General features: G+C 65.9%; 45 protein-coding genes, 3 tRNA genes and 3 rRNA genes. 18 read left to right on the top strand and 33 right to left on the bottom strand.

Annotation, left to right across the window (positions count from 1 at the left end; all coding sequences use genetic code 11):
* Positions 1-4: 4 nt before the first annotated feature.
* The 6 genes from rrf to ptsP form a co-directional block, all read right to left on the bottom strand.
* Positions 5-117: ribosomal RNA gene (rrf, locus tag AC1DW0_RS25780) — 5S ribosomal RNA — on the bottom strand.
* A 202-nt stretch (positions 118-319) separates the two neighbouring features.
* Positions 320-3,198, bottom strand: a 23S ribosomal RNA gene (locus AC1DW0_RS25775).
* A 314-nt stretch (positions 3,199-3,512) separates the two neighbouring features.
* A tRNA-Ala gene (locus tag AC1DW0_RS25770) sits at positions 3,513-3,588 on the bottom strand.
* Between the two features lie 23 nt (positions 3,589-3,611).
* Positions 3,612-3,688: transfer RNA gene (locus AC1DW0_RS25765), tRNA-Ile, on the bottom strand.
* Positions 3,689-3,883: 195 nt separating this feature from the next.
* Positions 3,884-5,407 (bottom strand): 16S ribosomal RNA (locus AC1DW0_RS25760).
* The 16S, 23S and 5S rRNA genes sit together here with 2 tRNA genes alongside, the layout of an rRNA operon.
* Before the next feature lie 728 nt (positions 5,408-6,135).
* Complete coding sequence (gene ptsP / locus AC1DW0_RS25755; protein ID WP_056194294.1) at positions 6,136-7,911, bottom strand: phosphoenolpyruvate--protein phosphotransferase; 1,776 nt, start codon at positions 7,909-7,911, stop codon at positions 6,136-6,138.
* Between the two features lie 114 nt (positions 7,912-8,025).
* On the opposite strand from ptsP, the gene AC1DW0_RS25750 reads away from it, so the two are divergent.
* Positions 8,026-8,829: a GNAT family N-acetyltransferase gene (locus AC1DW0_RS25750; protein WP_457324980.1), complete on the top strand. Its 804-nt coding sequence runs from the start codon at positions 8,026-8,028 to the stop codon at positions 8,827-8,829.
* Here AC1DW0_RS25750 and AC1DW0_RS25745 read toward each other — a convergent pair whose 3' ends face one another.
* The 3 genes from AC1DW0_RS25745 to AC1DW0_RS25735 are packed head-to-tail and all read right to left on the bottom strand — an operon-like array spanning position 8,830 to position 9,982.
* A complete protein-coding gene (locus tag AC1DW0_RS25745; protein ID WP_056194300.1) occupies positions 8,830-9,099 on the bottom strand; it encodes an HPr family phosphocarrier protein in 270 nt (89 codons plus the stop codon).
* Positions 9,096-9,494 (bottom strand): PTS sugar transporter subunit IIA, encoded by a 399-nt coding sequence (locus AC1DW0_RS25740; protein WP_157281251.1) that lies wholly within the window; start codon positions 9,492-9,494, stop codon positions 9,096-9,098. Before AC1DW0_RS25740 ends, AC1DW0_RS25745 begins: the two co-directional genes overlap by 4 nt.
* A gap of 11 nt (positions 9,495-9,505) precedes the next feature.
* On the bottom strand, positions 9,506-9,982 hold the full coding sequence (locus AC1DW0_RS25735) for a hypothetical protein (RefSeq protein WP_056194302.1): 477 nt from the start codon (positions 9,980-9,982) through the stop codon (positions 9,506-9,508).
* Between the two features lie 80 nt (positions 9,983-10,062).
* On the opposite strand from AC1DW0_RS25735, the gene AC1DW0_RS25730 reads away from it, so the two are divergent.
* The 3 genes from AC1DW0_RS25730 to AC1DW0_RS25720 all read left to right on the top strand — a co-directional run bounded on the left by AC1DW0_RS25730 (position 10,063) and on the right by AC1DW0_RS25720 (position 13,098).
* Positions 10,063-11,301 carry a CaiB/BaiF CoA transferase family protein gene (locus AC1DW0_RS25730; protein ID WP_457356208.1) on the top strand — a complete coding sequence of 413 codons (1,239 nt, stop codon included), beginning with the start codon at positions 10,063-10,065 and terminating at the stop codon, positions 11,299-11,301.
* A 188-nt stretch (positions 11,302-11,489) separates the two neighbouring features.
* Complete coding sequence (locus tag AC1DW0_RS25725) at positions 11,490-12,590, top strand: ATP-binding protein (RefSeq protein ID WP_056194306.1); 1,101 nt, start codon at positions 11,490-11,492, stop codon at positions 12,588-12,590.
* Between the two features lie 22 nt (positions 12,591-12,612).
* Complete coding sequence (locus AC1DW0_RS25720; protein ID WP_082532494.1) at positions 12,613-13,098, top strand: TlpA family protein disulfide reductase; 486 nt, start codon at positions 12,613-12,615, stop codon at positions 13,096-13,098.
* On the opposite strand, the gene AC1DW0_RS25715 is transcribed toward AC1DW0_RS25720, so the two are convergent.
* Positions 13,070-13,951: an alpha/beta fold hydrolase gene (locus AC1DW0_RS25715; protein ID WP_457356206.1), complete on the bottom strand. Its 882-nt coding sequence runs from the start codon at positions 13,949-13,951 to the stop codon at positions 13,070-13,072. The two genes, AC1DW0_RS25720 and AC1DW0_RS25715, sit on opposite strands and share 29 nt — an antisense overlap.
* A 99-nt stretch (positions 13,952-14,050) precedes the next feature.
* Between AC1DW0_RS25715 and AC1DW0_RS25710 the strand changes: the two genes are divergently transcribed.
* Together AC1DW0_RS25710 and AC1DW0_RS25705 are read left to right on the top strand one after the other, a co-directional pair.
* The gene (locus AC1DW0_RS25710; protein ID WP_477948831.1) at positions 14,051-14,956 is read left to right on the top strand and encodes a LysR family transcriptional regulator; all 906 of its coding nucleotides are present in this window, start codon (positions 14,051-14,053) and stop codon (positions 14,954-14,956) included.
* A 62-nt stretch (positions 14,957-15,018) separates the two neighbouring features.
* Positions 15,019-16,002, top strand: a complete 984-nt coding sequence (locus AC1DW0_RS25705; protein ID WP_477948824.1) for an N-acetylmuramoyl-L-alanine amidase-like domain-containing protein — start codon at positions 15,019-15,021, stop codon at positions 16,000-16,002.
* On the opposite strand, the gene lipA is transcribed toward AC1DW0_RS25705, so the two are convergent.
* On the bottom strand, positions 16,003-16,980 hold the full coding sequence (gene lipA / locus AC1DW0_RS25700) for a lipoyl synthase (RefSeq protein ID WP_457391361.1): 978 nt from the start codon (positions 16,978-16,980) through the stop codon (positions 16,003-16,005).
* A 2-nt stretch (positions 16,981-16,982) separates the two neighbouring features.
* A complete protein-coding gene (lipB, locus tag AC1DW0_RS25695; protein WP_477948822.1) occupies positions 16,983-17,660 on the bottom strand; it encodes a lipoyl(octanoyl) transferase LipB in 678 nt (225 codons plus the stop codon).
* Between the two features lie 56 nt (positions 17,661-17,716).
* Here lipB and AC1DW0_RS25690 point away from each other — a divergent pair, with 56 nt between their 5' ends.
* On the top strand, positions 17,717-18,349 hold the full coding sequence (locus tag AC1DW0_RS25690) for a tetratricopeptide repeat protein (protein ID WP_477948820.1): 633 nt from the start codon (positions 17,717-17,719) through the stop codon (positions 18,347-18,349).
* Here the strand turns inward: AC1DW0_RS25690 and AC1DW0_RS25685 are convergent, their stop codons facing one another.
* The 6 genes from AC1DW0_RS25685 to AC1DW0_RS25660 are packed head-to-tail and all read right to left on the bottom strand — an operon-like array spanning position 18,350 to position 22,316.
* On the bottom strand, positions 18,350-18,634 hold the full coding sequence (locus AC1DW0_RS25685) for a DUF493 family protein (RefSeq protein WP_056194323.1): 285 nt from the start codon (positions 18,632-18,634) through the stop codon (positions 18,350-18,352).
* A 7-nt stretch (positions 18,635-18,641) separates the two neighbouring features.
* Positions 18,642-19,787, bottom strand: a complete 1,146-nt coding sequence (locus AC1DW0_RS25680) for a D-alanyl-D-alanine carboxypeptidase family protein (protein ID WP_056194327.1) — start codon at positions 19,785-19,787, stop codon at positions 18,642-18,644.
* A gap of 21 nt (positions 19,788-19,808) precedes the next feature.
* Positions 19,809-20,441: an alpha/beta hydrolase gene (locus AC1DW0_RS25675; protein WP_056194330.1), complete on the bottom strand. Its 633-nt coding sequence runs from the start codon at positions 20,439-20,441 to the stop codon at positions 19,809-19,811.
* Positions 20,438-20,764, bottom strand: coding sequence for a (2Fe-2S) ferredoxin domain-containing protein (locus AC1DW0_RS25670; RefSeq protein WP_056194333.1), 327 nt, complete (start codon positions 20,762-20,764; stop codon positions 20,438-20,440). Before AC1DW0_RS25670 ends, AC1DW0_RS25675 begins: the two co-directional genes overlap by 4 nt.
* A 14-nt stretch (positions 20,765-20,778) precedes the next feature.
* On the bottom strand, positions 20,779-21,879 hold the full coding sequence (locus AC1DW0_RS25665) for a VanZ family protein (RefSeq protein ID WP_457356199.1): 1,101 nt from the start codon (positions 21,877-21,879) through the stop codon (positions 20,779-20,781).
* Between the two features lie 8 nt (positions 21,880-21,887).
* Positions 21,888-22,316 carry a CopD family protein gene (locus AC1DW0_RS25660; protein WP_056194341.1) on the bottom strand — a complete coding sequence of 143 codons (429 nt, stop codon included), beginning with the start codon at positions 22,314-22,316 and terminating at the stop codon, positions 21,888-21,890.
* Between the two features lie 358 nt (positions 22,317-22,674).
* Between AC1DW0_RS25660 and hemB the strand changes: the two genes are divergently transcribed.
* Both hemB and AC1DW0_RS25650 read left to right on the top strand, forming a co-directional pair.
* A complete protein-coding gene (hemB, locus tag AC1DW0_RS25655) occupies positions 22,675-23,691 on the top strand; it encodes a porphobilinogen synthase (protein ID WP_457356198.1) in 1,017 nt (338 codons plus the stop codon).
* A gap of 4 nt (positions 23,692-23,695) precedes the next feature.
* Positions 23,696-24,802 carry a magnesium transporter CorA family protein gene (locus AC1DW0_RS25650; protein WP_056194347.1) on the top strand — a complete coding sequence of 369 codons (1,107 nt, stop codon included), beginning with the start codon at positions 23,696-23,698 and terminating at the stop codon, positions 24,800-24,802.
* Positions 24,803-24,809: 7 nt separating this feature from the next.
* On the opposite strand, the gene AC1DW0_RS25645 is transcribed toward AC1DW0_RS25650, so the two are convergent.
* The 3 genes from AC1DW0_RS25645 to AC1DW0_RS25635 all read right to left on the bottom strand — a co-directional run bounded on the left by AC1DW0_RS25645 (position 24,810) and on the right by AC1DW0_RS25635 (position 27,089).
* Positions 24,810-25,592, bottom strand: a complete 783-nt coding sequence (locus AC1DW0_RS25645; RefSeq protein ID WP_056194351.1) for a PEP-CTERM sorting domain-containing protein — start codon at positions 25,590-25,592, stop codon at positions 24,810-24,812.
* A gap of 88 nt (positions 25,593-25,680) precedes the next feature.
* Positions 25,681-26,124: an rRNA maturation RNase YbeY gene (gene ybeY, locus AC1DW0_RS25640; RefSeq protein WP_457325632.1), complete on the bottom strand. Its 444-nt coding sequence runs from the start codon at positions 26,122-26,124 to the stop codon at positions 25,681-25,683.
* Entirely contained in the window at positions 26,121-27,089 is a 969-nt protein-coding gene (locus tag AC1DW0_RS25635) for a PhoH family protein (RefSeq protein WP_056194356.1), read from the bottom strand. The genes ybeY and AC1DW0_RS25635 overlap by 4 nt, the downstream gene beginning before the upstream one ends.
* A 113-nt stretch (positions 27,090-27,202) precedes the next feature.
* Here AC1DW0_RS25635 and AC1DW0_RS25630 point away from each other — a divergent pair, with 113 nt between their 5' ends.
* From AC1DW0_RS25630 to ruvB, 4 genes are read left to right on the top strand one after another with little or no spacing between them, the layout of a single operon-like run.
* Positions 27,203-28,615, top strand: a complete 1,413-nt coding sequence (locus AC1DW0_RS25630) for a sensor histidine kinase (protein WP_477948817.1) — start codon at positions 27,203-27,205, stop codon at positions 28,613-28,615.
* A gap of 14 nt (positions 28,616-28,629) precedes the next feature.
* Entirely contained in the window at positions 28,630-29,283 is a 654-nt protein-coding gene (locus tag AC1DW0_RS25625) for a response regulator (RefSeq protein WP_056194361.1), read from the top strand.
* Between the two features lie 27 nt (positions 29,284-29,310).
* The gene (gene ruvA, locus AC1DW0_RS25620) at positions 29,311-29,880 is read left to right on the top strand and encodes a Holliday junction branch migration protein RuvA (protein WP_056194363.1); all 570 of its coding nucleotides are present in this window, start codon (positions 29,311-29,313) and stop codon (positions 29,878-29,880) included.
* A complete protein-coding gene (gene ruvB, locus AC1DW0_RS25615) occupies positions 29,877-30,947 on the top strand; it encodes a Holliday junction branch migration DNA helicase RuvB (RefSeq protein ID WP_477948815.1) in 1,071 nt (356 codons plus the stop codon). Before ruvA ends, ruvB begins: the two co-directional genes overlap by 4 nt.
* Positions 30,948-31,016: 69 nt before the next feature.
* Here the strand turns inward: ruvB and AC1DW0_RS25610 are convergent, their stop codons facing one another.
* The 8 genes from AC1DW0_RS25610 to AC1DW0_RS25575 all read right to left on the bottom strand — a co-directional run bounded on the left by AC1DW0_RS25610 (position 31,017) and on the right by AC1DW0_RS25575 (position 40,123).
* Positions 31,017-31,967: a porin gene (locus AC1DW0_RS25610; protein WP_056194369.1), complete on the bottom strand. Its 951-nt coding sequence runs from the start codon at positions 31,965-31,967 to the stop codon at positions 31,017-31,019.
* Between the two features lie 156 nt (positions 31,968-32,123).
* Complete coding sequence (locus AC1DW0_RS25605; RefSeq protein WP_056194488.1) at positions 32,124-32,765, bottom strand: histidine phosphatase family protein; 642 nt, start codon at positions 32,763-32,765, stop codon at positions 32,124-32,126.
* A 5-nt stretch (positions 32,766-32,770) separates the two neighbouring features.
* Positions 32,771-33,094 carry a DUF1840 domain-containing protein gene (locus AC1DW0_RS25600; RefSeq protein WP_056194372.1) on the bottom strand — a complete coding sequence of 108 codons (324 nt, stop codon included), beginning with the start codon at positions 33,092-33,094 and terminating at the stop codon, positions 32,771-32,773.
* 82 nt (positions 33,095-33,176) lie between these two features.
* Positions 33,177-35,294 (bottom strand): putative bifunctional diguanylate cyclase/phosphodiesterase, encoded by a 2,118-nt coding sequence (locus tag AC1DW0_RS25595; RefSeq protein ID WP_082532505.1) that lies wholly within the window; start codon positions 35,292-35,294, stop codon positions 33,177-33,179.
* Positions 35,295-35,320: 26 nt separating this feature from the next.
* Positions 35,321-36,622: an HD-GYP domain-containing protein gene (locus tag AC1DW0_RS25590; protein WP_457323898.1), complete on the bottom strand. Its 1,302-nt coding sequence runs from the start codon at positions 36,620-36,622 to the stop codon at positions 35,321-35,323.
* A 250-nt stretch (positions 36,623-36,872) separates the two neighbouring features.
* A complete protein-coding gene (locus tag AC1DW0_RS25585; protein ID WP_457391384.1) occupies positions 36,873-38,231 on the bottom strand; it encodes a GH1 family beta-glucosidase in 1,359 nt (452 codons plus the stop codon).
* 350 nt (positions 38,232-38,581) lie between these two features.
* Positions 38,582-39,622, bottom strand: coding sequence for a LacI family DNA-binding transcriptional regulator (locus AC1DW0_RS25580; RefSeq protein WP_056194380.1), 1,041 nt, complete (start codon positions 39,620-39,622; stop codon positions 38,582-38,584).
* A 159-nt stretch (positions 39,623-39,781) separates the two neighbouring features.
* Positions 39,782-40,123, bottom strand: a complete 342-nt coding sequence (locus AC1DW0_RS25575; RefSeq protein ID WP_056194383.1) for an HU family DNA-binding protein — start codon at positions 40,121-40,123, stop codon at positions 39,782-39,784.
* Between the two features lie 104 nt (positions 40,124-40,227).
* Here AC1DW0_RS25575 and AC1DW0_RS25570 point away from each other — a divergent pair, with 104 nt between their 5' ends.
* The gene (locus AC1DW0_RS25570; RefSeq protein WP_477948811.1) at positions 40,228-42,294 is read left to right on the top strand and encodes a putative bifunctional diguanylate cyclase/phosphodiesterase; all 2,067 of its coding nucleotides are present in this window, start codon (positions 40,228-40,230) and stop codon (positions 42,292-42,294) included.
* Between the two features lie 202 nt (positions 42,295-42,496).
* Here AC1DW0_RS25570 and AC1DW0_RS25565 read toward each other — a convergent pair.
* The 3 genes from AC1DW0_RS25565 to AC1DW0_RS25555 all read right to left on the bottom strand — a co-directional run bounded on the left by AC1DW0_RS25565 (position 42,497) and on the right by AC1DW0_RS25555 (position 45,272).
* Positions 42,497-42,581, bottom strand: a tRNA-Leu gene (locus AC1DW0_RS25565).
* Between the two features lie 55 nt (positions 42,582-42,636).
* On the bottom strand, positions 42,637-44,169 hold the full coding sequence (gene amaB / locus AC1DW0_RS25560; protein WP_457391387.1) for an L-piperidine-6-carboxylate dehydrogenase: 1,533 nt from the start codon (positions 44,167-44,169) through the stop codon (positions 42,637-42,639).
* An 8-nt stretch (positions 44,170-44,177) separates the two neighbouring features.
* Positions 44,178-45,272 (bottom strand): saccharopine dehydrogenase family protein, encoded by a 1,095-nt coding sequence (locus tag AC1DW0_RS25555; protein WP_477948809.1) that lies wholly within the window; start codon positions 45,270-45,272, stop codon positions 44,178-44,180.
* Positions 45,273-45,393: 121 nt separating this feature from the next.
* Here AC1DW0_RS25555 and AC1DW0_RS25550 point away from each other — a divergent pair, with 121 nt between their 5' ends.
* From AC1DW0_RS25550 to AC1DW0_RS25540, 3 genes are all read left to right on the top strand, one after another.
* Positions 45,394-45,858 (top strand): Lrp/AsnC family transcriptional regulator, encoded by a 465-nt coding sequence (locus tag AC1DW0_RS25550; protein ID WP_457325641.1) that lies wholly within the window; start codon positions 45,394-45,396, stop codon positions 45,856-45,858.
* A gap of 23 nt (positions 45,859-45,881) precedes the next feature.
* A complete protein-coding gene (locus AC1DW0_RS25545) occupies positions 45,882-46,451 on the top strand; it encodes an NnrU family protein (RefSeq protein WP_457325642.1) in 570 nt (189 codons plus the stop codon).
* Positions 46,452-46,525: 74 nt separating this feature from the next.
* Positions 46,526-47,314: a substrate-binding periplasmic protein gene (locus AC1DW0_RS25540; RefSeq protein ID WP_477948807.1), complete on the top strand. Its 789-nt coding sequence runs from the start codon at positions 46,526-46,528 to the stop codon at positions 47,312-47,314.
* 3 nt (positions 47,315-47,317) lie between these two features.
* Here the strand turns inward: AC1DW0_RS25540 and AC1DW0_RS25535 are convergent, their stop codons facing one another.
* Positions 47,318-48,298, bottom strand: a complete 981-nt coding sequence (locus tag AC1DW0_RS25535; protein ID WP_056194404.1) for a 2-dehydropantoate 2-reductase — start codon at positions 48,296-48,298, stop codon at positions 47,318-47,320.
* Between the two features lie 77 nt (positions 48,299-48,375).
* Here AC1DW0_RS25535 and AC1DW0_RS25530 point away from each other — a divergent pair, with 77 nt between their 5' ends.
* Positions 48,376-50,601: a C1 family peptidase gene (locus AC1DW0_RS25530; protein ID WP_477948805.1), complete on the top strand. Its 2,226-nt coding sequence runs from the start codon at positions 48,376-48,378 to the stop codon at positions 50,599-50,601.
* Positions 50,602-50,625 lie beyond the last annotated feature (24 nt).

Below are 50,625 nucleotides of genomic sequence, written 5' to 3'. Positions count from 1 at the left end.
AATAGCCTGACGATGACCTACTTTCACACGGGAATCCGCACTATCATCGGCGCTGGCTCGTTTCACTGTCCTGTTCGGGATGGGAAGGAGTGGGACCAAGTCGCTATGGTCGTCAGGCTTGACTGGTTGGTTCATTGACATGGTCAATAAACCCAATTCGTAGAGTCAGCAGAACTTGGTTTTATCCAATCTGCACGCTGCAAGTTTTATCGCTTGGCAGCGGAATCAGCTTAATTTGATTGCGTCTTCGTAGCTTCGAAGAACGACATAACTTGAACACTCACCTTGAGACGTGCTGCGCACAGACTCTCAAAGTTATAGGGTCAAGCCTCACGGGCAATTAGTACTGGTTAGCTTAACGCATTACTGCGCTTCCACACCCAGCCTATCAACGTCCTGGTCTCGAACGACCCTTCAGGGGGCTCTAGGCCCCGGCAAGACTCATCTTGAGACGAGTTTCCCGCTTAGATGCTTTCAGCGGTTATCTCTTCCGCACTTAGCTACTCGGCAATGCCACTGGCGTGACAACCGATACACCAGAGGTGCGTCCACTCCGGTCCTCTCGTACTAGGAGCAGGCTCTCTCAATCTTGCAGCGCCCACGGAAGATAGGGACCAAACTGTCTCACGACGTTTTAAACCCAGCTCACGTACCTCTTTAAATGGCGAACAGCCATACCCTTGGGACCGGCTACAGCCCCAGGATGAGATGAGCCGACATCGAGGTGCCAAACACCGCCGTCGATATGAACTCTTGGGCGGTATCAGCCTGTTATCCCCAGAGTACCTTTTATCCGTTGAGCGATGGCCCTTCCATACAGAACCACCGGATCACTTTGTCCTACTTTCGTACCTGCTCGACTTGTCAGTCTCGCAGTCAAGCACGCTTATGCCAATGCACTATCGACACGATTTCCGACCGTATCTAGCGTACCTTCGAACTCCTCCGTTACACTTTGGGAGGAGACCGCCCCAGTCAAACTGCCCACCATACACTGTCCCCATCCCGGATAACGGGACAAGGTTAGAACCTCAAACACACCAGGGTGGTATTTCAACGTTGGCTCCATCAGATCTAGCGACCTGACTTCAAAGCCTCCCACCTATCCTACACAGATCTGTTCAAAGTCCAATGTAAAGCTACAGTAAAGGTTCATGGGGTCTTTCCGTCTTTCCGCGGGGAGATTGCATCATCACAAACATTTCAACTTCGCTGAGTCTCTGGAGGAGACAGTGTGGCCATCATTACTCCATTCGTGCAGGTCGGAACTTACCCGACAAGGAATTTCGCTACCTTAGGACCGTTATAGTTACGGCCGCCGTTTACTGGGACTTCAGTCAAGAGCTTGCACCCCATCATTTAATCTTCCAGCACCGGGCAGGAGTCACACCCTATACGTCGACTTTCGTCTTTGCAGAGTGCTGTGTTTTTAATAAACAGTTGCAGCCACCGATTCTCTGCGGCCTCATTGGGCTCACCAAGTAAATGGATCACCTACTAAAGGCACACCTTCTTCCGAAGTTACGGTGTCAATTTGCCGAGTTCCTTCTCCAGAGTTCTCTCAAGCGCCTTAGAATACTCATCTCGCGCACCAGTGTCGGTTTGCGGTACGGTCGTCAATAGCTGAAGCTTAGTGGCTTTTCTTGGAAGCAGGGTATCACTCACTTCGTCTGCAAGCAGACTCGTTATCACGCCTCATCTAATCCCCCCGGATTTGCCTAAGGGGCACGACTACACGCTTGAACCAACATATCCAACAGTTGGCTGAGCTAACCTTCTCCGTCCCCACATCGCACTATTGATCGGTACAGGAATATTGACCTGTTTCCCATCAGCTACGCATCTCTGCCTCGCCTTAGGGGCCGACTCACCCTACGCCGATGAACGTTGCGTAGGAAACCTTGCGCTTTCGGCGAGGGGGCTTTTCACCCCCTTTAACGCTACTCATGTCAGCATTCGCACTTCTGATACCTCCAGCAGGCTTCACAACCCACCTTCACAGGCTTACAGAACGCTCTCCTACCACGTGCAATAAATTGCACATCCGCAGCTTCGGTAACTGGCTTAGCCCCGTTACATCTTCCGCGCAGGACGACTCGATCAGTGAGCTATTACGCTTTCTTTAAATGATGGCTGCTTCTAAGCCAACATCCTGACTGTTTTAGCCTTCCCACTTCGTTTCCCACTTAGCCAATTTTAGGGACCTTAGCTGGCGGTCTGGGTTGTTTCCCTCTTGAGTCCGGACGTTAGCACCCGGTGCTCTGTCTCCCAAGCTGTACTCATCGGTATTCGGAGTTTGCATAGGTTTGGTAAGTCGCCATGACCCCCTAGCCTAAACAGTGCTCTACCCCCGATGGTAATACTTGAGGCACTACCTAAATAGTTTTCGGAGAGAACCAGCTATTTCCAAGTTTGTTTAGCCTTTCACCCCTATCCACAGCTCATCCGCTAGTTTTGCAACACTAGTCGGTTCGGACCTCCAGCACCTGTTACGGTACCTTCATCCTGGCCATGGATAGATCACTTGGTTTCGGGTCTACACCCAGCGACTATTCGCCCTATTCGGACTCGATTTCTCTACGGCTTCCCTATTCGGTTAACCTCGCCACTGAATGTAAGTCGCTGACCCATTATACAAAAGGTACGCAGTCACCCTTGCGGGCTCCTACTTTTTGTATGCATGCGGTTTCAGGATCTATTTCACTCCCCTCCCGGGGTTCTTTTCGCCTTTCCCTCACGGTACTTGTTCACTATCGGTCGATTACGAGTATTTAGCCTTGGAGGATGGTCCCCCCATATTCAGACAGGATTTCACGTGTCCCGCCCTACTCTATTCGCGCCTAGTTCCACAATCTGCATTTCTCATACGGGGCTATCACCCGCTGTGGCCGGACTTTCCATTCCGTTCTGATATACAAACTGCTAAAACGCGAGGGCTACTCCGATTTCGCTCGCCACTACTTTCGGAATCTCGGTTGATGTCTTTTCCTCGAGCTACTGAGATGTTTCAGTTCACCCGGTTCGCCACAATGACCTATGTATTCAGTCAGAGTTACTCCTTGCGGAGTGGGTTTCCCCATTCGGAAATCTCCGGATCAAAGCTAATTTGCCAGCTCCCCGAAGCTTATCGCAGGCTATCACGTCCTTCGTCGCCTGTAATCGCCAAGGCATCCACCACATGCACTTAGTCACTTGACCCTATAACTTTGACAGCGCTGACTGCACTGTCGTCAAGGACTCAATCCGATCTTGTTTCATCGGATTGTTATTTGAGTATTCACGCGTTACGCCGTTCTTCATACCTAATCAATTTCTTGCTTAGTTGAAGTCTATGTTTGACGCAATCAAAATCGCTGTTAGCGGCACGGTGTACCAGAAGGTACTTTCCGCTAACAGCGCTGATTCGACTCTACAAATTGTTAAAGAACAACAGCCGATCTTTGCAGACCAGAGCTGGTAAACCTCAGCGAACATTGCTATTCGCTAAGGTTTACCAACTGAGTAAGTGAAACTGGTGGAGGATGACGGGATCGAACCGACGACCCCCTGCTTGCAAAGCAGGTGCTCTCCCAGCTGAGCTAATCCCCCGGTTCAAATCTCGCGACTTGCCGTGGTGGGTCTGGCTGGATTCGAACCAGCGACCCCCGCCTTATCAAGACGGTGCTCTAACCGACTGAGCTACAGACCCACGCGAACCATGCGCATGAACTCTGTTGTTGTCGCCAGCCTGTCGAGGCCAGCTCAACAGGCTCACGCAATTTCACTCACTGTTGTGTGACAGCCGATAAGTGTGGGCGCTTAAAGCAAAGTGCTTGAGCTTTCGCTCTTTAGTGTGATCTTGCTCTGCCACTACCTAAGTAATGACGAGGCGCGATCTATCTAGAAAGGAGGTGATCCAGCCGCACCTTCCGATACGGCTACCTTGTTACGACTTCACCCCAGTCACGAACCCTGCCGTGGTAATCGCCCTCCTTGCGGTTAGGCTAACTACTTCTGGCAGAACCCGCTCCCATGGTGTGACGGGCGGTGTGTACAAGACCCGGGAACGTATTCACCGCGGCAAGCTGATCCGCGATTACTAGCGATTCCGACTTCACGCAGTCGAGTTGCAGACTACGATCCGGACTACGACCGGGTTTCTGGGATTAGCTCCCCCTCGCGGGTTGGCAGCCCTCTGTCCCGGCCATTGTATGACGTGTGTAGCCCTACCCATAAGGGCCATGATGACCTGACGTCATCCCCACCTTCCTCCGGTTTGTCACCGGCAGTCTCATTAGAGTGCCCTTTCGTAGCAACTAATGACAAGGGTTGCGCTCGTTGCGGGACTTAACCCAACATCTCACGACACGAGCTGACGACGGCCATGCAGCACCTGTGTTCTGGCTCTCTTTCGAGCACTCCCAAATCTCTTCAGGATTCCAGACATGTCAAGGGTAGGTAAGGTTTTTCGCGTTGCATCGAATTAAACCACATCATCCACCGCTTGTGCGGGTCCCCGTCAATTCCTTTGAGTTTCAACCTTGCGGCCGTACTCCCCAGGCGGTCAACTTCACGCGTTAGCTTCGTTACTGAGAAGAAACCCTCCCAACAACCAGTTGACATCGTTTAGGGCGTGGACTACCAGGGTATCTAATCCTGTTTGCTCCCCACGCTTTCGTGCATGAGCGTCAGTACAGGTCCAGGGGATTGCCTTCGCCATCGGTGTTCCTCCGCATATCTACGCATTTCACTGCTACACGCGGAATTCCATCCCCCTCTACCGTACTCTAGCTATGCAGTCACAAATGCAGTTCCCAGGTTGAGCCCGGGGATTTCACATCTGTCTTGCATAACCGCCTGCGCACGCTTTACGCCCAGTAATTCCGATTAACGCTTGCACCCTACGTATTACCGCGGCTGCTGGCACGTAGTTAGCCGGTGCTTATTCTTCAGGTACCGTCATGAGTCCCAGGTATTAACCAGAACCTTTTCTTCCCTGACAAAAGCGGTTTACAACCCGAAGGCCTTCTTCCCGCACGCGGCATGGCTGGATCAGACTTGCGTCCATTGTCCAAAATTCCCCACTGCTGCCTCCCGTAGGAGTCTGGGCCGTGTCTCAGTCCCAGTGTGGCTGGTCGTCCTCTCAGACCAGCTACAGATCGTTGGCTTGGTGAGCTTTTACCCCACCAACTACCTAATCTGATATCGGCCGCTCCAATCGCGCGAGGTCTTGCGATCCCCCGCTTTCACCCTCAGGTCGTATGCGGTATTAGCTGCTCTTTCGAGCAGTTATCCCCCACGACTGGGCACGTTCCGATATATTACTCACCCGTTCGCCACTCGTCAGCTTAACCTGTTACCGTTCGACTTGCATGTGTAAGGCATGCCGCCAGCGTTCAATCTGAGCCAGGATCAAACTCTACAGTTCGATCTTGAATTTACTCAACGGAATCGACTTAAACCATTTGCATAGTTCAAATCTAATTTCCGTGAGCGTTTAAAGTCCGAAGGACCGTCATCAGTCACCTGACAACATCACTTCACTTCAAACGCCCACGCTTATCGGCTGTGAATTCTTAAAGAACATCGCGCTTGAAACTCGTCAGCATTCGCTGCTTCGTTCCATCCGCGTCGCTGTCAAATCAGTTTGATTCGTCAGCAGCAAAGAAGCGAGATTCTAATCTGCTTTTTGCGTCGTCGTCAAGTATTTTCGAAAATTTCTTTCTCGATACTCATCGACTTGCTTTCCTTCACCACCTCCAAACTACTCGCTTTCGCGTTTTGTTCGTCAGCAGCAAAGAGGCGAGATTTTGATCTGCTTTCGCAGCATCGTCAAGTACTTTGCGAAAATTTCTTTTCAGAACTCTTCAGCACCCAACGAACTCTCCAGCTCGCCATCCAGACCTTTCAGCCCAGCTCCACCAACCACCTCACAACCATCCGCCGTTCCCGACAAGCGCTGCGTTGTGATCAGCGAAGCCCACGACTGTAGCATAGGTTTTTCTGTGTCCGCAAGGACGTCTGACAATTTGATCTGGCGCGGCAATTTCCAGGGATTGAGGTAATCAGCAACCTGTACGCCTAACTCGAAACCAGGCAGCCATCCGTGGCGGTTGCCCTCGGCGCCGAGCGGCCTGGCGCAAGCAGCAGCCGCAGTCAATGCACGGCTACTGCGCTGCGAGCAACGACCAGCTCCTTCTCGGCGGTGGCCTGAGGATCGTCGCTGTCCAGGATGTGCGGCAGGGCCGTAGCAAGGCGCTGCGCGTCAGCGCGCAGGATGCGCTGCTTGACGGCAGGAATCTGTGACGGGTGCATGGAGAAACTGCGCAGGCCCATGGCCAACAGCAGTTCGGTAAAGACGGGGTCGCCCGCCATCTCGCCGCAAACGCTGACGCCCTTGCCCGCCGCGCGCGCCTGGGCGATGGCCTGGCTGATCAGCTGCAGCACTGCCGGATGCCAGGGATCGTAGAGATGGGCAACTGCTTCATCGGCACGGTCGATGGCCAAGGTGTACTGGATCAGGTCGTTGGTTCCTATGGAGACGAAATCCACATGCCGCAGCAGCAGCGGCAGCATGACCGCTGCGGCCGGGATCTCGATCATGACGCCCAGCTCGACGCGCGTGTAGGCATGGCCGGCATCGGTCAACTGCTGCTGCACCTTGCGCACCGTCTCGACGATTTGCCGAACTTCCGACAGATGCGCCACCATCGGGATCAATAGTCTGACCTTGCCGAAGGCGCTCGCTCTATAGATGGCGCGCAGTTGCTGACGGAACATGCTCGGCTCGGCCAAGCTCCAACGGATGGCACGCAGGCCCATCGCCGGGTTGAGCACATGCTCGTGGCGCAGTTCGTTGACCGTCAACCGATCCAGCGGCTTGTCCGCCCCCACGTCGACGGTGCGAATCGTGACCGGCATGCCCTTCATCGCCACGACGGCGGCCTTGTAGGCAGCGAACTGTTCTTCCTCACTGGGCAGTTCGCCCTCACGGTTCATGAACAGAAACTCGCTGCGGAACAGCCCGACGCCCGTGGCCCCCGATTCCACTGCCGCCTCCGCGTCGGCAGGCATCTCGATGTTGGCGTGCAATTCGATGTGCTCGCCATCCAGCGTGACGGCCGGCGTGTGCCGCAGGCGCCCCAGCCGCGCGCGCTCCAGCTCACTCTGGCGCTGGCGGAAGCGGTACTCCTCCAGGACGATGGGCGAAGGATTGACGATGACCGTGCCCGCGTCGCCATCGATGATGACCCAGTCATCCTGCCTGATGAGGCGCGAGGCCTCGCGAGTGCCCACCACCGCCGGGATATCCATGCTGCGCGCGACGATGGCGGTGTGGGAGGTCTTGCCACCAATGTCGGTGATGAAGCCGCGGAAGACGCTGCGCTTGAACTGGATCATGTCGGCCGGCGCAATGTCGGCGGCCACCAGCAGCAGCGGATCCTCGCCCGCAAAGTCGCGTGGCGTGACGGGCGCAGGCGTGTCACCCCGCTCCTGGGACAGCGCACGCAACACACGCTCGACGACCTGCTCCAGGTCAGCCTTGCGCTCGCGCAGGTAGTCATCTTCCATCTCGTCGAACTGGCGTGCCAGCACCTCGAGCTGGGCAGACAGCGCCCATTCCGCGTTGTAGTGCCGCTCGACGATCCACTGGCTGGCGCTCCCGGTCAGGGCCTCGTCGTGCAGCAGCATCAGGTGCACGTCCAGCAAGGCCGCGAGTTCGTGGGGCGCGTCGCCTGGCAGTTCATCCCTCAACGTCTCCAGCTCCAGCACGACGGCGTCGCGTGCGCGCAGCAGTCGCCCAATCTCGGGCTGGACCTCGTCGGGCGTCACGAAATAGTGGGCGACGTCGACGCGGCTGGAGGCGATCAGCACCGCGCGACCGATGGCCACACCACGTGAGACCGCAATGCCGAACACCTGAAAACTCATCAGCACCCTCCGCAGATCAATCCCCAATGTAGCTTGAGCCACAGGGCTGCCGCGTCATGGTTTTTTCATAGGGCCTTCACCGCTGCGTCAAACCGCCGCCCCAGCATGCCGGGCATGAACCGCAGTTTGATCGTCACGCATGCACAGCCGCATGCCCCCGCCCTGCACCGCCCGGCGCGCGCCTCTTCCCCCCGCCTCAGCGTCAGCTGGGCACGCAGCGAAACGGAAGTTCGCGAAGCCCAGGCGCTGCGCTACCAGGTCTTCGCCGTCGAGATGGGCGCCCGCCTGCCCACACCCAAGGGTTCACCGGCCGGGCTGGACGTCGACCTCTTCGACGCCTATTGCGAGCATGTCCTGGTGCGCGCCGGGGGCGAGGACGACGAGCCCGGCCCTGTCGTCGGCACCTACCGCGTGCTGACGCCGTCCGCCGCCAAACGCGCCGGCGGCCTGTACAGCGACACCGAGTTCGACCTGACGCGCCTGCGCGGCCTGCGTTCCCGGGTCGCCGAGATCGGCCGCTCCTGCGTGCATGCCGACCACCGCAGCGGCGGCGCCATCATTGCGTTGTGGGGCGCGCTGGCCGAGTTCATGGCCCGCAACGGTCTGGATACCGTCATCGGCTGCGCCAGCGTCAGCATGCGCGATGGCGGCCACTTCGCGGCCAGTCTGTGGAAGCAGATCGCCGCCAACCACCTCGCGCCCATCGACTGCCGGGTGCGCCCGCGCCTGCCGCTGCCCATCGAGCACCTGCGCCAGGACCTGGTGGTGGAACCGCCGGCCTTGATCCGCGGCTATCTGCGCTGCGGCGCCAAGTTGATGGGCGAGCCGGCCTGGGACCCCGACTTCAACACCGCCGACCTGCCGCTGCTGCTGCGCACGGCCGATCTGCCGGCGCGCTTCAAGCGCATCCTCGGCTGATCACTGGCCTTCGCCGAACTTGTCGTTGACGAGGGCGGTGATCTGATCCTGCGCGGCTTGTTCGTCCTCGCCATCAGTCTCCAGTTCGACTGTCGCGCCGATGCCAGCGGCCAGCATCATGACGCCCATGATGCTCTTGGCGTTCACGCGCCGGCCGTTGCGGCTCATATAGACCTCGCACTTGAAGCTGCCGGCCAACTTGGTTAACTTGGCCGAGGCGCGCGCGTGAAGACCCAGCTTGTTGCTGATGGTGAGGGTGGACTTGATCATTCGTCGGGGGGCAAGGGAGGCATGGCGACGATGCCGGTGACCGCGCCCTGCATGGCGCGCCGTGCCAGCTCGGTCAAAGGCTTCTGGCTGGCATAGCAGAGGGTGCGCCACAGCATGGGCACGCTGACACCGCTAAGCACCTGCACCTGCTCTCCCGCCAGGCGCTGGGCGCCGTTGCTCGGCGTGGCGCCGAACACATCGGTCAGCACCAACCACTCGGGCTGGTCGGCCCGGGCCATCAGCGCGCGGGCAGCTGTCTCGACGTCGTCCGCGCTCATGCCAGCATCAACATCCAGCACGGTCAGCGTCGGCGCACAGTCGGGGAAGGTGTGTTCGGCCACCTGCCGCAGGGCGGAGGCCAGCGGTGCGTGGGCGATCACAAGCAGGTTGGGCATGGGGCAGGATGTTAGCGGGCGGTCTCCATGGCCAGCCCGGCACGGAAGCTTTCCCACGCGGCCGGGTCGTCCTGCGGCAGCGTCATCAGCGCCTGGTAGACACGGCCACCGTGAGCGAACACGGCCACGCGAGTGATCCCGCCCGCACCGGTCAGGCGGTACTCGGCAGCCTCCGGCAGCGGCGTCATGCCCGGCACCAGCAGCGGCTGGGCCGGCGGCAGCGGCTGGCCGAGCTTGGTGGCCAAGGCCTGGGGCATGGCCTTGAGGGCTGGGCCGGCCTGGGTCGGGTCGGGCCCATCAGCCCAGGACAGCGCGAAGCGCCCGCCGCCCGCTTCGCACTGGGCCAGGCCCATCGCACCCTGGCCGGCGTGAGCGGGGCGCTGCTCGATGTCGGGCTTGCAAGGGAAGAGGGCCACAGCGCCCGATCCGGTCGGCCTGACCTCGCGCCAGTTCAGCGTCGGCTGGCAAGCCGCCAGCAAGCTCAGCATTAGGGCAAATCCGGCAGTCGTGCGGCAGGGCATGGGCGAATTATCGACAGCGGCCCGAGGACAATTCCGCAATGCAAGAAATGCCCTCTCCCCAAGCCCCTCAGGCGCTGTCCGGCGTGCGCGTACTGGACCTGTCACGCGTGTTGGCCGGCCCCTGGTGCACGCAGACCCTGGCCGACCTCGGCGCCGACGTCATCAAGATCGAACGCCCCGGCAGTGGCGACGACACACGTGCCTGGGGCCCGCCCTATCTGAAGGATGCCGACGGCCAGGACACGTCCGAGGCCGCCTACTTCCTCGGCGCCAACCGCAACAAGCGCTCGCTGGCCGTGGATCTGGCCACGCCCGAAGGTCAGGCCATCGTCCGCAAGCTGGCGGCCCAGGTCGATGTGCTGGTGGAGAACTTCAAGGTCGGCGACCTGGCTCGCTATGGCCTGGACGCGCAAACCCTGCTCGCCGAGCACCCCGGCCTCGTCATCTGCTCCATCACCGGCTTCGGCCAGACCGGCCCCTATGCCGAGCGCGCCGGTTATGACTACGCCGTCCAGGGCATGGGCGGGCTGATGAGCGTGACCGGCGAGCGCGACGACCTGCCCGGCGGCGGGCCGCAGAAGGTGGGCGTGGCCGTGGCCGACCTGTTCACCGGCATGTATGCCACCGTCGCCATCCTGGCCGCGCTGCGCCACCGCGATGCCACCGGCCAGGGCCAGGTCATCGACATGGCCCTGCTGGACACCCAGCTCGCCATGCTGGCCAACCTCGGCAGCAACTACCTATGCAGCGGCAAGGCGCCGGGCCGCATGGGCAACGCCCACCAGAACATCGTGCCCTATCAGGTCTTCGAGGCCAGCGACGGCTATCTGATCCTGGCTGTCGGCAACGACCGCCAATTCGCCAAGTTCTGCGACATCGCCGGCCAGCCGGGATGGGCCACCGACCCACGCTTTGCGACCAACTCCGAGCGCGTGCGCCACCGCGCCCTCCTCGTGCCTCAGTTGGAGGAAGCCATGCGGCAGCGCCCTCGCGCCGACTGGCTCGCGGCGCTGGAGGCTGCCAAGGTGCCCTGTGGCTCGATCAACTCTATTGGTGAGGCGCTCGCCGACCCGCAAGCGCAAGCTCGCGGTGCCGTGGTTGCCATGCCCCATCCCTTGACGCCCGATCTGCGCCTCATTGCCAGCCCAATGAAGCTGTCGGCCACACCCGTGGCCTATCGGTTCGCGCCGCCGCTGCTCGGCCAGCACAGCGACGAGTTGCTGCAAGAAGCCGGCTGTTCTGCGGAAGAAATCACAAACTGGCGCAACAGTGGTGTCATTGCGTGAGGGCTAACCCACCCCCAAACCCAGGGTTTCCCCCTGGGTGGGGGATGGAGATGGCGGCGCGCTGTCCGCAGCATGCGCTCACGCACCGAGGCGGGCCAACCACCTAGAACCATCCGCCTCGGGTCCGCAGCCACCGGGTCATGTCCACACCGCCTTCTTCCGCGCCAGCAAGTGCCGCCAACGATGTCATGCCTGAGCCTTCACCGGTCCAGTGGGCGGACATCGTCCAGCAGCTGGGCGCCGAGATCGCCGGGCCGCTGAGCGCGGCGCTGGAGCAGATCCAGAACCTCGCCACCACCGGCCAGATCGACCGCCGCGGCCTGCGCCTGTTGAAGCGCAGCGTGGACGACGCTCGCACGGCCGGCATGCTGGGCCAGCAGCTCTCCCGGCTGGCCTCCGGCCGCCTGCGCCTGAACCGCGAGCGCCAGCACCTGACGCAGATGCTGCGCAGCGTGCTCGCCCAGCGCAGCCGCGAGACCCAGGCGCGCGGCGTGCAGGTTCGCCAGTCGCTCAAGCCCGTCGAGATCTGGGCCGACGGCGCCCTGCTCTTCGGCCTGCTGAATGCGCTGATGGACTGGGCGCTGGCCAATACGCACTCCTCCGTCGACCTGCGACTGGATCTGACGCCCTGGCCGGTCAAGGCGCGCCTGAGCTGCCGCTTCGCCCACCGCTCGCTGGAATTGCTCAGCGACGACGCCGACCCGCACGCACCGACGCCCGGGCTGGACTCGCTGGCCTGGCGGCTGCTGGAGCAAACGGCCATCACGCTGGGTGTGCTGCCACTGCGCGAGCAGGAGGCCGGCATCACGCTGCTGACGCTGGAGTTCAACCAGCTCGCGCCGGACGAAGCGCCGCCGCCGGACAGCACCAATGCCCGGTTGGAAGCCGAGGCCGAACGCATGGGCGGCAATTCGCGGCCGCTGGCGGGCTGCCAGTTGCTGATCGTGTCGGCCCACCGCGACATGCGCACCGAGGCCCAGGCCGCCGTGCGCCACATGGGCATGCTGGTGGATGTGGTCGGCAGCGTGGCCGAGGCCGAGCAGTTCTGCCGCGAGGGCCTGCCCCACGCCATGCTGTTCGACGCGGCGCAGATGAGCGAGCCGCTGCTGCAGCTCATCGCCGGCGTCATGCGCGACGCGCCGGACTTCGCCTTCGTCGAGATGTTCGATGGCGAGCACCGCACCCAGCTGTCCACCGCCACCGGTGACGGCGTGGCCCGCATCTCGCGCCGCCACCTGCCCGACGCCCTGCCCTCGCTGCTGATGTTCGAGCTGGCCAAAAGGGTTTAGCGGCTTCTCTAGAATCCGGGCCATGCTGACCCGCCGCGCCCTTGCCTCTGCCCTGATCTGCGCCGCCGCGCTGACGGGCTGTGCCCGCGAGCAGGCACCCGCCGTCGACTATGTGCTGCTGAACGGCCAGAAGGCCAGCTCGCGGGACTGGACCGGCAAGGTCATGCTGGTCAACTTCTGGGCCACCAGCTGCGCGACCTGCGTGAAGGAGATGCCGCAGATCGTGGCCACCCACGACAAGTTCAAGGCCCGCGGCCTGGACACTGTCGCCGTGGCCATGAGCTACGACCCACCGGCCTTCGTCGCCAAGTACGCCGAGACGCGCAAGCTGCCCTTTGGCGTGGCCATCGACAACACCGGCAGCGTCGCCCAGGCCTTTGGCTCGGTGCAGATGACGCCGACCACCTTCCTCATCAACAAGCGCGGCGAGATCGTCAAGCGCTTTGTCGGCGAACCCGACTTCGCCGCCCTGCACGGCCTCATCGAGCAGCTGCTGGCTGAGGCGTAAGCCCGTCGATGAAGACGGCCATGCGCGCCGCGATGAAATCGACCTCTTCCTCCAAAGCGAAGTGCCCCGTGTCGAGCAGATGCAGCTCGGCCTCGGGCAGGTCGCGCAGATAGGCCTCGGCGCCCGCCGCCGGGAAGAAGGCGTCGTTGCGACCCCAGACGATCAGCGCCGCCGGCCGATGTTCGCGCAGCCAGGCCTGCCAAGCCGGGTAGCGCGCCACGTTGCGGTGGTAGTCCAGCGCCAGGTCCACCTGGATGGCCTTGCGGCCGGGCAGGTCCAGGAAATGCTGGTCCAGCAGCCAGCCCTCGGGGGCGATACGCGCCGGCTCGCGGGTGCCGCCCTCGTATTGCATGCGCGTGACCTCGGCCGTCAGGATGCCCGTGACGGCTTCCACGGCACCTGGCCGGCCGGGCTGCAGCGCAACCATGTCACGTGCCATCGCGCTCAATCCCTCCTCGTAGGCATTGCCGTTCTGGATGACGAGACCGGCAATCCATTCTGGGTGGCGCTCGGCAATGCGCAGGCCGATGGGCGCGCCGAAGTCGAACAGGTAGGCGACGAAGCGGTCCAGGCCCAGCGCCTCGCAGAACCCCTCGACGACATCGGCCAGGCGGTCGAAGCTGTAGCCAAACTCGGCGGCCGGCGGCGCGTCGCTGAGGCCGAAACCCGGATAGTCGGGCGCGATGAGGTGGTAGCGATCCGCCAGCAGCTCCATCAGCTTGACGTACTGGCGCGACGATGACGGGAAGCCGTGCAGCAGCAGCAACGTCGGCGCATCCACCGGGCCGGCCTCACGGTAGAAGATGTTCAACCCGTCGATTTGGATGTTGCGATGGAAGATGGGGTGATTCATGGCGATCTCCTCTGGGATGGCTCCAGTGTGCTTTCCGGGCAGACCGCCCGGTAGCCGCGCTATCCTGCAAACACCTTGCACTTTGAGTGGAAGATGGCCATCAACGCCCTCGCCAACGTCAACCTCAACCGCCTGGCCGTCTTCGTCGCCGTCGTCGAAAAGGGCTCGCTGAGCGCAGCCGCTCGCCGGCTGGGTATCGCGACGACCATGGTCAGCGCCCACATGCAGCGCCTGGAGCGCGAGGTCGGCGCCAGCCTGCTGTTGCGCACCACACGCTCCCTGCGCATGACCGAGGCGGGTGAGGGCTTTTTCGATGCTGCGCGCCAGATCGTGGCCGACACCGAGCGGGCCATCGCCGCTGCCGCCGGAAACACGGCCGAGCCACGTGGCCGGCTGCGCGTGACGGCGCCGGTGGACTATGCCGAGCGCGTGCTGGCGCCCGTCGCCGTCGCACTGACGCAGCGCCACCCGCAACTGCAGATCGATGTGCTGGCTGTCGACCGGCTGCTGGACCTTGTGGCCGAGCAGATCGACGTGGCCATCCGCATCGGCCAACTGGCCGACTCCGAGCTGCGCGCGACGCGCATCCGGTCCTTCAGCGCCTACGTCGTTGCCAGCCCGAGCCTGCTCGAGGGACGCGCCGCACCCGCTCATCCGGGCGAGCTGGCAGCCCTGCCGCTGATTGCGCTGACCGTGCTTCCCCAGCCGCTGCAATGCCGCTTCAACGCCGACGGCGAGGCCGAACAGGCGGTGCGCTTGCAGTCCGTGCTGTCCTTCAACACCGCCTCAGCCCTGCGCAGCGCGGCATTGGCGGGTGGCGGCATGGCCATGCTGCCGGACTATCTCGTTGCCGACGACCTCGCCGCCGGCCGCCTCGTGCGCCTGCTGCCGGGCTGGCATCTGCCCGAAGGCGGCATCCACGCCCTCTATCCGGCCGCCCAGCAGCCACCTCGCAAGACGCGCCTGCTCATCGAGGCGCTGCGCGCCCAGGCCGGCGAATCCTGACGTTATGGACGTCCCACAAGCTCTCATGACCACCGAGGCGCCGCTGGACTGACACTGCGGCGATGCAAAAGACGCTTGCCGCCCTCGCCATATCCCTGCTGCTGGCTGGCTGCGCCCACCAGCCCCTGCCGCCACCGTCGCCACCCCGCATCGAGCCCACGGCCACACAGCTGGATGCCGCTCGCCGCGCCAGCCTGGACGCCACCGAACTGGCCAGCCTGCTCAACAAGCCGCTCTACCAGATGCAGCCGCGCGAGCTGGGCCGCTACCTGGCCTGGCAACAGCAGGACCAGCCGGCCCTGCGCCAGCGCATCGCGGCGCTGGCACGCAAAAACATCGGCCAGCCCTACGAGCTCTTCCTGCTGGGCGAGTTCCCCTACGAGACCTACGACGCCCAGCCGCTGTTCGACCTGAGCAAAAGCGACTGCGTCGTCTTCGTGGAACATACCTATGCGATGGCATTGAGCGCATCCTGGGAAGAGTTCTTCTGGATGCTGCAGCGCATCCGCTACCGCGACGGGGTCATCGGCACCGCCACGCGCAACCACTACACCGAAGCCGACTGGAATGTCGCCAACCGCTGGTTGGTGCAGGACGTCACCGCCACCCTGGGCGCGCCGACCCAGCCCTACCGCCAGCGCATCGACCGTCAGGCCTTCCTGCTCAAGCAGTTCAAGATCCGCCGCGACATCCCGGTGCAGAACTTCGACGATGTCTACGTTGCCAAGCAGGACGTGGCCGCTGTCGAGGCCCAGTTGCAGGACGGCGATTTCGTCAACGTCATCTCCAGCCGCGGCGGCGAGTCCTGGGCATCGCATGTCGGCCTCATCGTCACCGGCGCGGATGGCTCCCGTCGCCTGCTGCATTCAGCCGAGCCGCAGGTGCGCGAGGAGACGCTGCAGGGCTTCATCGCCCGCATGGCGGAACGCGATGCGCGCCAGGCGGGGCAGAACAAGGCGCAGCTGGCGGGCTTCAAGTTCCTGCGCCTGAACGAGGCGCCAGAAGTGCCGCCAATGGCGCCCCAGCCCCGCCCCGGGCGCTCCTGATCAGGCCGCCGTCGGGCTGACCGTCGGATTGAGGGCCGCGTGGGCCTGCTCGTCCGCGTGGTAGCTGGAGCGCACCATGGCGCCGACGGCCGCGTGCGTGAAGCCCAGCTCGTAGGCTTCCTTCTCGAACTGCTTGAAGGCGTCGGGCGTCACATAGCGGCGCACCGGCAGGTGATGGCCCGATGGCGCCAGGTACTGCCCGATGGTGATCATGTCGATGTCGTGCGCCCGCATGTCGCGCATGACCTGGCGGATCTCGTCGTCCGTCTCGCCCAGGCCGACCATGATGCCGCTCTTGGTCGGCACGCCCGGCACTTCCTGCTTGAAGCGCTTGAGCAGGTCCAGGCTGAACTGGTAGTCGGAACCCGGGCGCGCTTCCTTGTACAGGCGCGGCGCGGTTTCCAGGTTGTGGTTCATCACATCAGGCGGCGCGGCCTTCAGGATGTTCAGCGCGCGATCGGCGCGGCCGCGGAAGTCGGGCACCAGCACTTCAATCTGCGTCAACGGGCTCAGCTCGCGGACGCGTGTGATGCATTCGGCGAAATGGCCGGCGCCGCCGTCCTTCAGGTCGTCGCGGTCGACGCTGGTGATGACGACGTACTTGAGCTTCAGCGCCGCAATCGTCTTGGCCAGGTTCAGCGGCTCGTCGACGTCCAGCGGGTCGGGCCGGCCGTGGCCGACGTCGCAGAACGGGCAGCGGCGCGTGCACTTGTCACCCATGATCATGAAGGTGGCCGTGCCCTTGCCGAAGCATTCGCCGATATTGGGGCAGCTGGCTTCCTCGCAGACCGTGTGCAGCTTGTGCTCACGAAGGATCTGCTTGATCTCGTAGAAGCGGGTGGTCGGCGAGCCGGCCTTGACGCGGATCCAGTCTGGCTTCTTCAGCACCTCGGCCGGCACGATCTTGATCGGAATGCGCGAGGTCTTGGCCTCGGCCTTTTGCTTGATCGTCGGGTCGTAGGTGGTCGTGTCGGGCATGGTCAAGGCGTCGAGACTTCAAATTGTGCCGAGAGCCGCTCGGCGAGCCGCCCGGCCGCGGTCGACCAGTCGGTGAAAACCCCGAGTTTATCGAGGGATGTGGTTTCCAGCCCTTCGTATCCGCACGGGTTGATGCGCAGGAAGGGTTCCAGGTCCATCGCGACATTCAGCGCGAGGCCGTGATAGGTGCAGTGGCGGCTGACCTTGATGCCCAGGGCGGCGATCTTGGCCAGGCCCTTGAAGGCGTCCGCCGGATCGGCCGGGCCGGCCAGGGCCGCATGGCTGCCAGGGTCGGCCGGGCGCACATAGATGCCGGGCGCGCCGCCGACGCGCAGGCCGGTCACGCCATAGCTGTCCAAGGTTTGGATGAGGGCCGTCTCCAGGCGGAAAACGTATTCCTTGACGAAGATACCCAGGCGTCGCAGGTCCACGAGGGGGTAAGCCGTCACCTGGCCGGGGCCGTGATACGTCACCTGGCCGCCGCGTTCGGTGGCGACGACGGGAATGTCGCCGGGCAGCAGCAGGTGCTCGGGCTTGCCGGCCAGGCCCTGGGTGAAGGTGGGCGGGTGCTCGCAGAGCCAGAGCTCGTCCGGCGTGTCTGCATCGCGCGCCGCCGTGAAGGCGCGCATGGCCTCCAGCGTGGGCAGGTAATCGACCCGCCCGAGGGTCTTGACGATCATGCGGGCATCATAGGCAGACGCTGTAAGCCTTCGCCCACCTGAGCCGACTCGACCCGATGAAGACGCCACTGATTGCCGTTGCCCTGCTGCTCGCCGCCACCCTGGCTCGGGCCGTCCCGCTGCCCGACGCGCTGACCGCCTACGACGAGGGCGACCTCAAGGCCGCGGCCCAGGGCTTTGCCGAGTCCGCCCGGCGCGGCGAGGCATTGGGCCAGTTCAACCTCGCGATGATGAATCTGCGCAAGGAGCTGCCCGGCGCCAGCGACGCGAAGGCCTGGCAGTGGCTGCAGCGTGCGGCGGCGCAGAAGCTGGCACTGGCCGAGAACGCGCTGGGCGAAATGATCGAGCAGGGCCGCCACGGCAAGCCCGACGCGAAGGCCGCCTGCGGCTGGTTTGAGCGCGCCGCGCAGCAGGGCAACGGCGACGGTGCCCTCGCCACCGCCACCTGCTACTACCTCGGCCGCGGCCGGTCCCAGGACCTGGCCCAGGCCCACCGCTGGTATCTGGAAGCGGCCAAGGCAGGCGACGTCGGCGCCCAATACATCGTCGCGTCGATGTTCGAGACGGGGTCGGGCGTCGAGGCCGACGCGCGCCTGGCGCGCTATTGGTACGACATCGCCGCCAAGAACGGCGACGACGCGGCCAAGGCCAAGATCAAGGCCATGCAGGCCGGCGACGCGGCGACCTGATCAGAGCACGACCTTGACCATGGGATGCGTGGTCAGCGTGCGGTAGATCTCGTCGAGCTGCTCGCGGCTGGTGGCCGTGATGGTGATGGTCAGGCCGAGGTAGTTGCCGCCCTTGCTCGGGCGCTGCTCGATGGTGGCGGCATCAAAGGCTGGGTCGAACTGTCGCGCCACATGGGCGATGGCCTCGACGAAGCCCTCGACATGGGCGCCCATGACCTTGATCGGAAACTGCGAGGGGTATTCGATGAGCGATTGCTCGGGCGGAATGTCGGGCGGCAGGTTCATCGTGACCTCACTTGATCCACAGGCGCAGCGAATCCCAGGCACGACCGAGCAGGCCGGAGCCGGGCACGGCTTCCTGCACGATCAGCGGCACTTCGGCCACCGGCGCGCCGGCCGTCGTCGTCACGCGCAGGGTGCCGACGCGCTGGCCCTTGCTGAGCGGCGCCACCAGGGGGTCGGTGCGCTCGACCTGGGTTTGCAGCTTGGTGCCGTCGCCATGCGGCACGGCGACGAAGATGGCGTCAGCCGCACCGAGCCTGGCTTCCTTGGCCTCGCCCTTCCAGACCGGCACGGTCGCAATCGCCTTGCCGGCGTCAAAGATCTTGACCGCATCGAAGGCCGTGTAGCCCCAGTTCAGCAGCTTCTGGCTCTCGCTGGCGCGAGCTTCCTTTGACGCCGTGCCCATGACAACGGACAACAGGCGGCGCTTGCCGTTGGGGAAATCGCGGTTGGCGCTGGACACCAGGCAGTAGCCGGCGGCCTCGGTGAAACCGGTCTTCATGCCATCCACCGTCGGGTCGCGACGCAGCAGCAGGTTGCGGTTGTCCTGGCGGATCTTGTTGAAGGTGTAGTCGCGCTGCGAGTAGTAGACGTAGTACTCGGGGAAGTCCGTGATGATGTGTGAAGCCACCACCGCGATGTCGCGCGCACTGCTCTTGTGGCCGGGCTCGGACGTGCCGGTCACGTTCTTGAACTCGGTGTTCTTCAGGCCCCAGGCCTGGGCCTGGCGGTTCATCAGCTGCACGAAGTTCTCGACCGAGCCGGCGGCGCCTTCGGCCAGGGCCACTGCAGCGTCGTTGCCGCTCTGGATGATGAGGCCGTGCAGCAGCTCATCGACCTTGGGCGTCATCGTCGTGTCGATGAACATCAGCGAAGGATCACCCTTGCGTTCATCCCAGGCGCGCTTGGACACGGGCAGGGTCTGCTCCAGCGTCAGCTTTTTCTCCCGCAGCGCGCCGAAGACGACATAGGCCGTCATCAGCTTGGTCAGGGACGCCGGGTCATTGGCCGTGTCGGCATCACGCTCGGCCAGGGTCTTGTGCGTGGTCAGGTCGATCAGCACATAGTTGCGCGCCGCGAGTTCCGGTGGCTGGGGGGCCTGGGCCAGGGCAGTCAGCGAGAGCGCGGCGAGGAGGAAAGCAAGCAGTCGTTTCATGGATCGGTTCAGACGCAGCGACTAGATCTTCGTGGGATCGAACGCGCGCACCACAAGGGACTTGAGCAGCGGCAACTGCCCGTGGAAGAAATGGCCCACGCCGGGGACGACGGTCACGGGAAGGCCTTGCGGCCGCGCCCAGTCGAGCACGGCGGCGAGGGGCACAACGTCGTCGACCTCGCCATGGATGACCACGGTGTCGGCAGGCACCGGGGCGGTGTCAAAACGACTGGTCGCCGGGCCGACGAGGACGAGGCGCCGGGCCGGTTCGGCCAGGCGTTGGGCAGCGCGGGAGGCCACGTAGCCGCCAAAGGAGAAGCCAGACAGGATCAATGCCTCGCCGGGCGCGCGAACAGCGTCGAGCACGGCCAGCGCGTCATCAACTTCGCCACGGCCTTCGTCCCAGCCACCTGCCGATTGGCCGATGCCACGGAAGTTGAAGCGCACGGCCCGCCAGCCGAGTTGAATGAAAGCCCGCGCCAGTGTCTGCACGACCTTGTTGTCCATGGTCCCGCCCTGGGTCGGGTTGGGATGGCAGATCAGGGCCGTGCCCAGCGGCGGCGTGCCTGAATTGGAACCAGGCGGCAGGTCGATGGCAACTTCAATCTGCCCGGCCGGGCCGGGGACGAGGCGCTTCTCGGTCTGCGAATTCATCGGCCGACGGAATCCGGCAGCACCAGGCGCTCGACCACCTGGCCGTCGCGCAAATGGCGCTCAACGATCTCGTCCAGATCGCTCTTGTCGACCCAGGAATACCAGATGGCTTCCGGGTAGACGACAGCCACCGGGCCGCCGGCGCAGCGGTCCAGGCAACCGGCCTTGTTGACGCGCACGCCACCCTTGCCGGCCAGGCCGAGTTGCTTGACGCGCGACTTGCAGTGGTCGAAGCCGCCTTGCGCGTCATGGTCAGCGCAACTGGCCTCGCCATTGGTGCGCTGGTTCAGGCAGAAGAAGACGTGGCGCTCGTAGTAACTCATCGCCGCGGATTGTCTCACTGGGGCTTTTGCACCAGCCGGGCGGCGAGCCAGACGAGGGCGATGAACGGCCAGGTCCAGGCCACCCAGCGCGTCAGCCCATAGAGGTTGATGAAGCGGCCCTGCTCCCAGGCCTGCATGTTCAAGGCCAAGTAGGGGTCGCTGGGCGCCAAGCTGATGAGGCCGATCAAGGCGCACAGCACGAACAGGCCCAGGGCCGCCGCGACACGCGAGGGCAGCAAGCAGGCCACCAAGGCCAGCACGACGCCCAGGCCCACGCCGGGGCGTGTGGCATCGCTGAGCCAGGCCCATGCATGGTCGGGCCCGAAGGCCATCGCGGTTGACGTCGCCGTGCCCAGCAGGCCCAGCAGCACCGCCCCCCCGGCCAGCGCCAGCCGGCGCAGGCCGGAGCGAGCGACGGTGATCATCAACAGCACCGGCGCCAGCAGCCCGAGGGCGATGGCCAGCGCCTCCAGGCCAGGCGGCAGCTCATGCTCGACGGTGACCGCGTCGCCCCAGTTCAGCGCCCAGGGCGTGCCGGTCAGGGCATCCAGCAACATTCCCCGCCACCAGGGCAGCCATTGACCAAGGCCGAAAGGCAGCGGCGTCGGGTACAGCAGTGCCAGCGGCCACAGCGCCAGCAGAGCGAGGGCCGGTGCGCTGCTGGCGCCAAACCAGTGGTCGCGCACGTCCTCCCAGCGCTCCAGGCCCCCGAGGGCGCTGAGCACCAGGCCCAGGGCGGCACCGAGCAGGCTGCCGGCCGAGTTCAGGACCCAGTCAGACAGGGAGGGCACGCGGCCCGGCACGAAGAACTGCAGGGTCTCCATCGCAAACGAAAGCGCCGGCCCGGGCAGCAGGCCGAGCAGCAGCCCGCCGCGCACCCCCCAGCCCGAGCGCATCGCCGCAGCAAAACCGAGCAGGCCCAGGGGGATGTAGCCAATCAGGTTGGCCTCGACGTCGAAGGCCCAGAAGCGGGCCGGCCAGGGCAGGCTGAACAACCAGGGCAGGCCCATGCCGGGCGGCCAGCGCCAGGGCCAGAAGGGGTAGAGGCTGGCATAGGTGACCAGCCCCATATGGGCCAACAACAGCCAGGTGGCGGAGCTTTGACGGCGACGCACTTCCGACCTCAGAAGGGCTTGACGGTCACCAGCACGACGATGGCCGCGAAGAGCAGCACGGCCGTCTCGTTGTAGACGCGGAACCAGCGGTGGCTGCGCTTGTTGGACAGCGTCTCGAAGCTGCGCAGCAGGCGTCGGTTCATGTGGTGATAGCCGATGACGCCGACGACCAGCAGCATCTTGACGTGCAGCCAGTAGCTGCCGGCGAAGCGGCTGGCGCCCCAGCCCACCAGCACCCAGATGCCGAGCAGCAGGGCCACGCCCATCAGGATGCTGCTGAAGCGGTGCAGCTTGTGCGCCATCAAAAGCAGGCGCTCACGTTCGGCATGGCTGTCGGCCGGCACCATGGCCAGGTTCACAAAGATGCGCGGCAAATAGAAAAGGCCGGCAAACCAGGCGGCGACGAAGACGATGTGAAAGGCTTTGACCCAGAGCATGCAGCCATTATGGGCAGCACCGGCGTCAAGCACGGCCGCAGCGCGGACGGGCTTGGGGGAGAGTCGGACATGGGCCGCAGGCACACCGCACGAAGGTGCGGGTTGGGTCGCTCCGCGACACAACAGTCCGGTGAACACCAAAAAAAAGCCCCGGTTCAAGACCGGGGCCGAGAAAGCCTTATCGCTGTCATCACGCTAAGGCTCCTGCTCAGGGAGGAAAAGCAGGGAACGACCACCTTGCGGCTATCATTCAAAAACAAGTTTAGCGCGCTTGAGCGGTGACGTCAGGAATAAATGACGTCTGGATGTGTCAACCATCACGCGCCGGGCCGCACCCCCCGCAGCCTGAGGATTCGACTTGGCCCGCTACGTTTTTTCTCCCTCCGCCTTCCCTGCGGCGCGCCCGCGCCGCCTGCGCCGCGACGCCTTCACGCGCGCCCTGGTGCGTGAGCATGCGCTGAGTGCCAGCGACCTCATCCTCCCCGTCTTCATCCATGAGGGCGAGAACCGTCTGGACGCCGTGGCTTCCATGCCCGGCGTGTCGCGCCAGAGCCTGGATCACCTGCTGCGCACGGCCGAACAGTGCGTCGAACTGGGCGTGCCCGTCATCGCCCTTTTCCCCGTCATCGACGCCGCGCTGAAGACGCCTGACGGCGCGGAAGCACTGAATCCGAACGGCCTGGTGCCGCGCGCGGTGCGCGAGGTAAAAAAACATTTCCCGCAACTCGGCGTGCTGACCGACGTGGCCCTGGACCCTTTCACCAGCCATGGCCAGGACGGTGTCATCGACGAGACCGGCTACATCCTCAACGACCCGACCGTCGAGATCCTTGCCAAACAGGCCCTGGTACAGGCAGATGCCGGCGTCGATATCGTTGCGCCCAGTGACATGATGGACGGCCGCATCGGCGCCATCCGCCAGGCGCTGGAAGCCGCAGGCCACATTCACACGCGCATCATGGCTTACAGCGCCAAATACGCGAGCAGCTTCTATGGCCCCTTCCGCGACGCGGTGGGATCGGCTGCCAACCTCGGCAAGGCTGACAAAAAGACGTATCAGATGGACCCCGGCAACAGCGACGAAGCCCTGCGCGAGGTGGCCCTGGACCTGGCCGAGGGCGCCGACATGGTGATGGTCAAGCCCGGCATGCCTTACCTGGACATCGTGCGCCGCGTGAAGGACGAGTTCCGCGTGCCGACCTTTGCCTACCAGGTCAGCGGCGAATACGCGATGGTCAAGGCCGCCGCGGCCAATGGCTGGCTGGACCATGACGCCGTCATGATGGAGTCGCTGCTGGCCTTCAAGCGCGCGGGCGCCGACGGCGTGCTGAGCTACTTCGCGCTGGACGCCGCGCGGCTGCTGAAAGCGGGTTGAGCCGGTGCGGGTCTTCCACATCGAGACCGACAGTTTTCGCGAGCTTGCGGCCCTGCCCGAAGCGCTGCCGGAGCGTGGCTTCCTGTGGGTGGGCTATGGCCGGCGCGAGTTCGAAGTGGGCGAGCCGGCCGTGCAGCAGGCACTGGCGCGGTGGGGCTGCGGCAATATCGTCGACCTGCATGTGTCAGATCTGATCAACAACCAGCTGCCCTCGCATTTCGACTACACGTCCTGGTACGACATGCTGGTTTTCCGCCGCCTCGCCGCGGCGCCGGGCAGCCAGGATCTCTTCGTCGATGACGAGCACGGCACGCTGGCCTCGGCGCAGCGAGCACTGCGGGCCATCGACACCAGTCCGGTCGGCTTTGCCGTTTTCGACCGTGTGCTGATCACTGTGCACCCCACCGACTGCCAGGTGCGCGAGTTCTTCGCCCAGAAGCTGGACCGCCTGACTGAAGGCCGCGAGAAGCGCGACGCACGCGGCGGCGCCCGCCTGCCAGCCAGCCCGGCCGACCTGATGCTGCGCATGGTCAACCACATGGTGGACAGCTATCTGGAGCTGCGGCGCCTGCTGACCCGCCAGCTCGGCACGCTGCAGCGCGTGCTGCTGGACCAGAGCAGCGAGTTCGATGACTGGCCGCTGCTGCTGGAGAGCCGCGATGCCCTGCACCGGCTGGAGGACACCTGCGAAGACCAGCGCGCAGCCATCCAGGAGTGGATAGACGCGCTGGACGAATGGCCGGTCGACGGCGACCCGCAGGTGACGCGCGAGCGTGAGCTGCTGCGGGTGCGCTCACGCGACGTGCTGGAGCATGTGGAGCGGGTGCTGACCCATGTGCGCCGGCTGGAGTCCTCGGCCGAGTCGGCCGTGCAGATGCACTTCAGCGCCCTGGGGCATCGCACCAACAGCATCATGCGCACGCTGACGGTACTGACGGCCATCTTCCTGCCGCTGAACCTGATCACCGGCATCTTCGGCATGAATTTCGAATGGATGCCGTTGATCAAGAACGCCAACGGCTTCTGGGATGCCGCCCTGCTGATGCTGGCCGTGGCGCTCGGGCTTTGGTTCCTGTTCCGTCGCAAGCGCTACCTGAGCAGCAGCCGGTAGGTCGACCTCAGCGCAGGCGGCGGCGCGCCACCGTCAGGATGACGCCCAGGCCGCCGAGCAGCAATGCGGCCGTCTCGGGCTCGGGCACGGCTGCCACCGTTGCAAGAACGCTGGAACTTCCGCGCAGGCAGGCCGAACCGCCGGGGCACTCGGACGGATACAGCGGCGCCAGGGCGGAGAAGGAAGAACCGAGCTGCGCATCGGCCGCACCGCCACCGAACAGGGCCGCCACGCCATTGCTGTTGAAGTAGGCGTTGGCCGCGCCGCCGGCCGCCGTGTCCACATCCAGCAGGCCCGTGCTGAAGCCGGTCGGGCTGGCCGTGCCGATGCCCAGGCCGGTGGCGATAAAGGTGTTGCCTGCGGCGTCGACGGCATGGCCCATGAGGGACAGGAAGAGCGTGCCATTGGACGCTTCGGCCAGGTCACCCGCCGAACCCCCGGCGTTGCCGGTCGTGAAGTCGTTGTTGGCGCCAAAGCCGGCATAGACCTTGAGCCAGCCACCGCTGAAGCGCACTTCGCTGGCGCTGATCGACGAGACCGCGTAGCCGCCGAAGACGTACGTCAGCTCGCAGCCCGAGCACAGGCCGGAGACCGCCGCAGAGTTGATGGAATCGATCTTGCCGTAGCCGCTCAGCGTGTCGCCGACGGCCAGTGGCACGTTCTGGTAGGTCTGGGTGACCGCGAAGATCTGGCCCAGCGGGATGTCGACGCCGGCAATCGACACGGCGCCCGCGCTTCCTGCGCAAATCAGCGCGGCGGCGGTCGCAAGGGCGCGGATCGACTTCAGCATGGGAGCCTCCGATGACAGGCGAAGTACAAAAATACTCGCCACCGCCGCCGGTTTCCACAGCGAAATACCCCTAGAAGGGGTTGCAGCCTCAGCCGCGTCGGTAGGGGTCGGAGAAGCCCAGGCCGGTCAGGATTTCTGCCTCGCGCGCTTCCATCGCCTCGGCCTCGTCGTCGGCCTCGTGGTCATAGCCCTGGGCATGCAGGGTGCCGTGCACGAGCATGTGGGCGTAGTGGTCGAGCAGCGGGACGCCCATCTCGGCCGCCTCACGTTCGACGACCTCCGCGCAGATGACCAGGTCGGCGCCGACGACGGGCTCGTGAGCGTAGTCGAAGGTCAGCACATTGGTGGCGTAGTCCTTGCCACGGTACTCGCGGTTCAGTGCCTGCCCTTCCTCGGCGTCGACGATGCGCACGGCGATCTCGCCCGGCAGCTCCAGCGCCGCGCGGATGAATCGCTGCACCTTGTGGCGCGGCAGCAGCGCGCGGTGGCGCGGGTCGGCAAATTGCAGGGACAGGCTCAGCTCTGGTTTCATAGGTCGCGTGCTTCGCGCTTGGCGCGCGCTTCGTAGGCCTCGACGATGCGCGCCACCAGCGGGTGGCGAACGACGTCGGCGCTTGTGAAGCGCGTCATCGCAATGCCCTTGACCCGGGCCAGCACATGCTCGGCGTCGATGAGGCCGGACTGCGTGCCCCGCGGCAGATCGATCTGGCTGGTGTCGCCGGTGACGACGCAGCGGCTGCCGAAGCCGATGCGGGTCAGGAACATCTTCATCTGCTCGGGCGTCGTGTTCTGCGCCTCGTCGAGGATGACGAAGGCGTGGTTGAGCGTACGCCCGCGCATGAAGGCCAGCGGCGCGACCTCGAGCTGGCCCTTCTCGAAGGCCTTGGTCACCCGGTCGAAGCCCAGCAGGTCGTAGAGGGCGTCGTACAGGGGGCGCAGATAGGGGTCGACCTTTTGCGTCAGGTCGCCGGGCAGGAAGCCCAGGCGCTCCCCGGCCTCGACGGCGGGCCGGGTCAGGATGATCCGCTGCACCGTCGAGCGCTCCAACGCGTCCACCGCACACGCCACGGCCAGGAAAGTCTTGCCGGTGCCCGCCGGGCCGAGGCCGAAAGTGATGTCGTGCGACAGGATCTGCTGCAGGTACTGGTGCTGGCGCGGTGTGCGGGCCGACAGGTCGGCGCGGCGGGTACGCAGCACCAGCGCATCGCCGTCGCCCGGACTGGCGGCCGAAACAGGATCTGGCGCCTTGGCCTCGACGAGGGCCAATTGCAGCGTTTCGGCTGACAGCGGCCGCCTGGCGCGCTCGTAAAGTCCTTCGAGCAGGGTCCTGGCGCGCTCGGCAGCTGTCTTGGGCCCGTCGACGCGGAACTCGGCGTCGCGGCGCGAGATCTTCACGCCGATGGCCGCCTCGATCTCACGCAGATGGGTGTCCAGGCTGCCACAGACGCGGGCCAGGCGCGTGTTGTCGACCGGTTCAAGGGTGAAGCGCAGGATCACGATGGGGCTGAAAAGAAGTGGACGGGGATTGTCGCCGGCTCCGTGCAAAGAGGCTGGCCGGCTGGTGCATTCCCGGCCTGCGCAGAACAGGCGCTCACGCACAATGCCGCTCCATGACGTCACCGATTGCGCCGAGGGCCTCCAGGGCTCGGCGCCTGCCTCTTTTTTTGCTGCTTTCAGCCGCCCTGCTCTGCCCGGCCGTAGCGCAGGCTCAAGGCTTCGCCGGGCCGGACTGGACGGCCACCTTGCGCGGCTGGCTTGCTGCCATGCTGGCCCTGATGGCGACCGTCATCGGCCTCGTCTCCAGCCTGCACCACCGCGAACGGCCGGCGAGTTTTCTCATCGGCATGATGCTGAGCTGGGTCGTGCTGCGCGCCGCCGCCGCCCCCAGCGCCGCGGGCTTGCGGCCGCTGCTGCTGACCCTGCTCGTGCTGTGCGGCGTTCAATACCTGCTGCGGCAGATGAACTGGAAACGCAGCTGGATCGACCATGCGCTGTTGATCCAATGCCTCGTTGTGCCGGCCAGCCTGCTGCTCGCGGGTGGCCAGGTCGGCATCCTCGGCTCGGTCTGGCAGGCGGTGTTGAGCCTGGAGCTGGTGGCCGCCATGGGTTGGGCGCTGTGGCTGCGCCGCGAGCGCCTGAAGACGAGCGCCGACGAGGCCCTGTCGCGGGAGTTCGTGCTGATGGCCGCCCTGCTGCTGCCGACCATGGCTGCCCTGGTCGCCGAGCGGTTGCTGGCCGCTGCCAGTGAACCGCTGTGGTCATCCGCCGCACCCTGGCTGAACCTGATGCTGCCGGTGCTGATGCTGGGCCTGGGACTGCAACTGGTGAACAGCGTCGCCCATGCGCGACTGGACGCCGAGAAGCGCATCGCAGCCATCGAGCAGCGCATGTCCGAGCGCATCGCCGAGGTCGAGCGCAGCCACGCCCAGCTCGCCGAGCAAAAGCTCGAGCAGGTCACCGAGCGCGAACGCAAGCGCATCGCCGCCGATCTGCACGACGATCTCGGCGCCAAGCTGCTGACCATCGTGCACACCAGCGAGTCCGACCGTATCTCCACGCTGGCGCGCGAGGCACTGGAGGAGATGCGCCTGTCGGTGCGCGGCCTGACCGGCAAGCCGGTGCATCTCATCGACGCCCTGGGTGACTGGCGCGCGGAGGTCGTTTCACGCCTGGGCCAGGCCAATATCCTGGCCGAATGGAAGTCGCCGGCCGAGGACATCGAGCACACCTTCCAGGCCCGCTCCTACGTGCAGACGACGCGCATCCTGCGCGAGTCGGTGTCCAACATCATCAAACACAGCGGCGCCACCCATGCGACGATTTCCAGCGCGGTACAGGACGGCGATTTCATCCTGACCATCCAGGACAACGGCCAGGGCATTCCGTCCGAACTGGATGGAAGGTTGGACAGAGGCCACGGCATGGCGAGCATGAAATCACGCGCCAAGCAGATGCATGGCCAATGCCTGGTTGAATCCGGCCCTGGGTGGGGTACTGTCATCCGTCTGACGATTCCGCTCTGAATGCCGAGGCTCCCATGAACCACATCCTGCTGCTCGAAGACATCCCGGAGATCCGCGCCTGGCTCAAGGCGCTGGTCAAGCAGGTGTTCGCCAACGCCCAGATCACCGAGTGCTCGCGGGTGCAGGACGCGCTGGCCCTGGTCAATGGCCAGCGCTTCACGCTGGCCCTGCTGGACCTGGGCCTGCCCGACGGTTCGGGCGTCGAGGTCATCGCGGCGCTGCGCGAGAAGCAGCCCGAAGTGCAGTCGGTCATCGTCACCATCCACGACGACGACGAGCATCTCTTCCCTGCCTTGCAGGCCGGTGCCTTCGGCTATCTGTTGAAGGAACAGTCCCGCGAGCTGCTGGTGGAGCAGCTGCAGCGCATGAGCGGCGGCGAGCCGCCGCTGTCGCCGTCCATCGCGCGCAAGGTCATCGCCTACTTCGCGGCTCAGAAAAAGCCCAGTTCGCAGGCGTTGCTGCACGAGGTGTCGCTGACCGACCGCGAGACCGAGGTGCTGCTGCGCGTGGCCAAGGGCTACACGCTGCCGGAGATCGGCGTGCAGCTGGGCCTGAGCCGCCACACCATTGCCGACTATGTGAAGCAGATCTACCGCAAGCTCAATGTGAGCTCGCGTGCCGAGGCGGCGCTGGAAGCTCAACGACTCGGGTTGTTCGGCAGGAACTGATCGCCCTTCGGCCCAGATAATGGGCCGATGATTGGAAGACTGACAGGCGTCATCGCCGAGAAATCACCGCCGCAGGTCGTCATCGACGTGGCGGGCGTGGGCTACGAGGTGGACGTGCCGATGAGCACCTTCTTCAACCTCGGCGGCCTGGGCGAGCGGGCCGTGCTGCTGACCCACCTGACCGTGCGCGAGGACGCGCACCAGCTGTTCGGCTTCCTCACCCACGAAGAGCGCGCCACCTTCCGCCAGCTCATCAAGATCAGTGGCGTCGGGCCGAAGATGGCCCTGGGCTTGTTGTCGGGCCTGTCGGTTTCAGAACTCGCCCAGGCCGTGTCGCGCCAGGATGCGGGTCGGCTGACCAAGGTGCCGGGCATTGGCAAGAAGACGGCCGAGCGGCTGCTGCTGGAGCTGAAGGGCAAGCTCGGCGCCGACCTGGCTCTGCCCGCCGCCGTCACCAACGACACGCAGGCCGACATCCTGCAAGCACTGGTCGCGCTGGGCTACAGCGAGAAAGACGCCGCCGCCGCGCTGAAGGTGCTGCCCCCTGATGTCGGCGTCAGCGACGGCATCAAGCTGGCGTTGAAGAAGCTGACATGAGCATCCAAACGGACAAATTCGGCGACGACTTCCCCCCGGCGCCCCGCGTCGTCAGCGCCGCGCCCGAGTCCAGCCGCGAGGAGGCGATGGAGCGTGCACTGCGGCCCAAGCATCTCGATGACTACGTCGGCCAGGTCAAGGCCCGCGAGCAGTTGGAGATCTTCATCGGCGCAGCCCGCAAGCGCCGCGAGGCGCTGGACCATGTGCTGCTGTTCGGCCCGCCGGGCCTGGGCAAGACGACGCTGTCCCACATCATCGCGGCCGAGCTGGGCGTCAACCTGCGCCAGACCTCCGGGCCGGTGCTCGAGAAGCCCAAGGACCTGGCCGCCATCCTGACCAACCTCGAGAAGAACGACGTCCTCTTCATCGACGAGATCCACCGCCTGAGCCCCGTCGTCGAGGAAATCCTCTACCCGGCGCTGGAGGACTACCAGATCGACATCATGATTGGCGAGGGCCCCGCGGCGCGCTCGATCAAGCTGGACCTGCAGCCGTTCACGCTCGTGGGTGCAACGACGCGCGCCGGCATGCTGACCAACCCGCTGCGCGACCGTTTCGGCATCGTCGCCCGGCTGGAGTTCTATACGCCGGCCGAGTTGCAGCGCATCGTGACGCGGTCCGCCGGCCTGCTGGGCGCGCCCATCGACGCCGACGGCGCGCTGGAGATCGCCCGCCGCTCACGCGGCACGCCGCGCATCGCCAACCGCCTTCTGCGCCGCGTGCGCGACTACGCCGAGGTCAAGGCTGACGGCCGCATCGTTGCCGGCATCGCCGACAGGGCGCTGGCCATGCTCGACGTCGATCCACAGGGCTTCGACCTGATGGACCGCAAGCTGCTGGAAGCCATCGTGCATCGCTTCGATGGTGGTCCGGTCGGTTTGGAGAACGTCGCCGCCGCCATCGGCGAAGAGGCCGGCACCATCGAGGACGTCATCGAGCCCTATCTGATCCAGCAGGGCTTTCTGCAGCGCACGCCCCGCGGCCGCATCGCGACACTGGCGGCCTACCGGCATCTGGGCCTGACGCCACCGGGCGGCAAGACGGCACCCGATCTGTTCGGGGAATGAAAACGGCGCCGCAAGGCGCCAATAAAAAAGCGCCCCGAGGGGCGCTTTCTTCGTTCCGGTCCCGAAGGATCAGAAGTTGTGGCGGATACCAGCAGCCAGCGAGCTGAAGTCCTGACCAGCGACGCCGGTCTGGTAGTTGCCCTTGGACTGGTTGTCGACCTTGGTCCAGAAGCCGTAGACCTTGGTGCGCTTGCTCAGGTTGTAGTTGTAGCCAACCGTCAGCTGCTTGGCGCCGTCGTCGGCCACCATCTTGTCGGCCTTGCCGAAGTTCAGGTGGAACTCGGACTGGCCCATAACGTACATACCGGAAGCGCGCCAGACGTTCCAGTCCTTCTTGCCGACGCCGGCAAAGGTGTTCTCGGCGCGCTGCACATAGCCGCCGATGACGACGGGGCCAAACTCGTACAGGCCGCGGATGGCGATCTGGGTGAAGTCACCCTTCTTTTCGTAGCCGAGGCCGGCATGGGCGGGGCCCATGTCGTAGTTCACAGCGACGTCGAAAGCGCGAGTCGTCGCGTTTTCACCTGCGGCTGCCGAAAGTTCGGCGGAGAAGCCACCAGCGGTCGGGGTGAAGTAGGAGACCTTATTGTTCGTGTAGAACTGGGTCGCGTACAGCGCATCGGCCGAGGTGCCCGTGTCGTGGTTGTGATTGCTGACGTAGTCGGCAGTCGCGAAATACGAGCCCGGGAACCACTTGCCGAGGCGGATGCCACCGAAGCCACCTTCCAGCTGAACCCAGGAAGCGCGGTTCCAGAAAGTCGTGCCGCCAGTAGCCGCACCGGTGTCGCTGTTCAGGCCGTGTTCCAGCGAGAAGGAAGCCTTCAGGCCGCCGCCGAGGTCTTCGCTGCCCTTGAGGCCCAGGCGCGACGAGTTGTTTTGCACAACGACCTTGCGGTCTTGCGAGCCGAACTTCTGGCTTTCGACGGTGGTGTTGATGCGGCCCCACAGGGTCACGCTTTGTGCGAAAGCCGGCGCGGCGGCGGTGGCGGCCAGAGCGGCGACGAGTGCAATCTTCTTCATCGTTTTGCCTTTGTAGAGAGGTTGGGCGGGGCCATGGGCCCTGCCTTGAAGGACCAGTGGCGGCCAGTATAGGAGCGGCTTTTGCCGCGCCCGACCGCAGCGACGCGTGGATGCAACAGTGGGCCTAGGGACCTTGAAAAGCCCGCCCTGCCTGCATCAAGCCGCGATGTCGTCGGCGCTCAGCCCGGCCAAGTGGCGGTCGTCGTTCCAGCCGATCAGCGTGAATCCTTCGGCTGTTGCCAGCAATCGGTTGATGGTGGCATTGCCCAGCTGCCAGCTGCGCGGCGCGTCCAGGGCGGACCGGGTCGCAGCCCTGTAGAGGCAGTCCAGCACGCCGCCATGGGCGACGAGCGCAATGCTCTGCCCCGGGTGGGCCGCGGCGGCGCGGCGGGCCGCAGCGACGCAGCGCGCGCTAAAGACGGTCAGGCTCTCGCCGCCGCCGACGGCGAAATCGGGCTCACGACGCCGCCATCGGGCGGCATCCTCGGGATAACCCCTATCAATCTCTTCCCAGCTCAACCCCTCGAACCGGCCGAAGGCGCGCTCGCGCAGGGCAGCGTCGAAGTGGATGGCCAGGCCTTGGACGCCGGCCACGGCCTCGGCGGTCTGGCGGGCACGGCTGAGATCACTGGAATAGATGGCCGCCAACGGCTCGTCGGCCATGGCCTCGGCCAGGCGCTGAGCCTGGGCCAGACCCAGCGGGCTCAAGGGGATGTCGGTATGCCCCTGGATTCGCGTGGCGCGGTTCCAGGCAGTCTCGCCGTGGCGGATCAGGATCAGTCGAGTGACTTCTTCCATCACAACTAGACACCCCAGACGACGTCGGCCTTTTCCTTCATGCTGCGCTGCATCAACTCGTGCAGCGGCCAGGCGCGCTGGCGCAGGGACACGCCCTGGCGGCGCGGCACGGCCTCGCCGGCGGCCTTGGCTTCGTCGACGCTGCGCTGGAATTGCGCCTCATCGGCCGCCACGCCGGCTTCCAGCGCCTGGATCAGGCCCGGCAGTGCAGCCACTTCGAGGATGCCTTGTTGGGCGGGTTCGCGCCCCATCAGGCGCAGCACGGCATCGGCCGAATCGGCCATCATGATGACGTCGGCGCCAGCCTTGGATTTGAAGCGGTAGAGCATGGCGGCATTGTGCGCGTGTACTTGCGCGGGCCGAGCGCCGGGCCGCTCCCAAGCCGGCCCGCCTTGGGCGAGGGGTGCCGTCTCAGGCGCTGGCCAACCCCAGCCAGCCGGACACAGGCGAGTCGACAACATGGCGGCGCGGGCGCACGCGCTGCTCGAATTCGTCGGGCGGCAGCGGCCTGGCAAACAGATAGCCCTGGAACTCGTGGCACCCGGCCTGGGCCAGGAAGTCGCGCTGGGCCTCAGTCTCGACACCTTCGGCGATGACTTGCAGGCCCAGGGCCCGGCCCATCTGCACGATGGCGTTGGCGATGCCGACATCGCTGGCGTCGCTGGGCAGGCCCTGCACAAAGCTGCGGTCGATCTTCAGGCGCTGGATGGGAAAGCGCTTGAGATAGCCCAGGGAGGAGTAGCCGGTGCCGAAGTCGTCGATGGACAGCGTGACGCCCAGGGCCGCCAGCGCGCGCATGCGCTTGAGAGCCTCCTCGGCATCACCGAGCAGCACGCCCTCGGTCAATTCGAGCTCGAGCAGGCTGGCCGGCAGCGTGGCCTCGCGCAGGACTGCAGCCACCGTCTCGACGAAATGGGCCTGCTGGAACTGCAGGGCCGACACGTTGACGGCGACCGGCATGCGCAGGCCGCGGCCCAACCAGTAGGCGGCCTGGCCGACGGCCTCGCGCAGCACCCACTCGCCGATGGCGACAACAAAGCCACTCTCCTCGGCCAGGGGGATGAATTCGGCGGGCGAAATGTCGCCACGCTGGGGGTCTCGCCAGCGGATCAGCGCCTCGGCACCGATGACGCGGTCGCTGCCCAGCTCGACCTGGGGTTGATAGTGGAGCCGAAAGCGCCCCTCGGCCAGGGCCTGGCGCATGTCGTGGTCCAGGCGCATGCGCGACAGCAGGTCGACTTCCTTGCGCGGCACGTGGAAGCGAAAGCCCGCGCGGCCGCTTTCCTTGACCCAGTGCATGGCGCGTTCGGCGCTGGCCATCAGCTCGTCGGGCGAACTGCCGTCGCCGGGGTGCAGGGCGATGCCGCAACTGGCCGTGACGGTGAAGCTCAACGTGTCGAAGCTGAAGGGCTGGGCCAGCAGTTGCTGCACATGGCGGGCGGCGGCCTCGGCCTCGAACATTTGGGCACCGTCGATCAGCAGCGCGAATTCATCGCCGCCCAGTCGGGCCAAGGTGTCATTGGCACCGACGGCGCCGCGCAGACGCTCGACGACCTCGCGCAGCACGCGGTCGCCATAGCTGTGGCCCAGGGTGTCGTTGATCTGCTTGAAACGGTCCAGGTCGAGATGCAGCAGCGCAAAAGTGGGAGATTCAGCAGGCGCCGGTTGGCCAGTCTCGACGGCGGCCATCTGCTGCACGATGCGGTCGGCCAGCGCGCGGCGGTTGGGCGCGCCGGTCAGCACGTCGGAACGGCCAAGCTCCTCGATGCGCTGGTGCGCAGCCAGCTTCTCGCTCAGGTCGCGGAATGAAAAGACCCGGCCGATGGGCTCGCCGCGACTCATCTGCGGCAGCGAGACCTGCTCCAGCACGCGGCCATCGGCCAGGCGCAGCATGTCGCTGGAGCGCATCAGCGGCGCGTCCAGCAGTGACTCGATGCGCAGGCGGTACTGCTCGCCGTCGCGCATGACACGCTGCAGGCTCAGCCACAGGCCGGCGTCGCCGGGCTCATGCAGCAGCCCGCCGGGCAGGCCCCAGAGCTTGGCAAAGCGGCGGTTGAAACTGCGCACGCGGCCACCCAGGTCGACGACGAGGATGCCGTCGGCGGTGGACTCCAGCGTCGCGCGCAGTTCGGCCAGCAGGGTCTCGCGCTCGGCCTCGGCGCGCCGGCGCCGGGTCTGGTCGTGCAGCAGCACCAGCCAGTAGCGCCCGCCGTCGGGCGTGTGGACGGGGCTGATGCTGCGGCTGACCCAGCGCGGCTGGCCGTCGCTGTGAGTCAGCACCGTGTCGGAGCGGATTCGGGCGAAAGGATCGCGGGCGGCACCCTGCCAGAAGGCCTCGTCCTCCAGCGAGCCGCACAACAGGGCCGGCGGCTGGCCCAGCGCCCGTTCGGGCTTGAGACCGAGCAGGCGCAACGCGGCGCGGTTGACGGCGTTGACGGTCAGACTTTCACCATCCACCAGCCAGGCCGGCTCGGGCAGGCCTTCCAGCAGCGCACCGATCACGGACGGCGCCTCCGAGACGCGGGGCAAGGCTGAGTTCGCCTCGCGGCCGGCGTTCACGCGGCCAACTCCCCTGGTCCCGTACTCGCGGCGTCGAAGAAGTAGGCGATGCGCGCCCGGGGGCTGAGGTAGTCGAGCGAGGCTCGCGGCAGGAACTGGGGCTTGAGGCTGCGCCGGATGCCGAGGTCGGGCATCTCTTCGAGGTTGAGGATCAGCGCCTCTTCCTTGACCACCTTGACGTCATGGACCATGACGCGAGGCTTCAGCGGACGCGCCGAATTGACCGAAACGACCAGCGCATAGCGGTCATCGGTGAGCTGCACGGTGGAACCCGGCGGGTAGACACCCATCATGCGGATGAAGGCGTTCAGCATGGTCGCGTCGAAGCGATTGCGGCCCTGCGCAAACATCAGCGACAGCGCCTCGTGGGGCGTCATCGCCTTGGACGTGATCAGCGGATTGCACAAGCCATCAAAGCGGTTGACCAGCGCAACGATGCGCGCGCCGGTGCTCATGCGGTCCATGTTGATCTTTTGCGGGAAGCCGCTGCCGTCGGCATGCTCATGATGCTGGGCAACGATGAGCAGCGGGCCGGGTGCCAGGCCCATGGTCTGGGCGATGGCCACGCCCTTGACGACGTGCTGCTGGTAGGCCTGGGTCTCGGCCGCCGTGAAGCTTTCGTCGCGGTGGCGCAGGCGTGCAGCGACCTCGAGCTTGCCGACGTCGTGCAGCAGCGAGCCGACGCCCAGGTCCATCATCTCGTCGCGACCGAGGCCGAAAGCGCGGCCGAGCAGCAGGGCAATGATGCAGACGTTCAGCGCGTGGGCCGTGCTGCGGTCGCCGGCAGCTTCATTGAGCAGCCGCATATTGAGATCACCCTCGACCAGCATCTTGTCGAGCAGTGCGGCGGTCAGGCTCTCGGCCTGGGTACGGGCGGCATGGGGGTCGGGCTGGACCAGGTCCATGACACCGCGAAAGCCTTTGGCCGCCTCGCCGTACTGCTCCTCGCACAGACGCAGGGCCTCGCGTTGGGCGGCCAGAGCGCGGCGGTGGGCTTCGCGAGCCAGATCTTCAGGGCTGGGTTGCGAGGGGGCGGAACTGTCGCTTGCAGCACTGACGTCGCCGGCATCCGCAGCCACGGCGTCCTCGGACGACTGCAGGTCCAGGTCGCTCTTGGCGGGGCTCCAGCGCACCTGGGTCAAGCCAAGGCGGCGCAGGATCAGCAACTGATCGCTGGAGGCGATCTTGAAGCTCGACAAGGGGAAGGGATGCGACATCCAGCCGAGATCCAGATGAATGAACATCCCGACCGCCAACTGGCTGACATCGATCAGTGGATCGCTTGTTCTATCCTGCATTCGCTCAAAACCCGTGCGCCGGGCACCCTCGACCCGGCCCGAGCTCCGGCAGCCCTGCCGCAGTGCTCGAACCGGTCTCCTGTCATACGTCAAATCGGCCGATCGCGCCCGCTACCGGCTGGGAAAAGTACCGGCGGGGCGCAAGTCGGAGCTTAGCRCCTGAACGTGACCGATTTCCCGCCGCTTAGTCGGGGCAAACGCGGAGGAATGCATGACCGGCGGCCTGAGTGAGGCCGCGTCGAAGCCCCTCTCACCGTCGGGCGTGATGGAGGGCAACGAAGTCGCGATACCAGTGGGCGCTGTCCTTGAGCAGGCGCCGCTGGGTCTCGTAGTCGACGTGGACGAGACCGAAGCGCTTGTCGTAGCCGGAGTTCCACTCGAAGTTGTCGAGCAGGCTCCAGTAGAAATAGCCGCGCACATCGGCGCCCAGGCTCATGGCGGTGGACAACGCCTGGAGGTGGGCCGACAGGTAGGCGATGCGCTCCTTGTCGGGTACCCGGCCGTCGACGACGCGGTCGGCATTGGCCATGCCGTTCTCGGTGATGAACATCGGCGGCGGGTTGTACTCGCGCGCCAGGCGCACCAGGTGCTGGGCGAAGACCTCGGGCACGATCTCCCAGCCCATGTCGGTGAAGCCGCGCTTGCCCGGGCCCGGGACGGTCTTGCCGTCCGCGCCGAAGAGGCTGCGCGTGTAGAAATTGATGCCGAGGAAGTCCAGCGGCTGGCGGATGCGGTCCAAGTCGCCGGCTTCGACCCGTGGGGCGTCGGCACCGACGTATTCAACAGCGTCGGCCGGGTAGGCACCGCGGAAGATCGGGTCCATGTACCAGCGCACGTTGAGCCCGTCGTCGATGCGGGCGGCGCGGCGGTCGGCCTCGTTGGGCGTGGCGGGGAAGGACGGCGTGTGGTTGAGGACGATGCCGAGCTTGGTCTTGGTGACCGCGCGCATCGCGGCGATGGCTTCGCCATGGGACAACATCAGGTGGTGGGCCACCTGCAGGCTCTCGGCACGGCTGGTGCGGCCAGGCGCGAACTGTGCGGTCTCGTAGCCCAGGGTCGCCGTGCACCAGGGCTCGTTGTGCGTCGCGATGCTGGCGAGGCGGTCGCCGAAGCGGCGCGCGATCTCGGCGCCGTAGTCGGCGAAGCGGCTGACGATGCCGCGCGACAGCCAGCCACCGATGCTTTCGTCCAGGGCCTGCGGAAGGTCCCAGTGATAGAGGGTGCCGTGGGGCTGGATGCCGGCTTCGAGCAGGGCGTCGATGAGACGGTCATAGAAGGCGAAGCCGGCCTCGTTCCAGGCGCCCTCGCCCAGCGGCTGCACGCGCGGCCAGCTGAAACTGAAGCGGTAGCAGTCCAGGCCCAGACCCTTCATCAGCGCGACGTCGTCGCGGAAGCGGTGGTAGTGGTCGCAGGCGACGTCGATGTTGGACGCATCCTTGATGCGACCCGGCTGGCGGCAGAAATGGTCCCAGATGGAGGCGGCCTTGCCGTCCTCGAAGGCGGCGCCCTCGATCTGCGCGGCGCTGGTGGCGACGCCCCAGAGAAAGCCGGGCGGGAAGGACTGGGCGAGTGCGGCGGGGTCGATGCGGTCGAGGTTGGCGAGGCTCATGGCGGAGAGGCAGGGCAAAAAGCTGAGCAAGACGGCGGTGGCGCCGCGACGACGGAGCGAAGACGGGTCAGGAGGGCGGAACGGCCGAATCCGCGGGGCAGCGGCAGCGCTTCATGACGTCTCCTGTATTGTTTGAATTGGGCGTACCGCTACCAGGCCGACCGCTTTGATGGCGGCGAGCGTCGGACCATCAAGCAGCTCGGGCAAACAGGTTTGAAGCGACACCTGCCCCCGTGGCGTCGTCATCTTGCCCGACAAATGACAACGCTGTCAATACACGCTGTTAGCGGTAACGGCAGCGCTGCGCCGGGCAGATCAAAGCAGGAGGGCCGAGGCGAAAGCGCGCCGGTTCAGCGGGCGCGCGTGGAGTCCCGCACGACAAGTTCGTGCCGCAGCACCTTGTGCAGGTCGGCCTCGTCGGCCGGCCCCGCTGAGGCGTCGGGCCGCTGACCTGCGACCAGCATTTCCACCGCCGTGCGTGCCATCTCGGCGACCGGCTGGCGCACGGTGGTCAGCGGCGGCCACACCAGGGCGGCGGTCGGCGAATCGTCGAAGCCAGCCACCGACAGGTCGTTGGGCACTGGCAGGCCCAGGCGTTGGGCAGCAGCCAACACGCCCAGCGCCATGTCGTCATTGCTGGCGAACACGGCAGTCGGCCGCTGGCGGCGGCTGAGCAATTGATGGGCCGCGTCGCGGCCGCTCTCAAAAGTGAAGGCGCCGGGCTGGATCAGTTCGGGGTCGGGCTCCAGGCCATGCGCGCGCAGCGCGTTGACGAAGCCCTGGTAGCGCGCCGCGCTGGCCGACTGGTCCGGCGGCCCCTTGATGAAGGCGATGCGCTGGTGGCCCAGGCTGAGCAGCAGATTGGTGATCTCTTCGGCCGCATGCACATCGTCCATGCGCACCGAAGGCACCCCACGCAGGTCGCGCTCGGGCGACATCAGCACGCAGGGCGTGCCGTTCTCGCGCAGCGCGGCGAGCACCTCGGGGTTGTCGCACAGCGGCGGCGTCAGGATCATGCCGTCGGGGCGCAGTGCCATCACCATGCGGTCGATCTGCTGGCGCAGGTCGGGCGCATCGTTGTGAAGTGACTCGACAACGAGGTGATACCCCAGCTCGCGGCATCGCACCGTGGCGCCTTGCTGCACGCTGCCGACGAAGATCGCGCTGGGGTCGTAATAGAGCAGGCCGATCAGGAAGGACCGTCCACCTGCGAGGCTGCGCGCCGACTGCTTGGGCCGGTAGCGCAGCGCCTCCACCACCTTGAGCACCTGATCCCGGGTGCTTTCATGCACGCCGGGCTCATGGTTGAGCACGCGCGATACCGTCTTGATCGACACGCCCGCCTCGCGGGCAACGTCGACGATGGTGGGGGTGGTACCGCGCGGGGTCATGGAGCCCCTCGTCCAAGGATTACCTTGGCCGGTACCCCGAGGGGACGGCGATGCTTGCCGGATTGACCGGCAAGCACATCGCCAGCGCGGGCCGGCTCGGGAGCGGCCCAGCGCCCGGCCCGGAAATCATCCGAGAGGGGTTCCATGCGACTGCTCTACTTACTTCTTCTTGGCCTTGGCGGCCGGCTTGGCGGCGGGCTTGGCAGCGGCCTTCTTGGCTGCAGCCTTGGGGTCCACGGCGGCCTTGAAGCCAGCGCCGGCGGTGAACTTGGGCAGCTTGGCGGCGGCGATCTTGATCTTGGCGCCGGTGCTGGGGTTCACGCCGTTGCGGGCAGCACGTGCGTGCTGCTTGAAGGAGCCGAAGCCCGGGATCGACACCGCACCACCCTTTTTGACGGTGGTGACGATGGCGTCCAGCAGGGTCTCGAGGACGCGGCCGGCTTCAGCCTTGCTCAGCTCGTGCTTGGCGGCCAGGTGTTCGATCAGATCGGTCTTGTTCATGCGGGGGGTCTCGTCCAAAAACGCGCCCGAACGGCTCGGGCGGGCGCGATTGTGGCTTATCGCGAGAGGCATACAGTCTCGGCAGAGTCCCGTATCCATCGTTGATGTCAGCCCACGTGCACTTTTCCTCTTTGCTCGATGCCCTGCCCCAGCAAGTGTGGAAGGCCGACGCGCAGGGCCGGCTGCTGTGGATGAACGCGCGCCTGGCCGAGGCGCTGAACCGCCCCGCCCTGCCGGCTGCCCTCGTCAACTGGTTGCACGAGGAGGACCGCAGCGCCTTCTCGGCTCAGTGGGCGGCGGCGCAGCGCAGCGGCCGCTTCGAGATGGAGTACCGCCTGGGCAACCAGTGGGTGCTGGCCCAGGCCCAGCGCCTGCCGGACTCGCCGCTTTGGCTGGGCACGCACACCGACATCGCCGCGCGCCGCACGGTCGAGGCGCGGCTGCGCGAGGCGGACGAGGTCTGGAAACTGGCGCTTGAGTGCAGCGGCGACGGCGTCTGGGATTGGCATGTGCAGGCCGGGATCGAATACTTCTCCGAGCGCTATCTGCGCCTCTATGGCTTCGAGCCGGGCGACGTCGACGCGACACCGGAGGCCTTCGACGCGCGCACCCATCCCGACGACCTGGCGCAGATGGACAAGGACCGCGAGGACCATTTCGCCGGCCGCACGCCGCTCTACCGCAACGAACACCGCGTGCTGGCCAAGGACGGCAGCTGGAAATGGATCCTGAGCCGCGGCATGGTCATCGCGCGGGACACGGCCGGCCGGCCGTTGCGCATGGTCGGCACGCACACCGACATCACCGATCGCAAGCGCCAGGAGGCGCTGGTCTGGCAGCAGGCGCGTGTCGACACGCTGACCGGCCTGCCCAACCGCCGTTCGCTGCGCGAACGCATCGAGCGGGCGCTGGCCCTGCGCGCGCTGCGCGGCGACGAGCTCGCCGTGATGTTCGTCGACCTCGATCATTTCAAGGAGGTCAACGACTCCCTGGGCCATGACGTCGGTGACGCGCTGCTGGTGCAGGTGGCGGGGCGGCTGCAGGAGCACATGCCCCCGGGCGGCGTGGTCGCGCGCATGGGTGGCGACGAGTTCACCGTGCTGCTGGCGACGGATCAGGCGGTGCTCGCGGCCGAGCGCGTCGGGCACGATTTGCTGGAAGCCTTGTCCGAAGCCTTCGAGGTCGCCGGCGAGCGGGTCTATGTATCGGCCAGCATCGGTGTCAGCCTGGCGCCCCGCGATGGCGTCGAGATCGAGGCCCTGTTCAAGCACGCTGATCTGGCGCTGTATGAAGCCAAGGGCGCGGGCCGCAACCGCATGAGCCTGTTCACGCCGGCCCTGCACGAGGCCGCGCAACGGCGCGCCCGGCTGGTGGCCGAGTTGCGCGAGGCGCTGCGGTTGTCGCAATTCAGCCTGGTCTATCAGCCCATCCTGTCGCTGCAAGACCCGACCGCGCCGCCGCGCAAGGCTGAGGCGCTGCTGCGCTGGTCCCACCCCCAACTGGGTGACGTCAGCCCGGCCCAGTTCATCCCGATCGCGGAGACCAGCGGCTTCATCGTCGACATCGGCGACTGGGTCTTTCGTGAGGCCGCAGCCCAGGTGCTGGCCTGGCGCACGGCGGGGCACGAGGGCTTCCAGATCAGCGTCAACAAGTCGCCGGTGCAATTTCTCGGCGAGCGCAGCCACCGTGTGCAGCCGGACTGGGTCACGCATCTGCGCGGCCTGGGATTGCCAGGTGACGCGCTGGCGGTGGAGATCACCGAAGGGCTGCTGCTGGAGCGCGATGAAGCGGTGGCCGAGCGGCTGCGGGCGCTGCGCGAGGCAGGGTTGGCGATCTCGCTGGACGACTTCGGCACCGGCTATTCATCGCTGAGCTATCTGCAGCATCACGACATCGACACGGTCAAGATCGATCGCAGCTTTGTCGCCGGGCTGGAGAACGGCGGCAAGGCGCTGGCGCTGTGCCGGGCCATCGTGACGATGGCGCATGAGCTGGGGATGGAAGTCGTCGCCGAAGGGGTGGAGACCGAGGCGCAGATGGTGGCGCTCAGGGAGATGGGGTGTGATTGGGGGCAGGGGTGGTGGTTTGGGAAGGGAGTGCCGGCGCGGGAGTTTGAGGAGCGGTGGTTTGGCGCCACCACAGCGGGCTCGGTTGCCGCCACCACTCGCTAAGGCGCCCATCGAGGGCACCTCAGCGGGGACTCGGTCACCTCCGGCGACCCCGGCGGACGGCAACGCGCCAGAGGCGCGAAGCCTTCGTCGAGGCGTCGGACAAGCCGCAGGGCTTGTCCTCGGTCCACGACGACGCGCCCTTCGAGCCCTCTCCTGGGCCCAAACGCAAAAGGCCAGCACTTGCGTGCTGGCCTTTCTTGTTTGGTGCCCAGGAGAGGACTCGAACCTCCACGGAGTTACCCGCTAGTACCTGAAACTAGTGCGTCTACCAATTCCGCCACCTGGGCTTTCAGGGAGGCCGGACTATAGCCTAGTTCTCAGCCCTCCCACGACGAAGTCGATTCAGATGTCGAACTTCACTCCCTGAGCAAGAGGCAGCTCGCTCGAGTAATTCACCGTGTTGGTGGTGCGGCGCATGTACGCCTTCCACGCATCGGAACCGCTCTCGCGGCCGCCGCCGGTTTCCTTCTCGCCGCCAAACGCGCCACCGATCTCCGCACCGGACGTGCCGATGTTGACGTTGGCGATGCCGCAGTCGCTGCCCGAGGCGCTCATGAAGCGCTCGGCCTCGCGGATGTCGGTCGTGAAGATCGCGCTCGACAGGCCTTGCGGCACGCCGTTCTGCAGCTCGATGGCTTCTTCCAGCGTCTTGTACTTCAGCGTGTACAGGATGGGCGCGAAGGTCTCGTGGCACACCACTTCGGTCTGCGAAGGCATGCGCACCAGAGCCGGCACGGCGTAGTAGGCCTCGGGGAAGCGATCGGCCAAGGCGCGTTCGCCACCTGACACAAGGCCGCCCTGCTCGCGTGCAGCGCTCAAGGCAAACTGCATCGCGTCGAAGGACTGCGCGTCGATCAGCGGACCGATCAGCGTGCCCTGCTCAACCGGCGAACCGATGGGCAGCTGGGCGCGGGCGCGGTCCAGGCGCTCGACCAGGGCGTCGTGGATGCTCTCGTGGGCGATGACGCGGCGCGTCGTCGTGCAGCGCTGGCCGGCCGTGCCGTAGGCGCCGAACAGGATGCCGCGCACAGCCAGTTCCAGGTCGGCGCTGGGCGTGACGATGATGGCGTTGTTGCCACCCAGCTCCAGCAGCGAACGGCCGAAGCGCGCCGCCACGCGCGGGCCAACGGCGCGGCCCATGCGGGTCGAGCCGGTGGCGGAGACGAGCGCCACACGGGCGTCGTCGACCATCGCTTCGCCGGCATCGGCGCGGCCGATGATCAGCTCGGACAGGCCGTCCGGTGCGGCGTTACCGGCGGCGCGGTAGGCCTTCAGCGCGCGCTCGAACAGGGCCTGCGTGGCCAGCGCGGTCAGCGGCGTCTTCTCGGACGGCTTCCACACGCAGGTGTCGCCGGCCACCAGCGCCAGCGCCGAGTTCCAGGCCCACACGGCCACGGGGAAGTTGAAGGCCGAGATGATGCCAACGACGCCCAGCGGCAGCCACTGTTCCATCATGCGATGGCCCGGGCGCTCGCTGGCAATGGTCAGGCCATGCAGCTGGCGCGACAGACCGACGGCGAACTCGCAGATGTCGATCATTTCCTGGACTTCGCCCAGGCCTTCGCTCGTGACCTTGCCGGCTTCGATGGAGACCAGCTGGGCCAGTTGCGCCTTGTGGGTACGCAGCTCTTCGCCGAACAAGCGGATCAGCTCGCCGCGCTTGGGGGCGGGCACGACGCGCCAGGCCTTGAAGGCTTCATGCGCACGACCCACGGCAGCCTTCATGTCGGCCGCGCTGGCCGTGGGCAGCTGGGCCAGCACGCTGCCGTCGATGGGCGAGCGCACGGTCAGGTCGCCGCCCGAGTTCGAGGTTTGCGGCAGGTGGACGCCGAGGGCGTCGAGAACGGAAAGAGTTTGTTGCTTCATGGTCCGCATTGTCCCGATCAGGAGATGGACTCGACTTGACGGGACTGTTGATACGCCGAGCCGAAGCGGTTGGCAAGGAAGTCGGGCAGGCTGACCTCTTCCTGGCGGACGAAACCCTTCTGCGGCAGCTTGCCTTCGCGGAACAGGTCGACGGCGGCGCAGATGCCGGCGGCGGTCGTGATCTGGATGGCGGAGAGCGGCTGGGCGCCGTCACGCGTGGCAAAGATCTTGCGGGCGAAGACTTCCTGCAGCAGCACACCGTTCTTCTGGCCCGACACGGTCACGAAGACGAGGACGACGTCCTGCATCGTCGCGGGCATGCTCTTGCGCATGATGTCCTTCAGCAGGTTCTGGTCGCCCTTCAGGCCCAGGTCGCCCAGCAGGAACTGCATCAGGTCGCGGTGGCCGGGGTAGCGCACGGTCTTGTAGTCGAGGTTGCGCACCTTGCCCGCCCAGGTCTCGCACAGCGTGCCCAGGCCGCCCGATGTGTTGAATGCCTCGTACTCGGTGCCGTCCAGGCTGAAGTGCTCCAGGCCTTCCAACGGCAGCGCAGAGATGGTCTCGCCTTCGTGGACGGCTTCGCAGGGGTGGCAGTACTCGTTGATGAGGCCGTCGACCGACCAGGTCAGGTTGTACTTCAGCGCGTTGGTCGGGAAGGCCGGCAGGGCACCGACGCGCATCTGCACGTCGCGCACCGAGTCGAAGCCGCTGGCCAGATGGTGGGCCACGATGCCGATGAAGCCCGGCGCCAGGCCGCACTGCGGCATGAAGGCGGTCTTGGCGCCTTGGGCCATCTTCATGATGGCCTTGGTGGCGGCGACGTCTTCGGTCAGGTCGAAGTAGTGGCAGCCGCACTCCAGGGCCAGTTCGGCAGCCCTGATGGCCAGATGGTAGGGCAGCGCGTTGACGACGGCGTCCTTGCCGCGCAGTTGGGCAGCCAGGGCGGCGCGGTTGTCGCTGTCGACCTCGGCGGTGGCGATGCCCTCGGTGGCCAGCACCTTCAGGTAGCCGGGGTTCTTGTCCAGCACCGTCACTTGATAGTCGCCAGTGGCGTGCAGCAGGCGGGCGATGGTCTGGCCGATGTGGCCGGCGCCGAGCAGGGCGATCTTCATGAGGGGCTCCAGGCAGGTGTTTGCGTTGGGCCGAACTCTAGGCAGTGGCGATGACGAAAGAAAGCGCTACTCCGACGAAAGCAATTGCTGTTTCGACGATTCGTCGCGATGATTCGTCGTTATGAATGAATCGCGGGTAAACCCGAATCCCTCGCCAGACGACCTGGACCGACGCCTGATCCTGCTGCTGCAGGCCAATGCGCGGGAGAGCACGGCGACGCTGGCGCGCAAGCTCGGCGTCGCGCGAACCACCGTCGTCGCACGGCTGGCGCGGCTGGAGGCCAGCGGCCGCATCGTTGGCTACACGGCCCGCCTGGGCGGCGATGAAGCCGGCCGCAGCGTGCAGGCCTTTGTCGGCATCACCGTCAGCCCCAAGGCCGGTCGCGAAGTCGTCAAGCGACTAGCAGAACTGCCCGAGCTGCGCCAGCTCGCCTCCGTCAGCGGTGAATTCGATTACATGGCGCTGCTGCGCGCCGACACTACGGCCCGACTCGACGCCCTGCTCGACGAGATCGGCGAGATCGACGGCGTGCTGCGCACCAACAGTTCGGTCGTGCTGGCTTTGCGCGTCGACCGACAAACCTGAACCGGACAGAACTGGAGACCACGATGACCTGGCTTGCCCTCGGCCTCGCCCTCTTTCTCGGCATCCACCTGATTCGCGCGCTGGCGCCGCAATGGCGCGACGCGCAAATGGCGCGGCTCGGCGAGAAGGGCTGGAAGGGCCTCTACACCCTGGTCTCCCTCATCGGCTTCGGGCTGATCCTCTGGGGCTTCTCGCAAGCGCGTCTCAATCCCATCGTGTTGTGGCCGCCCATCCACGGCATGAACCACGCGGCCGCATCGCTGATGCTCGTCGCCATGATCCTGATGGCCGCAGCCTATGTGCCGCGCAATCACATCAAGGCCAAGCTGCAACATCCGATGACGCTGTCGGTCAAGGTCTGGGCCTTTGCTCACCTGATCGCCAACAACACGCTGGCCGACGTGATGCTGTTCGGCAGCTTCCTCGTCTGGGCCATTCTGGTCTTTCGCGCCGCGCGGCGTCGGCCAGGGCCGGTGCCGGCCGCTGGCACGGTGGCCGGCACGGCGGCCACCATCGCCGTCGGCGTCGCGCTGTGGGCCTTCTTCGCCTTCTGGGCGCATGCGGCCTGGCTGGGCATCGCACCGTTGGGGTAGCCGGCGCACGCCCATGAACCCAGGGCCTCGGCGAGGCGCTGCGCGCGCAGCGGTACGCGTAGACTCGAAGGTAGATGACCCGCCGCTCTTGGATGCGCTTTTTGGCCTGCCTTCTGGGCCTGGCGGCAACGGTCGCCACCGCGGCAGACGCCCAGGTCAGGCCTCTCACTGCCTGCGGCGAACCCGGCATCGGGCCGCCCTGGCTGTACCGCACGCCGGGCCTGCCGCAGCAGCTGAACGGCTTCCTCGTCGATCTCTGGCCGCCGCTGTTTGCCAAGCTCGGTGTCGAGCTCAAGTTGATCGGCGACCTGCCGTTCAAGCGCTGCCTGCGGGCCGTCGCGTCCGGCGAGATCGATTTCGCGCTCGCGGCCTATTACGACGACGAGCGCGGCAAGACGCTGGCCTTCTCCAAGCCCTACAAGACGTTCACGCCCCAGGTCTTCTTCCGCAAGGCGCAGCCCTTGCAGATTTCCGACCGCGCCGGGCTGAAGCGCTGGCGCGGCTGTGGCAAGAACGGTTCAACTTATGCCCACTACGGCCTGGGCCCGGGTGACCTGGACCAGGGGGCGCGCAACTACCAGCAGCTGATCGAGAAACTGCTGCTCGGCCGCTGCGACTACTTTGTCGAAGAGATCGAAGTCATCGAGCAATGGGAGCTCGGCAAGGTCGACCACCTGGCCACGCCGGGGCTGGCCCATGCGCCGCTGTCGGACGTCTCACCACCGGCCTTCCATGTGGTCGCCGCACGGGGGAGCGCGGCGGCGGAGCTGCTGCCACGCCTGGATGCCGCCTTCGCCGAGGCCACGCGCAAGGGTGAAGTGGCGCGCCACTGGAAGCGCCACGCAGGCAAGCTGCTCTACTGAACCTCAGGCGGCCGACTGGCCGCGGCATGCGTCCATCAACCTCGTCAACCCCAGCAACGCATCCAGCATCGGCGTCGCCACGCCGAGCTGCTGCGCCAGCTCCCGCGGCGCCGCCAGCAATGCGTCGGTCTCGATAGGCCGCCCCGCCTCGATGTCCTGCAGCATCGAGGTCTTGAAGGCCCCGAGCGAGCGCGTGATGGTGTGCCGGTCCTGCGGCGTCTGGGCGATCGGGCAGCCCATGCCTTCACCGACCTCGGCGGCCTCCGCCATGATGGCCGTCGTGAACTCGCGCACGAGGTCGTCGTCCAGGATGCGGTCCGTCGTGGCGCGGGTCAGCGCCGAGACCGGGTTGGTCGTCATATTGCCCCAGAGCTTGTACCAGGCGTCACGCTGGATGCTCTCGGCCGCCTTGGCCTCGAAGCCGGCGTCGCCGAGCAGCGCGATCAGCGCATCGACGGCCAGGCTCGTGCCGCCCGTGGCCTCGCCGATCAGCAGGCCGTTGCCCATCACGTGGTGGACCCAGCCCGGGCCGCGCAGCGCGCAGCTGGCATGAACGACGCAGCCGATGACGCGCTGGGGCGGGATCAGCGCGGCGATGCGGCCATCGGGGTCCACGCATTTCAGCGTCAGCCCCTGCACGGGCAAGCCGGCCGTGAACCACCATGGCAGGCCGTTCAGCGCCGTGAGCACGCGCGTGTCCGGCCCGCAAAGCTGGGCGACCTGGGCCGCGACGCCGGCGATGGCCGGGCCCTTGACGGCGAGGATGACCAGGTCCTGCAGGCCGAGCTCGGCGGCGTCGCCGGTCACGCGCAGCGGCGCACGCCAGCTGTCCTCGCCGCTGTCCAGCCGCAGGCCGTGCTCACGCACGGCCGCCAGCGTGTCGCCGCGGGCCAGGGCGCTGACGGCCACACCTTCGACGCGTTGCAGATGCGCGGCCATCCAGCCGCCGATGGCCCCCAGGCCGACGATACAGACCTTAAACATGGGGATCAGTCTCGCATGCGGACTTGTCCGTGCGAAAGGCTGCGGCCATCATCCGCCGTCCTCCCGAGGAGACCACCATGGCCACCAAGACCCGCAAGCCCGCCACCGCCAAGAAAGCCGCCGCCAACGCCGTTTCCGCACCCAAGCTGGACGCACGCCCCGATCGCCTGGACCTGCGCGATCTTGTCTACCGCTCGCCGCTGCGCTCCCTGCCGCCGCGCTGGCCGATGGACAGCGACCTGAAACGACTGCTGCCCGCCTACGTGAAAGCTGGCCGCATCCTCAACCAGGGCAATGAAGGCGCCTGCACCGGCTTCGGCCTGGCCTGCGTGACCAACTACCTCTACTGGCTGCGCCACCTCGACGCGCCGCGCAGCCGCACGCAGCCCGAAACCGTCAGCCCGCGCATGTTCTACGAGCTGGCCAAGCTCTACGACGAATGGCCCGGCCAGGACTACGAGGGCTCGTCCTGCCGCGGCGCCCTCAAGGGCTGGCACAAGCACGGCGTCTGCTCCTTCAAGCTGTGGCCCTATCCGCTGGACAAGAAGGGCAACGGCATTTTCGAGCGCCCCGCGGCGGGTTGGGACGATGACGCGACGACGCGGGCGCTCGGCGTCTACTACCGCGTCGACAAGAAGAGCGTCGTCGACATGCAGGCAGCCATCTACGAGATCGGCGCCATCTATGTCTCGGGCGACGTGCACGACGGTTGGACGCTGGACGAATCGCCCATGCCGGCCAGCCACGACAAGCTGCCGCGCATCGAGCGCATGGCCCGCAAGACCGGTGGGCACGCCTTTGCGCTGGTGGGCTACAACGAGCGCGGCTTCGTCGTGCAGAACAGCTGGGGCACCGGCTGGGGTGCCAGCGGCTTCGCCATCCTCAGCTACGAGGACTGGATCACCAACGGCACCGATGCCTGGGCCGTGGCCCTGGGCGTGCCGCAGGACCTGTCGGACATCAAGAGCCGCCAAGCCGTGGCGGCGGCAAGAGGAGCCAAGGCCGCGCGCGTGGCCGGCGGGTTTCGCGCCATGGCCGGCCGCGGCCTGTCGGACGTCGGCGCCACGCTGCGCGTCGACGACAACCCGCGCGACGACCCCTGGCCCGTCAACCACGTCTTCGCCCACAAGCCCTACCAGCCACTGCGCACCGACGAGGCCTACACCCACACCCTGGTCTCGGGCAACGACGGCCAGCTGATGGCGACCGACTTCACCCGTGCCCGCGACGACCGCGAAGGCCTGGCGCGCGAGATCGTCGTCGAGCGCCCCGCGGCCTGGTTCAAGGCCAGCAAGGGCAAGACCGTCAAGCTCGCCATCTACGCCCACGGCGGGCTGAACTCGGAGATCGGCTCCGTCCAGCGCATCCGCGTGATGGCGCCCTACTTCCTGGCCAACGGCATCTACCCGCTGTTCTTCACGTGGAAGACTGGCCCGGGCGAGACGTTGACCGACATGCTCGAGGATCTCAAGCACCGCATCGTCGACTCGGCCGACGTCAGTACCGGCACGCTGGACCGCCTGCGTGAGGTCGCCGCCGAGGCCAAGGACCGCGCCATCGAGGCCGTCGGCCGCCAGTTCGCGCGCGGCATCTGGAGCGAGATGCGCGAAAACGCCGAGGGCGGCGCGACGGCCGACCATGTGCTGGACCTGGCCGCCCGCATGCTGCGCGAGCTGCGCGACGCGCTGGCCAAGAGCGGCAAGACGCTGGAAGTCCATCTCATCGGCCATTCGGCCGGCTCCATACTCATCGGCCATCTGCTCGGCCGCCTGGGTGGTGCCAACGTCGTGCAGGCCGCCAGCTGCGAGCTTTACGCCGCCGCCTGCTCCAGCGGCTTCGCCGTGCAGCACTACGGTGCGGCCGGCCAGGCTGGCGTGCTGTCGCTGGACCGCCTGCGCCTGCACGTGCTGACCGATGCCAACGAGCGCGCCGACGGCCTGCCCAACGCCGAGCGCGACATTTACGGCAAGTCCCTGCTCTACCTCGTGTCGCGCGCGCTGGACGACATCCGCAAGCAGCCCCTGCTCGGCATGGAACGCGCCCTCGTGCCGCCGGACGCGGCGTGGCTGGACGACCAGTGGGCCGGCCCGCCGAATGGCGATGTTGCCGCCTGGCTCAAGCTCTGGCCCGGCGGCACCCTGCTGAACCGCGTCACGACGCCCAAGATCCGCACGACCAAGGCCGGTGACCAGATCGATGCCAGCCACGGCAGCTTCGACAACAACATCGACGTCCTGACCGGCACGCTGGAGCGCATCCGCGGCGACGCCCTCGTCGCGCCGATGGAGTGGCTGGACTACTGACGCACTGGCGACGGTTGGAGATGT

The organism is Roseateles sp. P4_D2 (assembly GCF_056401875.1).
The sequence above is the reverse complement of the archived record's forward strand: the minus strand, read 5'-3'. Positions and strand labels throughout refer to the sequence as shown.

Bases quoted from the DNA above. Each gene is read 5' to 3' on its own strand.
- AC1DW0_RS25535 (WP_056194404.1), bottom strand. From the start codon at position 48,298: ATGTTTAAGGTCTGTATCGTCGGCCTGGGGGCCATCGGCGGCTGGATG.
- AC1DW0_RS25745 (WP_056194300.1), bottom strand. From the start codon at position 9,099: ATGATCAAGTCCACCCTCACCATCAGCAACAAGCTGGGTCTTCACGCG.
- AC1DW0_RS25530 (WP_477948805.1), top strand. From the start codon at position 48,376: ATGGCCACCAAGACCCGCAAGCCCGCCACCGCCAAGAAAGCCGCCGCC.
- AC1DW0_RS25610 (WP_056194369.1), bottom strand. From the start codon at position 31,967: ATGAAGAAGATTGCACTCGTCGCCGCTCTGGCCGCCACCGCCGCCGCG.
- AC1DW0_RS25545 (WP_457325642.1), top strand. From the start codon at position 45,882: ATGACCTGGCTTGCCCTCGGCCTCGCCCTCTTTCTCGGCATCCACCTG.
- AC1DW0_RS25660 (WP_056194341.1), bottom strand. From the start codon at position 22,316: ATGCTCTGGGTCAAAGCCTTTCACATCGTCTTCGTCGCCGCCTGGTTT.
- AC1DW0_RS25730 (WP_457356208.1), top strand. From the start codon at position 10,063: ATGCCCTCTCCCCAAGCCCCTCAGGCGCTGTCCGGCGTGCGCGTACTG.
- AC1DW0_RS25685 (WP_056194323.1), bottom strand. From the start codon at position 18,634: ATGAACCTGCCGCCCGACATTCCGCCCGAGCAATCGCTCATCGAATAC.
- AC1DW0_RS25605 (WP_056194488.1), bottom strand. From the start codon at position 32,765: ATGGAAGAAGTCACTCGACTGATCCTGATCCGCCACGGCGAGACTGCC.
- AC1DW0_RS25590 (WP_457323898.1), bottom strand. From the start codon at position 36,622: ATGCAGGATAGAACAAGCGATCCACTGATCGATGTCAGCCAGTTGGCG.
- AC1DW0_RS25670 (WP_056194333.1), bottom strand. From the start codon at position 20,764: ATGAGTTACTACGAGCGCCACGTCTTCTTCTGCCTGAACCAGCGCACC.
- AC1DW0_RS25715 (WP_457356206.1), bottom strand. From the start codon at position 13,951: ATGAATCACCCCATCTTCCATCGCAACATCCAAATCGACGGGTTGAAC.
- ptsP (WP_056194294.1), bottom strand. From the start codon at position 7,911: ATGAGTTTTCAGGTGTTCGGCATTGCGGTCTCACGTGGTGTGGCCATC.
- AC1DW0_RS25690 (WP_477948820.1), top strand. From the start codon at position 17,717: ATGAAGACGCCACTGATTGCCGTTGCCCTGCTGCTCGCCGCCACCCTG.
- AC1DW0_RS25680 (WP_056194327.1), bottom strand. From the start codon at position 19,787: ATGAAACGACTGCTTGCTTTCCTCCTCGCCGCGCTCTCGCTGACTGCC.
- AC1DW0_RS25570 (WP_477948811.1), top strand. From the start codon at position 40,228: ATGTCAGCCCACGTGCACTTTTCCTCTTTGCTCGATGCCCTGCCCCAG.
- AC1DW0_RS25625 (WP_056194361.1), top strand. From the start codon at position 28,630: ATGAACCACATCCTGCTGCTCGAAGACATCCCGGAGATCCGCGCCTGG.
- AC1DW0_RS25575 (WP_056194383.1), bottom strand. From the start codon at position 40,123: ATGAACAAGACCGATCTGATCGAACACCTGGCCGCCAAGCACGAGCTG.
- AC1DW0_RS25750 (WP_457324980.1), top strand. From the start codon at position 8,026: ATGAACCGCAGTTTGATCGTCACGCATGCACAGCCGCATGCCCCCGCC.
- AC1DW0_RS25630 (WP_477948817.1), top strand. From the start codon at position 27,203: ATGACGTCACCGATTGCGCCGAGGGCCTCCAGGGCTCGGCGCCTGCCT.
- AC1DW0_RS25555 (WP_477948809.1), bottom strand. From the start codon at position 45,272: ATGAAGATCGCCCTGCTCGGCGCCGGCCACATCGGCCAGACCATCGCC.
- ruvB (WP_477948815.1), top strand. From the start codon at position 29,877: ATGAGCATCCAAACGGACAAATTCGGCGACGACTTCCCCCCGGCGCCC.
- ruvA (WP_056194363.1), top strand. From the start codon at position 29,311: ATGATTGGAAGACTGACAGGCGTCATCGCCGAGAAATCACCGCCGCAG.
- AC1DW0_RS25725 (WP_056194306.1), top strand. From the start codon at position 11,490: ATGCCTGAGCCTTCACCGGTCCAGTGGGCGGACATCGTCCAGCAGCTG.
- AC1DW0_RS25540 (WP_477948807.1), top strand. From the start codon at position 46,526: ATGACCCGCCGCTCTTGGATGCGCTTTTTGGCCTGCCTTCTGGGCCTG.
- AC1DW0_RS25740 (WP_157281251.1), bottom strand. From the start codon at position 9,494: ATGCCCAACCTGCTTGTGATCGCCCACGCACCGCTGGCCTCCGCCCTG.
- AC1DW0_RS25600 (WP_056194372.1), bottom strand. From the start codon at position 33,094: ATGCTCTACCGCTTCAAATCCAAGGCTGGCGCCGACGTCATCATGATG.
- AC1DW0_RS25705 (WP_477948824.1), top strand. From the start codon at position 15,019: ATGCAAAAGACGCTTGCCGCCCTCGCCATATCCCTGCTGCTGGCTGGC.
- AC1DW0_RS25550 (WP_457325641.1), top strand. From the start codon at position 45,394: ATGAATGAATCGCGGGTAAACCCGAATCCCTCGCCAGACGACCTGGAC.
- amaB (WP_457391387.1), bottom strand. From the start codon at position 44,169: ATGCGGACCATGAAGCAACAAACTCTTTCCGTTCTCGACGCCCTCGGC.
- AC1DW0_RS25675 (WP_056194330.1), bottom strand. From the start codon at position 20,441: ATGAATTCGCAGACCGAGAAGCGCCTCGTCCCCGGCCCGGCCGGGCAG.
- AC1DW0_RS25585 (WP_457391384.1), bottom strand. From the start codon at position 38,231: ATGAGCCTCGCCAACCTCGACCGCATCGACCCCGCCGCACTCGCCCAG.
- ybeY (WP_457325632.1), bottom strand. From the start codon at position 26,124: ATGAAACCAGAGCTGAGCCTGTCCCTGCAATTTGCCGACCCGCGCCAC.
- lipA (WP_457391361.1), bottom strand. From the start codon at position 16,980: ATGCCCGACACGACCACCTACGACCCGACGATCAAGCAAAAGGCCGAG.
- AC1DW0_RS25720 (WP_082532494.1), top strand. From the start codon at position 12,613: ATGCTGACCCGCCGCGCCCTTGCCTCTGCCCTGATCTGCGCCGCCGCG.
- AC1DW0_RS25580 (WP_056194380.1), bottom strand. From the start codon at position 39,622: ATGACCCCGCGCGGTACCACCCCCACCATCGTCGACGTTGCCCGCGAG.
- AC1DW0_RS25645 (WP_056194351.1), bottom strand. From the start codon at position 25,592: ATGCTGAAGTCGATCCGCGCCCTTGCGACCGCCGCCGCGCTGATTTGC.
- lipB (WP_477948822.1), bottom strand. From the start codon at position 17,660: ATGATCGTCAAGACCCTCGGGCGGGTCGATTACCTGCCCACGCTGGAG.
- AC1DW0_RS25735 (WP_056194302.1), bottom strand. From the start codon at position 9,982: ATGCTGAGCTTGCTGGCGGCTTGCCAGCCGACGCTGAACTGGCGCGAG.